Source organism: Listeria sp. PSOL-1 (genome assembly GCF_902806445.1).
Classification (GTDB): Bacteria; Bacillota; Bacilli; order Lactobacillales; family Listeriaceae; genus Listeria.
Genome location: NZ_LR760298.1, coordinates 576716 through 634386, shown reverse-complemented (window position 1 = coordinate 634386; position 57671 = coordinate 576716). Strand labels below are relative to the sequence as shown.

Annotated in this window: 51 protein-coding genes, 1 tRNA gene, 1 pseudogene, 2 riboswitches and 1 other annotated feature (2 of these 56 running past the window's edge); of the genes and pseudogenes, 8 read left to right on the top strand and 45 right to left on the bottom strand. The window is 37.1% G+C overall.

What is annotated here, in order from left to right; translation table 11 throughout:
- The 3 genes from G6Q10_RS03155 to rpmG form a co-directional block, all read right to left on the bottom strand.
- Positions 1-1487, bottom strand: partial view of a rhomboid family protein gene (locus G6Q10_RS03155; RefSeq protein ID WP_232057782.1) — the 5' portion only. It extends 76 nt beyond the left edge of the window; 1487 of the gene's 1563 nt are visible here — the first part of the coding sequence; it begins with the start codon at positions 1485-1487; its stop codon lies off the left edge, out of view.
- A gap of 86 nt (positions 1488-1573) precedes the next feature.
- Positions 1574-2113 (bottom strand): 5-formyltetrahydrofolate cyclo-ligase, encoded by a 540-nt coding sequence (locus tag G6Q10_RS03150; RefSeq protein ID WP_163652749.1) that lies wholly within the window; start codon positions 2111-2113, stop codon positions 1574-1576.
- Positions 2114-2172: 59 nt separating this feature from the next.
- Complete coding sequence (gene rpmG / locus G6Q10_RS03145) at positions 2173-2322, bottom strand: 50S ribosomal protein L33 (RefSeq protein WP_163652747.1); 150 nt, start codon at positions 2320-2322, stop codon at positions 2173-2175.
- 194 nt (positions 2323-2516) lie between these two features.
- Between rpmG and G6Q10_RS03140 the strand changes: the two genes are divergently transcribed.
- Positions 2517-2885 carry a hypothetical protein gene (locus G6Q10_RS03140; protein WP_163652744.1) on the top strand — a complete coding sequence of 123 codons (369 nt, stop codon included), beginning with the start codon at positions 2517-2519 and terminating at the stop codon, positions 2883-2885.
- 41 nt (positions 2886-2926) lie between these two features.
- Entirely contained in the window at positions 2927-3391 is a 465-nt protein-coding gene (locus G6Q10_RS03135; protein ID WP_163652741.1) for an endolytic transglycosylase MltG, read from the top strand.
- A gap of 43 nt (positions 3392-3434) precedes the next feature.
- Here the strand turns inward: G6Q10_RS03135 and pnp are convergent, their stop codons facing one another.
- From pnp to G6Q10_RS03025, 22 genes are all read right to left on the bottom strand, one after another.
- Positions 3435-5594 carry a polyribonucleotide nucleotidyltransferase gene (pnp, locus tag G6Q10_RS03130; RefSeq protein WP_163652738.1) on the bottom strand — a complete coding sequence of 720 codons (2160 nt, stop codon included), beginning with the start codon at positions 5592-5594 and terminating at the stop codon, positions 3435-3437.
- Between the two features lie 227 nt (positions 5595-5821).
- A complete protein-coding gene (rpsO, locus tag G6Q10_RS03125) occupies positions 5822-6091 on the bottom strand; it encodes a 30S ribosomal protein S15 (RefSeq protein WP_003719603.1) in 270 nt (89 codons plus the stop codon).
- 142 nt (positions 6092-6233) lie between these two features.
- Positions 6234-7181: a bifunctional riboflavin kinase/FAD synthetase gene (locus G6Q10_RS03120; protein ID WP_163652735.1), complete on the bottom strand. Its 948-nt coding sequence runs from the start codon at positions 7179-7181 to the stop codon at positions 6234-6236.
- A gap of 61 nt (positions 7182-7242) precedes the next feature.
- Positions 7243-8160, bottom strand: coding sequence for a tRNA pseudouridine(55) synthase TruB (gene truB / locus G6Q10_RS03115; RefSeq protein ID WP_163652732.1), 918 nt, complete (start codon positions 8158-8160; stop codon positions 7243-7245).
- Between the two features lie 65 nt (positions 8161-8225).
- Positions 8226-8570: a 30S ribosome-binding factor RbfA gene (gene rbfA / locus G6Q10_RS03110; protein ID WP_163652729.1), complete on the bottom strand. Its 345-nt coding sequence runs from the start codon at positions 8568-8570 to the stop codon at positions 8226-8228.
- A 123-nt stretch (positions 8571-8693) separates the two neighbouring features.
- A complete protein-coding gene (infB, locus tag G6Q10_RS03105; RefSeq protein ID WP_163652726.1) occupies positions 8694-10922 on the bottom strand; it encodes a translation initiation factor IF-2 in 2229 nt (742 codons plus the stop codon).
- A gap of 20 nt (positions 10923-10942) precedes the next feature.
- Positions 10943-11242: a YlxQ family RNA-binding protein gene (locus G6Q10_RS03100; RefSeq protein ID WP_163652723.1), complete on the bottom strand. Its 300-nt coding sequence runs from the start codon at positions 11240-11242 to the stop codon at positions 10943-10945.
- On the bottom strand, positions 11235-11522 hold the full coding sequence (gene rnpM / locus G6Q10_RS03095; protein WP_163652720.1) for an RNase P modulator RnpM: 288 nt from the start codon (positions 11520-11522) through the stop codon (positions 11235-11237). The genes G6Q10_RS03100 and rnpM overlap by 8 nt, the downstream gene beginning before the upstream one ends.
- A 14-nt stretch (positions 11523-11536) precedes the next feature.
- A complete protein-coding gene (gene nusA, locus G6Q10_RS03090; RefSeq protein ID WP_163652717.1) occupies positions 11537-12643 on the bottom strand; it encodes a transcription termination factor NusA in 1107 nt (368 codons plus the stop codon).
- Between the two features lie 26 nt (positions 12644-12669).
- A complete protein-coding gene (gene rimP, locus G6Q10_RS03085) occupies positions 12670-13137 on the bottom strand; it encodes a ribosome maturation factor RimP (RefSeq protein WP_163652714.1) in 468 nt (155 codons plus the stop codon).
- A 165-nt stretch (positions 13138-13302) separates the two neighbouring features.
- Positions 13303-17646: a PolC-type DNA polymerase III gene (locus G6Q10_RS03080; RefSeq protein WP_370519502.1), complete on the bottom strand. Its 4344-nt coding sequence runs from the start codon at positions 17644-17646 to the stop codon at positions 13303-13305.
- Between the two features lie 122 nt (positions 17647-17768).
- Positions 17769-19475, bottom strand: coding sequence for a proline--tRNA ligase (locus G6Q10_RS03075; RefSeq protein WP_163652707.1), 1707 nt, complete (start codon positions 19473-19475; stop codon positions 17769-17771).
- A gap of 34 nt (positions 19476-19509) precedes the next feature.
- Entirely contained in the window at positions 19510-20772 is a 1263-nt protein-coding gene (gene rseP / locus G6Q10_RS03070; RefSeq protein ID WP_163652704.1) for an RIP metalloprotease RseP, read from the bottom strand.
- Between the two features lie 13 nt (positions 20773-20785).
- Positions 20786-21928, bottom strand: a complete 1143-nt coding sequence (gene dxr, locus G6Q10_RS03065) for a 1-deoxy-D-xylulose-5-phosphate reductoisomerase (protein WP_163652701.1) — start codon at positions 21926-21928, stop codon at positions 20786-20788.
- A 14-nt stretch (positions 21929-21942) separates the two neighbouring features.
- Positions 21943-22731, bottom strand: coding sequence for a phosphatidate cytidylyltransferase (locus G6Q10_RS03060; RefSeq protein ID WP_163652698.1), 789 nt, complete (start codon positions 22729-22731; stop codon positions 21943-21945).
- A gap of 12 nt (positions 22732-22743) precedes the next feature.
- A complete protein-coding gene (locus tag G6Q10_RS03055) occupies positions 22744-23502 on the bottom strand; it encodes an undecaprenyl pyrophosphate synthase (RefSeq protein ID WP_163652695.1) in 759 nt (252 codons plus the stop codon).
- A 174-nt stretch (positions 23503-23676) separates the two neighbouring features.
- The gene (frr, locus tag G6Q10_RS03050; protein WP_163652692.1) at positions 23677-24234 is read right to left on the bottom strand and encodes a ribosome recycling factor; all 558 of its coding nucleotides are present in this window, start codon (positions 24232-24234) and stop codon (positions 23677-23679) included.
- A complete protein-coding gene (pyrH, locus tag G6Q10_RS03045) occupies positions 24234-24962 on the bottom strand; it encodes a UMP kinase (protein WP_163652690.1) in 729 nt (242 codons plus the stop codon). Before pyrH ends, frr begins: the two co-directional genes overlap by 1 nt.
- 1174 nt (positions 24963-26136) lie before the next feature.
- Positions 26137-27024, bottom strand: coding sequence for a translation elongation factor Ts (tsf, locus tag G6Q10_RS03040; protein WP_163652687.1), 888 nt, complete (start codon positions 27022-27024; stop codon positions 26137-26139).
- Positions 27025-27098: 74 nt separating this feature from the next.
- Positions 27099-27851, bottom strand: coding sequence for a 30S ribosomal protein S2 (gene rpsB, locus G6Q10_RS03035; RefSeq protein ID WP_163652684.1), 753 nt, complete (start codon positions 27849-27851; stop codon positions 27099-27101).
- 191 nt (positions 27852-28042) lie between these two features.
- Entirely contained in the window at positions 28043-30454 is a 2412-nt protein-coding gene (gene leuS / locus G6Q10_RS03030; RefSeq protein ID WP_163652681.1) for a leucine--tRNA ligase, read from the bottom strand.
- Positions 30455-30515: 61 nt separating this feature from the next.
- Positions 30516-30715: a binding site (T-box leader), on the bottom strand.
- A 46-nt stretch (positions 30716-30761) separates the two neighbouring features.
- The gene (locus G6Q10_RS03025) at positions 30762-32162 is read right to left on the bottom strand and encodes an amino acid permease (protein ID WP_163652677.1); all 1401 of its coding nucleotides are present in this window, start codon (positions 32160-32162) and stop codon (positions 30762-30764) included.
- A gap of 139 nt (positions 32163-32301) precedes the next feature.
- Between G6Q10_RS03025 and G6Q10_RS03020 the strand changes: the two genes are divergently transcribed.
- Together G6Q10_RS03020 and G6Q10_RS03015 are read left to right on the top strand one after the other, a co-directional pair.
- Complete coding sequence (locus G6Q10_RS03020; RefSeq protein WP_163652674.1) at positions 32302-33258, top strand: tRNA modification radical SAM protein MnmL/YtqA; 957 nt, start codon at positions 32302-32304, stop codon at positions 33256-33258.
- Positions 33255-33839, top strand: a complete 585-nt coding sequence (locus G6Q10_RS03015) for a tRNA 5-(aminomethyl)-2-thiouridylate-methyltransferase MnmM (protein WP_163652671.1) — start codon at positions 33255-33257, stop codon at positions 33837-33839. The genes G6Q10_RS03020 and G6Q10_RS03015 overlap by 4 nt, the downstream gene beginning before the upstream one ends.
- A gap of 76 nt (positions 33840-33915) precedes the next feature.
- On the opposite strand, the gene asnB is transcribed toward G6Q10_RS03015, so the two are convergent.
- The 3 genes from asnB to G6Q10_RS03000 all read right to left on the bottom strand — a co-directional run bounded on the left by asnB (position 33916) and on the right by G6Q10_RS03000 (position 37755).
- Complete coding sequence (gene asnB, locus G6Q10_RS03010) at positions 33916-35781, bottom strand: asparagine synthase (glutamine-hydrolyzing) (protein WP_163652668.1); 1866 nt, start codon at positions 35779-35781, stop codon at positions 33916-33918.
- A 144-nt stretch (positions 35782-35925) separates the two neighbouring features.
- Positions 35926-37161, bottom strand: coding sequence for a methionine adenosyltransferase (metK, locus tag G6Q10_RS03005; protein ID WP_163652665.1), 1236 nt, complete (start codon positions 37159-37161; stop codon positions 35926-35928).
- A 120-nt stretch (positions 37162-37281) separates the two neighbouring features.
- Positions 37282-37387: riboswitch (SAM riboswitch) on the bottom strand.
- A 71-nt stretch (positions 37388-37458) separates the two neighbouring features.
- Positions 37459-37755: a DUF3116 family protein gene (locus tag G6Q10_RS03000; protein WP_163652663.1), complete on the bottom strand. Its 297-nt coding sequence runs from the start codon at positions 37753-37755 to the stop codon at positions 37459-37461.
- Positions 37756-37927: 172 nt separating this feature from the next.
- On the opposite strand from G6Q10_RS03000, the gene G6Q10_RS02995 reads away from it, so the two are divergent.
- Complete coding sequence (locus tag G6Q10_RS02995) at positions 37928-38212, top strand: hypothetical protein (RefSeq protein WP_163652661.1); 285 nt, start codon at positions 37928-37930, stop codon at positions 38210-38212.
- A 23-nt stretch (positions 38213-38235) separates the two neighbouring features.
- Here the strand turns inward: G6Q10_RS02995 and G6Q10_RS02990 are convergent, their stop codons facing one another.
- From G6Q10_RS02990 to ytkD, 3 genes are read right to left on the bottom strand one after another with little or no spacing between them, the layout of a single operon-like run.
- Positions 38236-38769 (bottom strand): hypothetical protein, encoded by a 534-nt coding sequence (locus G6Q10_RS02990; RefSeq protein WP_163652657.1) that lies wholly within the window; start codon positions 38767-38769, stop codon positions 38236-38238.
- A gap of 29 nt (positions 38770-38798) precedes the next feature.
- Entirely contained in the window at positions 38799-39041 is a 243-nt protein-coding gene (locus tag G6Q10_RS02985) for a DUF2584 domain-containing protein (protein WP_163652653.1), read from the bottom strand.
- Positions 39042-39057: 16 nt separating this feature from the next.
- The gene (gene ytkD, locus G6Q10_RS02980; protein WP_163655684.1) at positions 39058-39534 is read right to left on the bottom strand and encodes an RNA deprotection pyrophosphohydrolase; all 477 of its coding nucleotides are present in this window, start codon (positions 39532-39534) and stop codon (positions 39058-39060) included.
- Between the two features lie 72 nt (positions 39535-39606).
- Here ytkD and yidD point away from each other — a divergent pair, with 72 nt between their 5' ends.
- Positions 39607-39852 (top strand): membrane protein insertion efficiency factor YidD, encoded by a 246-nt coding sequence (gene yidD / locus G6Q10_RS02975; RefSeq protein WP_163655682.1) that lies wholly within the window; start codon positions 39607-39609, stop codon positions 39850-39852.
- Positions 39853-40001: 149 nt separating this feature from the next.
- Entirely contained in the window at positions 40002-40934 is a 933-nt protein-coding gene (locus G6Q10_RS02970; protein WP_163652650.1) for a metal ABC transporter substrate-binding protein, read from the top strand.
- 126 nt (positions 40935-41060) lie between these two features.
- On the opposite strand, the gene G6Q10_RS02965 is transcribed toward G6Q10_RS02970, so the two are convergent.
- The 9 genes and pseudogenes from G6Q10_RS02965 to G6Q10_RS02935 form a co-directional block, all read right to left on the bottom strand.
- Positions 41061-41558 carry a hypothetical protein gene (locus G6Q10_RS02965; RefSeq protein ID WP_163652647.1) on the bottom strand — a complete coding sequence of 166 codons (498 nt, stop codon included), beginning with the start codon at positions 41556-41558 and terminating at the stop codon, positions 41061-41063.
- Between the two features lie 198 nt (positions 41559-41756).
- Entirely contained in the window at positions 41757-42218 is a 462-nt protein-coding gene (locus tag G6Q10_RS02960) for a hypothetical protein (protein WP_163652644.1), read from the bottom strand.
- Between the two features lie 18 nt (positions 42219-42236).
- Complete coding sequence (locus tag G6Q10_RS10085) at positions 42237-42683, bottom strand: hypothetical protein (protein WP_232057781.1); 447 nt, start codon at positions 42681-42683, stop codon at positions 42237-42239.
- Positions 42684-42739: 56 nt separating this feature from the next.
- Positions 42740-43168 carry a hypothetical protein gene (locus G6Q10_RS10080; RefSeq protein WP_232057780.1) on the bottom strand — a complete coding sequence of 143 codons (429 nt, stop codon included), beginning with the start codon at positions 43166-43168 and terminating at the stop codon, positions 42740-42742.
- 324 nt (positions 43169-43492) lie between these two features.
- A complete protein-coding gene (locus G6Q10_RS02950) occupies positions 43493-44968 on the bottom strand; it encodes an o-succinylbenzoate--CoA ligase (RefSeq protein WP_163652641.1) in 1476 nt (491 codons plus the stop codon).
- Between the two features lie 19 nt (positions 44969-44987).
- Positions 44988-45806, bottom strand: a complete 819-nt coding sequence (menB, locus tag G6Q10_RS10075) for a 1,4-dihydroxy-2-naphthoyl-CoA synthase (RefSeq protein ID WP_232057823.1) — start codon at positions 45804-45806, stop codon at positions 44988-44990.
- Positions 45807-45842: 36 nt separating this feature from the next.
- Positions 45843-46610: pseudogene (gene menH / locus G6Q10_RS10070) on the bottom strand (2-succinyl-6-hydroxy-2,4-cyclohexadiene-1-carboxylate synthase); the annotation flags it as partial.
- A gap of 2 nt (positions 46611-46612) precedes the next feature.
- Entirely contained in the window at positions 46613-48352 is a 1740-nt protein-coding gene (menD, locus tag G6Q10_RS02940; protein ID WP_163652601.1) for a 2-succinyl-5-enolpyruvyl-6-hydroxy-3-cyclohexene-1-carboxylic-acid synthase, read from the bottom strand.
- Positions 48349-49737 (bottom strand): isochorismate synthase, encoded by a 1389-nt coding sequence (locus G6Q10_RS02935; RefSeq protein ID WP_163652598.1) that lies wholly within the window; start codon positions 49735-49737, stop codon positions 48349-48351. The genes menD and G6Q10_RS02935 overlap by 4 nt, the downstream gene beginning before the upstream one ends.
- A gap of 163 nt (positions 49738-49900) precedes the next feature.
- On the opposite strand from G6Q10_RS02935, the gene G6Q10_RS02930 reads away from it, so the two are divergent.
- The gene (locus tag G6Q10_RS02930) at positions 49901-50839 is read left to right on the top strand and encodes a 1,4-dihydroxy-2-naphthoate polyprenyltransferase (protein WP_163652596.1); all 939 of its coding nucleotides are present in this window, start codon (positions 49901-49903) and stop codon (positions 50837-50839) included.
- Between the two features lie 29 nt (positions 50840-50868).
- Here G6Q10_RS02930 and G6Q10_RS02925 read toward each other — a convergent pair whose 3' ends face one another.
- The 5 genes from G6Q10_RS02925 to G6Q10_RS02905 form a co-directional block, all read right to left on the bottom strand.
- Positions 50869-52728 (bottom strand): bifunctional homocysteine S-methyltransferase/methylenetetrahydrofolate reductase, encoded by a 1860-nt coding sequence (locus tag G6Q10_RS02925; protein ID WP_163652594.1) that lies wholly within the window; start codon positions 52726-52728, stop codon positions 50869-50871.
- Between the two features lie 18 nt (positions 52729-52746).
- A complete protein-coding gene (locus G6Q10_RS02920) occupies positions 52747-53868 on the bottom strand; it encodes an aminotransferase class I/II-fold pyridoxal phosphate-dependent enzyme (RefSeq protein ID WP_163652593.1) in 1122 nt (373 codons plus the stop codon).
- Positions 53869-53883: 15 nt separating this feature from the next.
- The gene (gene metE, locus G6Q10_RS02915; RefSeq protein ID WP_163655680.1) at positions 53884-56175 is read right to left on the bottom strand and encodes a 5-methyltetrahydropteroyltriglutamate--homocysteine S-methyltransferase; all 2292 of its coding nucleotides are present in this window, start codon (positions 56173-56175) and stop codon (positions 53884-53886) included.
- Positions 56176-56274: 99 nt separating this feature from the next.
- Positions 56275-56380: riboswitch (SAM riboswitch) on the bottom strand.
- A gap of 48 nt (positions 56381-56428) precedes the next feature.
- Positions 56429-57595, bottom strand: a complete 1167-nt coding sequence (locus G6Q10_RS02910) for an MFS transporter (protein WP_163652590.1) — start codon at positions 57593-57595, stop codon at positions 56429-56431.
- A 67-nt stretch (positions 57596-57662) separates the two neighbouring features.
- Positions 57663-57671 (bottom strand) — tRNA-Glu (locus tag G6Q10_RS02905); it runs 63 nt beyond the window's last position.

Below are 57671 nucleotides of genomic sequence, written 5' to 3'. Positions count from 1 at the left end.
TTCGCTTCTATTCTCGCAGCAGCCTTATTTCCAGTATTTAGCTTATAAAGAGCTAAAACATAATACGGATAGGCCATTGAAGGATCGATGTCATTTGCTTTTTTCGCGAATTGGGCGGCATGATAAAAGTCCTTTTGTTTTATAGCCTCAGAAGCTCGCAGTGTATACGTATTTTCATCCGCACTATCCGATATTTCCAAATAACGCACTAATTTATTGGCTTCTTTAGGTTTGCCGTCTTGTAAATAAGACTGTGCAATAGCATTTGTAGCAGATGGACGAATTGGCTCGTCTATTTTATCTAAACCTACAAAAACAAAAAGAACTACTAGGATAAATGAGCTTATACCGTACATCAATTGACGCCAATGAAAGTAGTGTTTTTTTAAAGAAAGTGTTCCAGCTATAAAGAAGCCTCCAACAAGACCACCGACATGCCCAGATAAACTAATATTAGGTGAAAAAATATCAATGATCAAATTAACAACTACAAGAGCAGCAATACTTGTTCCAATTGTTTTTGCATAAATATGTGGTCTACGCACTACAAGATAAAGCAATGCACCAAAAACAGCAAATAAAGCTGTGCTTGAACCAACTGAAACGCTTTCTGGATTAAAAGCAAAGCTAGCAATATTTCCAGCTATTCCTCCAAAAAGTAAAATGAAGAAATAACGCCACTTGCCAAAAGCACCTTCTGCCCATGGACCAATCACATAAAGCATAATACAGTTTGAAGCAATGTGCATGAAATTTACATGCAATAAAACAGGAGAAATAAAACGCCACCATTCACCTTCATAAACAAGCGGGTTAAACATCGCTCCCCATTTTACAAGCGTATAGGTGCTTAACGCACGATCTTGCAAAAAAATAAAAATAAAAGCTAAAATTTGCATTGCTAAAAAAGTATACGTAACAAGAGGCTTTTCTTTACGAGCAGATTGCTGCTCTTCATTTACCTTTGCCGTAATATACCGAATAACTGAATCACGCTCTTTTGTCACCATTTCCTCTGTAACTTTGTCAGGAATGCTAAATGATCCATTTTTAACGCCCAGTCTTTTCTCAATATTTTCTAATTGGGGCTTCAGATTTTCGCTTGTCAATAAAAGATTCTGGATAGCAAGCTTCCCATTTTTCTTAGTGATTGGCTTGATAAAAAAAGAACTGGTGTCTCCCACTGGTTCAAATGGGCTAATATAAATATTGGCTAAAAACAGCTTCATTCGTCCCATTTGCTTTCGTAAATTTTCTACAATATGAAAAGTATGATTGATATCACGCTCGATCACGTTAGACCAACTTAACTCCTTCATTTGGATACGAATAACAGGACGATCTTTTTGAGCAGGATTTTCTAACCAAAGCTCATGTTTTTCTTCATGTAAATGGATTAAACGATAATTTTCTTCGCTTAAAAAATAACTGGTCAAATGCCAGAAAATAAATGTCTCCAGGGAGTTCAAAAAATTACCTGCTTTCATAACAAATTATATCTATTACTATACGCAAAAAAACAGGGATTGTAAACATTCTACCCTGATTTTTCAAATTTTTTTAATAAGCGAATTTAGTAAATTAGAAGCTTTTGGACAGGCTGATCATGCATTTGAGCTGTAAACTCTTCATTTTGCTGTTCTTGAAACAATAACGAAACCGTATCTCCAACAAAATTAGCTAAATAACGATCATAAAAACCTCCACCAAAACCAATTCGATAACCAGCTTTTTGATAAGCAACACCTGGAACAATTAAAAGCGAGATCCTTTCTTTTGCTATAAAAGGAGCATCGTCTAATGGTTCTTTTAATCCTAGCTTGGTCTTCATTAATTTATCGTTAACTTCATAAAGATGAAAATCCATTGTATGTTCTTTACCATATGTTTTTGGAATAGCAATTTTTTTCCCAGTACGATCTGCTTCTTTTATGATAAAACTCGTTTCAACTTCTGGAAAACGCGATAATGTCACTCCAATAATTTGAGCGCGATTCCATTCATTGGTTTGAAAAAGCATTTCTGCTAGTTCTTTTGATCTTTCTAAATGAGTCTCTTTTGGCATTTCACTTAACGTCTTTAAAATCTGTTGCCTAATTTCTTTTTTATTCATCCTAAAAGCACCTCTTTACTTTTTGAATAATAAAAAAGCAACAGGGCAAATCCTGCTGCTTACTTTGTTTCGCGATGTAAAGTTACACGACGTAATCTTGGACAATATTTTTTTAGTTCAATACGTTCAGGATTCTCACGTTTATTTTTAGTGGTGATATAGTTACGGTCACCAGATTCGGTGCATTCTAAAGTAATATTTACGCGCATTTATTTCCCCTCCAACTCTTTGTAAGGTTTTATTCCTCAGACTTTTATTATGATATCATTTTTACACAATACTTGCAAGGTTTCATGCGTCATTCTTTTTAATTTCTTTACAAATTCATTTTTGCATAGCGTTTTATATACTTTTATGCTATAACTAAAAGTAGGCTTAGCGAAAAGAGGTGTACCAAAAAATAATGACCATAGTGATTGTTATTCTGCTTATTGCTGCCATCGCTCTTTTTGTTTTATCTTTTATGCAAAAAAGCGATAGCAAAAACCTTGAAACAGAGATCGAAGAAGTAGCTTCTCAGTTAATGTATGAAAACTATGAACTAAAAAGACGTGTGACGATTCTTGAAAAAGCGAGTCATATAGAAAAAACCGAACTGCCTACTGCTCACGAAGACACTCAAAAAGAACTGAGCCCTAAAATACGTGAGTTACTAAAAAAACAAGTGATCACACTTTATACGTCCGGCATTACAACAGAAGAGATTGTTGAGCAATCTTCTCTTCCCCAAGAAGAAATTGAGCAGATCATTAAAGAATATTTGAAACATTAGTTTCAATTTTGAATAAGAGAATCTAAAAAAGGAGTGTATCTATGAAAAAAAATTTACAAATGATTGCTCTTGGTTTTCTCATTTCTGCACTTGTCCTGTTTGTTTTCAGTCAAGTTTCTCCTAGTGTTTCAAAAAGTGTAAAACAGCCGACTTCAACAAAGGCAGAACAAACCAAAGCAACATCAAAAAATGAAGCTTCATGGAAAGAAAAATATGAAAAATTATTGGCCGAAAAAGAGCTAGAAAAAACAAAACAGGCAGAACAAAAAGCCAAAGAAGAAGAAGCAAAGAAAAAAGTAAAAACTTATACCTTAACACTAGAAAAAGGTGATCCTTCTTCTAAAGCAAGCGAGGAATTACAAAAGAACGGTATTATTAAAAATGCCAATGACTTCGACAACTATTTAAAACAAAATAACTACGAAAAATATATCCGTGACGGAAAATATCCACTAAATAGCGACATGTCATTTGAGCAAATTGCTAAAAAACTGGCTCATAAATAAAAAAACGCAACAAAGCTTTCATTCAAAGCTTTGTTGCGTTTTTTTATTTATCATCTTTACGCTTGTTGTTGTAAGGTTTCTTTTCAGGTCGTTTTGTTTCTTCGGTTTCTTTTTTCTCAAGTAATGCTTTACGTGATAAGTTAATTCGTCCTTGATGATCGATTTCAATTACTTTTACAGTAACTTCATCGCCAAGTTTTAATATGTCCTCTACTTTCCCAACGCGCTCGTGAGCTAATTCAGAAATGTGAACCAAACCATCTGTCCCTTTGAATAATTCTACAAAAGCACCGAATTTTTCAATACGACGAACTTTTCCAGTATAAATTTCACCTACCTGGACTTCACGCACAATATCTTCAATAATGCTTCTTGCTTTTTTATTCATCGCTTCGTCTTGTGAAGCGATATAAACTGTGCCATCTTGTTCAATATCAATTTTAACGTCTGTTTCTTCTATGATGGCGTTAATTTGTTTTCCACCTGGTCCAATGACATCTTTAATTTTCTCAGGCTTGATTGACATTGTCATAATTTTTGGTGCATACATGGAAAGTTCTTCACGAGGTTTGCTTATTGTTTGTTCTAAATGATCTAAGATGTGAAGACGTCCAGCTTTTGCTTGTGCTAATGCTTCTTCTAAAATTTGACGGCTCAAACCATCAATTTTAATGTCCATTTGTAATGCCGTAATACCAGCGCGTGTCCCTGCTACTTTAAAGTCCATATCGCCAAAATGATCTTCCATTCCTTGAATATCCGTTAAGATTGTATAATCTTCACCTAACTTAACAAGGCCCATTGCGATACCTGCAACTGGTGCTTTAATAGGGACACCTGCATCCATCATCGCAAGTGTTGATCCACAAATACTTGCTTGCGAACTTGAACCGTTTGATTCAAGAACTTCAGAAACAAGGCGAATCGTATAAGGGAATTTTTCTTCAGAAGGAATAACATATTGTAATGCGCGTTCTCCTAATGCCCCGTGTCCAATTTCACGACGACCAGGTGCGCGGCGTGGCCCTGTTTCACCAACGCTAAATTGTGGGAAATTATAGTGGTGCATAAAACGTTTATATTCCTCTGTTCCAAGGCCATCAATAATTTGATGTTCGCGTAATGGTGCTAATGTGCAAATGCTTAAAGCTTGCGTTTGTCCACGTGTAAATAGACCTGACCCATGCACACGAGGAAGCAAACCTACTTCAGATGATAATGGGCGAATTTCATCTACTTTACGCCCATCAGGACGAATTTTATCTTGTGAAATTAAGCGACGCATTTCATCTTTTTCGATCATTTCTAAAATATGAGCTACATCGGCTAACAATGCTTCTTTATCTTCTAGCTCTTTTTCTTCATAAATCGCTAGAATTTCTTCCTTCACAGCATCAATTGCGGCTTCACGTGCTTTTTTCTCTTCTGTTTGGATTGCTTTTTTCATCTTTGTTTCGCTTAAATTCTTAACCTCAGCTTCAAGTTCAGGATCTGTAACAAAGAGTTCAATTTCGCGTTTTTCTTTACCTACAGCTTGAACAATTTCTTGTTGAAATTCGCATAAACGCTTGATTTCTTCGTGACCAAACATGATCGCTTCAAGCATTGCCTCTTCGGAAACTTCTTTTGCTCCGGCTTCTACCATGTTAATCGCTTCATGCGTACCAGCGACGGTAAGTTCAATATCGCTTTTTTCAGCTTGTTCAGTCGTTGGATTGATGATATATTTTCCATCAATGCGCCCGACATCAACCCCTGCAATTGGTCCTTCAAAGGGAATATCAGAGATAGAAAGTGCCGCTGATGAACCGAGCATTGCTGCCATTTCCGGTGAGCAATCTTGGTCTACACTAAAAACGGTTGATGTTATTTGTACTTCATTTCGAAAACCTTCAGCAAATAATGGACGAATCGGGCGATCAATTAAGCGCGCAGTTAATGTTGCACGGTCGCTTGGACGTCCCTCACGTTTTAAAAATCCACCAGGGACTTTACCAACGGAATACATTTTTTCTTCATAGTTTACAGTTAAGGGAAAGAAATCTCCTGGACGTGGCTTTTTGGAACCTACTGCGGCTGTTAAAACGACGGTGTCACCGTAACGTACTAACGCAGCACCACTCGCTTGTTTAGCAAGCTGTCCAACTTCAATGGTTAGCTTTTTTCCAGCTAATTCCGTTGTAAAAACTTGTTTTTCTGACATATCGTTATTCTCCTCTTGTTGGGAAAATGATGAAACTTTATCATGTATAAGAATGTTTCATGCACACTCTTCAATCCTTGAGCACGCATGAATCCAAAAACCTAACATAACTATTTATATCACGTTTTTGGATTCATGCGATAAAGTAAGTGCATCACTTTTTATTCCCATTACTTTTTTCTAACAAAAAAGCGGGAAAAACTAGTCTCCCGCTTTCAGTCTGATTTTTATCTGCGTAAACCTAAACGCTTAATAAGCTCGCGGTAACGTTGAACATCTTTTTTACGTAAATAAGTTAAAAGATTACGACGGTGACCTACCATTTTCATCAAACCTCTGTAAGAATGATGGTCTTTTTTGTGCACGCGAACGTGTTCATTCAAGCTGTTGATTTCAGCAGTAAGTACAGCGATTTGTACTTCCGGTGAACCTGTGTCTGTATCATGGACACGATATTCAGCAATGATTTCGTTTTTACGTTCTTGAGTTAAAGCCATATTAACTCCACCTCCTTCATTATATCCCCAATTACTGAGCAGCGCGTTGGTGATTCGCAAATAAGCCAAGTAATGGTTCTGTTCGTACAGAATTAAAGATACACTAAATCATCACTAAAAGCAAGCTTTAAACAGGAATTTCTTAAAACTCATCTGGATGATGCGCAAAATAAGTGCGTGTATTTTGCTCGTCTTGTTTTAACTGCTCAATTAGGCCCTCTACGCCATTAAATTTAAGCTCGGGACGAAAGAAGTAATACCACTCAATTTCTGCGTCTTCCCCGTAAATTTCACGTTTAAAATCGAGAATATAAACTTCAATTGAAAGTGGCTGGTCATCTTTAAAAGTGATATTATGCCCAATGCTAGCCATTCCTAAATGTGTCTGCTCATTAACGCGAAATTTAACTGCATAAACACCCAGTTTAGGGATTAAATAATCTGGATCTACTGCGATATTAGCGGTCGGAAAACCAATCGTACGGCCGCGCTTATCTCCATGGATAACGGTTCCCTTTGTTGTGTAAGGATAGCCAAGTAGCTGGTTTGCTTCTTCCATTTCGCCAGTTTCAATGTACTGTCGGATTTTTGTTGAGCTAATTTTGTCGCTAAAAGCTTCTTTTTTATCAATAATCGTCACATGAAAACGATCTTTCGCATAGGTAGGTAAATCGGTCATTGTTCCAGCGCCCATTTTGCCATAGGAATAATCGAATCCGGCAACAACCTCTTTTGCATTTAAAGCAACTAAATATTTTTCAACAAATTCTTCTGGTGCAAGCTCGGAAAAAGCAGTTGTAAATCGCACCACATATAAAATATCAACACCAAGATCAGCTATTTTCTGCACTTTTTGTTTGATCGGCGTTAAATATTTTACTTTTTTTCGCATGGTATTTAGAACAACGGAAGGATGGGGATCGAAGGTTAGCACTGCTGACTTTAATCCTTTTTCTTTAGCGATTTTTTTAGCTTCTTGAATGACAGCTTGATGGCCGCGATGCAAGCCATCAAAAAAGCCAAGAGCAATCACTTTTTCACTTGTATCACTGTTTTTTAGTTCAGGGTGATGTAAATAGATTGTTTCCATAAACACTTTCTCCTCATTCTTTATCCTTTGCTATCATAATATAAAGTGACCCTTTCGGCAATCACTTTGCATCGTTAAGTTCGATTACTTTTTCAGGCTTATACATCTTTTCTTTTTCAGGATGTGGTTTGTAAATTGCTACTAGTCTTTCGTTATGCATTAAGGCTAAACGCTCTTTTACAGATGTATTTAATTCCTCTTCAGTAAAAACACGTCCATTAAGAGCCTGCTTGTAAATGGCATCCTCTATATCAATTTGAGCAAATGAAGCGATTCCTTTTTCTAATGGCGCTAAGAAACTCCAATCACTTGCAACCACTTTCTCAGCAATCTCTTGCAAAGTGAAGCAATCCTTTTTTTGAAAAAAACCACTTTTTGTGCGTTCGAGTTTTGACATATGGGCGGGATAGCCAAGTTTTTCTCCGATCATAACGGCAAGTGTACGGATATAAGTCCCTTTCCCACATGCAATCCGCAATCTGAAAGTCGGCTCGGCCGCTGTAAGAAGAGCTTTGTCATCCAATCTTTCAAGAGCATGAATCTGGACTTGACGTTGCGGCCGATCTATCGTTTGTCCAAGCCTTGCATATTCATATAATTTTTTGCCATTTACTTTTACAGCAGAGTACATGGGAGGGATTTGAGTAATCTCTCCTGTTAAGCTTACTAGGACTTCAGTGATCTGCTCTTTATCAATGGCATGACTGATTTCCTTTGTGCTAACGGTATCTCCTGTTCCATCTTCTGTTGTTGTACTTTTACCAATTGAAATTTCGGCAATATACTCTTTCCCTTCATCTGTCATGTATTCCGCTAATTTAGTGGCTCTTCCCACGCAAATAGGAAGCACGCCAGAAACTTCTGGGTCAAGCGTTCCAGTATGGCCAACTTTTTTAGTATGCAAAATTTTTCTAAGCTTGAAAACAGCATCATGGCTTGTCATGCCTCTCTCTTTCCAAAGCGGGATAATTCCGTTCATTAAAAACTTCCCTTCTAAAAAAAGCAGGGCAAACCTAACTTCCCGGCTGCCCTACTCCATTTTTCTCATTCTTTTTCATGTAAATCGCGTAGTAGTTCATCAATGCGATTCCCATATTCCATTGATTCATCAATTTTAAACAACAGTTCAGGAACCTTGCGCAGGCGAATGCGTTTCCCAATTTCTAAACGAATAAAGCCATGCGCTTTTTCAAGCGCAAGGAGCGTTGCTTCGCGTTCTTTTTCATCTCCTAATACAGATAAATAAACGGTTGCTTGTTGCAAATCACCTGTTACATCAACGCCTGTAATTGTAATAAAACCTACTCGTGGATCCTTTAATTTACGATTAACAATATCGCCTAATTCTTTTTTCATTTGTTCTGCGATACGATTTGCTCTTACGTTCATCCTTTTTCACCCCATTATAACTTTTCAACGTTAGTCAAAGTGTATCCTCGCCTCTAAGTGTTATTAGAAACATTGGATTTGGTCTGAGGGAGGATTTTTCTTAAAATCGCACATTTTTGTATCTTATTTACGTTCGATTTCTTCCATAACGAAAGCTTCAATTACATCATCTTCTTTAATATCATTAAAGTTTTCAATTGTAATCCCACATTCATAACCTTTTGCTACTTCTTTTGCATCGTCTTTAAAGCGTTTTAATGTCGAAAGCTCTCCTTCAAAAACAACGATGCCGTCGCGGATTAATCTTACACCACTATCTCTTGTAATTTTACCATCTGTAACGTAGCACCCTGCAATTGTGCCTACTTTTGAAACATGGAAAGTTTGGCGAACTTGCGCTTGGCCAATAATTTTTTCTTCAAACTCTGGATCAAGCATACCTTTCATCGCTGCTTCAATTTCATCAATTGCTTTATAAATGATTCGATGCAGGCGAATATCAACATGTTCGCTTTCAGCTGCTTCTCTGGCCTGTCCAGTTGGTCGAACGTTAAAGCCGATGATAATAGCATTTGACGCTGCTGCTAGTGTGATATCAGATTCATTAATAGCTCCTACTGCTGTGTGGATGATTTTAACATTAACACCTTCAACTTCAATTTTGCGTAAAGAGGCTGCTAATGCTTCTACAGAACCTTGCACATCAGCTTTAATGATGACACCTACTTCTTTCATTTCGCCTGCTTTCATATGTTCAAATAAATTATCTAAACTTACACGATTCGTAGCTGAGCGCTGAGCAACTAGAGCACGAGAGGCACGAGCTTCGCCTACGTTACGAGCTGTTTTTTCATCTTCAAAAACAACAAAACGATCTCCTGCTTGCGGTACGCCATTTAAACCGGTAATTTCTACTGGTGTACTAGGACCGCCTGTTTTAACGCGACGCCCTAAGTCGTTAACCATTGCACGAACGCGACCAAACGTATTACCGACAACAATAGGATCCCCTACGTTAAGCGTTCCGTCTTGAACAAGTAAAGTAGCGACAGAACCACGGCCTTTATCAAGTTCAGCTTCAACGACAGTACCTATTGCCCGACGTTTTGAATTCGCTTTTAACTCTTCTACTTCTGAAACAAGTAAAATCATATCTAATAAGCTATCTAATCCTTTTTTAAGTTTAGCAGAAATTAGTACAAAAATTGTATCTCCACCCCAATCTTCGGGGATTAGTCCATATTCTGTTAACTCTTGCATCACTCGATCTGGATTAGCTTGTGGTTTATCAATCTTATTTACGGCAACAATAATTGGCATTCCAGCAGCTTTTGCATGATTAATTGCTTCGATTGTTTGTGGCATAACGCCATCATCTGCAGCAACAACAAGGATTGTAATATCAGTAATTTGAGCACCACGCGCACGCATAGCAGTAAAAGCCGCATGTCCTGGCGTATCTAAGAAGGTGATTTTTTTGTTACGGACCTCAATTTGATATGCTCCGATATGCTGTGTAATTCCGCCTGCTTCACCTAATATTACTTTTGTATTTCTGAGGGCGTCAAGCAAGGTTGTTTTCCCATGATCAACGTGTCCCATAATTGTAACGACAGGTGGTCTTTCTTCAAGTTGTGCTTCGTTTTCTTTGTCAGCTTCTTTTGCTTCTTCAAAGTAAACATCTAAGTCGGTAATATCAACTTTGATTTCTTCTTCTACTTCAACACTATATTCAGCACAAACTAATTCAATCGCATCTTTATCTAATTCTTGATTGATTGTTGCCATAACACCTAGCATAAACAGCTTTTTAATGATTTCTGCTGGATCACGGTATAATTTCCGTGCTAATTCACCAACAGACAAAGATTCACTAAAAACAATTTTTGCAGGGAGTTCCTTTGGTTTTGGTGGTGTTTGTGGGACGGTACTATGATTAATTTTACCTTTTTTTCTTGTGTTTTTGCCACCACGTTGGTTATTATTTTGTTGTTTTTGGCCACCAGGACGATTTCCAAAAGGACGGTTTTGATTCGTTGTTTTATTCCCTTGATTTGGACGGTTCTGCTGGGTATTTTGTGTTGTTTTTTTATTATCTTTTGCTTGACTTTGTTCTTTATTATTCATATTCTTTTGGTTTTGCCCCTTACTTTGACCTTGATCTTGCGGTTTTACTTCAGGCTTATTATTTGGTTTGCTAGAAAAAGCATTATCGAGTTGACGGCGCGCATTATCACTAATTGTTGACATATGGTTTGCCACTTCAACACCGAGTTCGTTTAATTTTTCAATTACTTTTTTACTTGGCAAGTTCTGTTCTTTTGCATATTCATATACACGAATTTTACTCATGTCGTACACCTCCGTAAGGATTAACCTAGGAGCTCGCTTAGTTTTTTTGAAAATCCTTTATCAAGCACTGCAAGTAAGGCGCGCGACTCTTTGCCAATAGCACCTCCTAGCTGTTCACGTGTGCCGATTTCACAAAGTGCTACATCATAATACTCACATTTGCTGCGGATTTTTTTAGCTGTGCTTTCGGAAACATCAGTGGACATAATAACAAGTGATGTTTGCTTTCTCCGTACAGCTTTTAAAACTAATTCTTCTCCAGTTGTTATCTTTTTTGCTCGGTAGGCAAGACCTAAGAGAGAAAAAAACTTATCATTCATTGCTTTTTTTCACTCCATTAACTTCTACAAAATGAATAAGTTCATCATAAAAGCCTTCTTGCTCCGGGATTTTTAATTGACTAAATAAAACATTTTTCTTTTTGGCTTTTTGGCAGGCGGCAACATCTTTTATGATATAAAAACCGCGTCCGGGAGCTTTTCCCGTAGGATCAATTGCGAGTTTCCCATCTTTAGAATAAGCGATACGCAAGAGCTCACCTTTAGGTAATCGAGCGCCTGTAATCATACATTTCCTTAGAGGGATTTTTTTCTTACGCATTTTAATTTCTCCTTTTATTCTTCGTCACGATCTGCTAAATCTTCTACTTCAGTTTCTTCGCTTCCTTCTCGTGGGTAAATTCCCATTTCCGTTGCTACACTTTCACTTTTAATATCGATTTTCCAGCCAGTTAATTTAGCAGCAAGGCGTGCATTTTGACCACGTTTACCGATGGCAAGAGAAAGTTGATAATCAGGAACAATCACTGTCGTTGCTTGTTCTTTTTCATCAACAATAACATCGAGTACCTTTGAAGGGCTTAAGGCGTTCGCAACAAATGTATATGGATCACTTGACCATTCAACAATATCGATTTTTTCACCTTTCAATTCATTGACAATCGTTTGTACACGTGCACCCTTAGGACCAACACAAGCACCGACTGCATCCACTTCAGCGTCAGCAGTATAAACCGAAATCTTCGAACGATCTCCTGCTTCACGTGCAACGGATTTAATTTCTACTATGCCTTCATAAATTTCAGGAACTTCCATTTCAAAAAGTCGTTTTAAAAGGCCTGGATGTGTTCTTGAAACAAAGATTTGTGGTCCTTTTGTTGTTTTTTCTACTTTAGTTAAATAGACTTTAATTCTGTCATGGGCATGATAGGTTTCATTTGGCATTTGCTCATTTTGTGAAAGGATGGCTTCAATTTTTCCTAAATTGATGTAGATAAAGCGTGAATCCTGACGTTCAACAATCCCTGTCATAATATCATCTTCACGATCAATGAATTCGTCATAAATGATGCCGCGCTCAGCTTCACGTACACGCTGGGTAACTACTTGTTTTGCTGTTTGAGCGGCGATTCGGCCGAAATCTTTTGGTGTTACTTCAAGCTCAACAACATCACCGACTTTGTATACAGGGTTTAGCTTGTGTGCTTCTTCAAGTGAAATCTCAAGGCGAGAATCAAAAACCTGATCTACAACGTCTTTTCTAGCAAGAACGCGAATTGAACCATTTTCTAAATTAAAATCAACGCGAACATTTTGTGCTTGATTAAAATTTCGCTTATATGCAGATACGAGTGCAGCTTCAATGGCTTCTACAATCACATTGCGTGAAATTCCTTTATCTCGTTCTAGCGTATCTAAAGCATCCAATAATTCTGTGCTCATTTTTTCTCGTCACTCCTTATTTAATTTTAAAATTTAATGGCCAGCCTTGCTTTGGCGATGCTTTTTTGAGGGACTTCACAAATAATTTTTCTTGTTTTATCCATAATTTCAATCGTTAAAATGGTACCATCATACTGTGTAAGTGTACCTTCCCACACTTTTCTACCTTCAATCGCCTCATAGCTTGTCACATGAATGTACTTCCCAACAGCGTTTTCAAAATCGCTTTCTTTTTTTAAAGGACGTTCGGCACCTGGTGAGGAGACTTCAAGAAAATAGTTTTGTGTGATTGGATCATGTTCGTCTAATTTTTCACTAATTTTCTCGCTGACAAGAGCGCATTCATCAATATCAATGCCCTTAGGCTTATCAATAAATACACGCAAAAACCAATTTTTCCCCTCTTTTTCAAAAGCAAGGTTAACTAACTCAAAACCGAGCTCCTCAGTAATAGGTGAAACGATTTGCTCTACTTGTTCTAAAACTTTGCTCATTTCAGCCTCCTTATAAAGATACTCAAGCAGCCGTTTTTAAACTTACCTAATTGCAAAACGAAAGAGTGGGCAGAGGCCCACTCTTGGCTGAGTTATCGTTGTCATTCTTTAATTAATATAACATAAAAAGCTTTTTTAGGCAAGTTTGATTGGTTTTCAAGCTTGTCAGAATAACGATAATTGGTTTTGATCAGGTAACTCTTCCAAGCATCCTTGGTCATCCATATATTGAATAATCGTTTTGGAAACTTTACCACGTTGTTGCAGGTCTTCTTTTGATAAAAATTCGCCGTCTTCTCTTGCAGCCACGATTTGCCTTGCAACGTTTGTTCCTAAGCTTGGTATTGCATTAAATGGTGGGATCAGCGTATCTCCTTCAATAACAAATTCTGCTGCTTTTGATTTATAAAGATCTACTTTTTGAAATTTATAGCCCCGAGCAAGCATTTCGCAGGCAATTTCCAACACGGTTAACAAATTTTTTTCTTTAGCAGAAGCTTCCATGCCTTTACTGTTAATTTCCTTCATGACAGCTTTTACTGCTTCAGTCCCATTTACCATTGCTGTAAGATCAAAATCATCTGCCCGAACAGTAAAATAAGTTGCATAAAAATAGAGTGGATAATGGACTTTAAAATAAGCTATACGAACAGCCATTAAAACATAGGCAGCCGCATGCGCTTTTGGAAACATATACTTAATCTTCTTACAAGAATCAATATACCAAGCTGGCACATTGTTTTCTTTCATTGCAGCTTCCATTTCCGCGGTTAGTCCTTTACCTTTACGTACAGATTCCATGATTTTAAAGGCAAGTGAACTGTCCAAGCCTTGATAGATTAAAAAGACCATAATATCATCTCGACAACCAATCACATCGGGCAATTCACAAATATCATTCTTAATTAATTCTTCAGCGTTGCCAAGCCAAACATCGGTTCCATGTGATAAACCTGAAATTTGGACAAGCTCAGAAAAAGTGGTTGGTTTTGTCTCTTCAAGCATTTGTCTCACGAAACGTGTTCCAAATTCCGGAATACCAAGTGTTCCTGTTTTAGAATCAATTTCTTCTGGTTTAACACCAAGCGCTTCTGTTGAACCAAATAAACTCATTACGCTTTGGTCATCAGTTGGAATCGTTTTAGGATCGATATCACTTAGATCCTGTAGCATCCGAATAGCCGTTGGATCATCGTGCCCGAGGATATCGAGTTTTAACACATTATCATGGATGGAATGGAAATCAAAATGTGTTGTTTTCCATTCAGAATCTGTTGCATCAGCAGGATATTGTACGGGTGTAAAATCATAAACGTCCATATAATCTGGAATAACAATAATCCCCCCCGGATGCTGACCAGTTGTTCGCTTGACGCCAGTACATCCTGCAACTAAGCGATCAATTTCGGCACCACGAATGGTCATGTTCATATCACGCTCATAATTACGAACATAACCAAAAGCTGTTTTTTCAGCAACTGTGCCAATTGTACCTGCTCGGTAAACATAATCTTCTCCAAAAATTTCTTTCGTGTAAGCATGGGCAATTGGCTGGTAATCACCAGAAAAGTTTAAATCAATATCAGGGACTTTATCCCCTTTAAACCCAAGAAATGTCTCAAATGGAATATCCTGTCCATCTTTTTGCAAATTGGCACTACAATTTGGACATTCCTTATCAGGCAAGTCAAAACCAGAACCAATTGAGCCATCATTAAAAAATTCCGAGTGCTTGCACTTTGGACAAAGATAATGTGGAGGCAGAGGGTTAACCTCCGTTATTTCCGTCATCGTTGCTACAAATGAGGAGCCAACAGATCCCCTCGAACCTACTAAGTAGCCATCAACTAAAGATTTTTTTACGAGCTTATGCGAAATGAGATAAATTACAGCGAAACCATGACCGATAATGCTTTTGAGTTCTTTTTCAAGCCTGGCTTCAACAATTTCTGGTAACTCTTCCCCGTAAAGTTCGTGTGCCATTTGATAACTCATATTCCTGACTTCATCTTCTGCCCCTTCAATTTTTGGTGTATAAAGTTCATCTTTAATCGGTTTAAGTTCTTCCATCCAATCCGCTACTAAGTTAGAATTGGTAATGACCACTTCATGAGCTTTTGCATCACCTAAAAAAGCAAACTCCTGAAGCATTTCATCTGTTGAACGGAAATGCACATCTGGTAGTTCAGTGCGATTAAGCGGATTTGCACCTCCCATTGAGTGGATAAGAATTTTACGATAAATCTTATCATTTGGATCTTTATAATGGACATTTCCAGTTGCTACAACCGGCTTCCCTGTTTTTTCGCCAACCTTAACAATGTTTTTTAAAATTTCTTCAAGTGCCTTTTCATCACGTACAAGTTCTCGCTCAATAAGCGGAGCATAAACAGGTTTTGGCTGTATTTCGATAAAATCATAAAAGTGTGCTACTTTTTCTGCTTCTTGCATGCCTTTTTGCATCATTGCTTCAAATAACTCGCCTTGACTACAAGCAGTTCCAATAATTAGACCTTCACGTAATTTTTCTAACTTAGAACGAGGAATACGCGGCACACGATAAAAGTAATCAATATTTGACATCGTTATCAGCTTAAAGAGATTCTTTAACCCAATAGCTGTTTGAGCATAAATCGTTGCATGAAAGGGCCTAGCACGCTTGTAAGCATCGCCTTCTCCCATATAGTCATTTAAACTGTCATGGTATTCGATTGCATGCATTTCTTTTGCATCTTTAATCAATTTCCAAGCTAAATAAGCCGTTGCTTCTGCATCAAAAATCGCACGGTGATGCTGCTCTAATATGATATTGAATTTTTTCGTAAGCGTATTTAAACGATGATTTTTAAAGTGAGGATATAAAAACCTGGCTAATTCAAGCGTGTCAATCACTGCATTTTTTGCTTCTTCAATGCCAACTTTTGCAAATGCTGTGTTTAAGAAGCCCATATCAAAAGAAGCATTATGCGCAACAAAGATTGCTTCCCCAGCCCACTCTTTGAAATTTTTTAACACGACATCAATTGGATCAGAACCTTTAACCATATCATCTGTAATTCCGGTTAAATTGATCGTGGTTGCCGATAATGGATGACCTGGATCGATAAAGGCTTCGAATTTATCAATGACTTCACCATCTTGGATTTTTACCCCGGCAAGCTCAATAATTGTATCGTAAACTGCAGAAAGCCCTGTTGTTTCCACATCAAATACCACATATGTAGCGTCTTTTAAGGCAATATGTTGGCTATTATAAGCGATAGGTACCCCGTCATCAATTAAATTCGCTTCGATTCCATAAATGATTTTAAGATTGTTTTTTTTGCCAGCTGCATAAGCTTCTGGGAAAGACTGGGCAACAGAATGATCCGTTAAAGCAATAGCCTTGTGCCCCCAATCTGCTGCTTGTTTTGCCAATTCACTAAATGAACTGGTCGCATCCATTTGACTCATTGGCGTATGTAGATGGAGTTCAACACGTTTTTCTTCAGATGTGTCCTTACGCTTAATGGCTGGAATCTCATTAATATCTTGAGCCATCATGATTAAATCACGAACAAACGTGTCATTTTGTACGCTACCACGGACTTTTACCCACATTCCTTTTTTCAGGTTTTTAAACATCGCTGCATCTTCATTATCACGGGAAAACATTTTGATAATCATTGAACTCGTATAATCAGTGATTTTAAATTGTAATAGACTACGACCACTCCTTAACTCACGAATTTCTGTATCAAAAATGTATCCTTGAACCGCAACACGTCTTTCTTCATCATAAATATCACCAAGATGCTTGATTTCTTCATCGTCCTTGATTTTATAACCGACTTGAAAAGGCCCTGTAAGAGCTTGATTTTCGCCTTCATTCTTTTCAGTTTGGGAAGCGAATTGCCGTTTTTGCATCACTTCAACAGCTTCTCTTGCTTTGAGCTGATCTTCCTTTTGTTTCGCTTCGGCAAATGCTTTATAACTTTCTGTTTCAGAAGGGTCCAATGTATTCATCCGTAAAGCTAAATGCGAGAAACCAAACTGCTGATAGCGATCAAGAATATAAGTCTGATAACTTTGAGCGATTTTCGTTTGTTCCATTTCATTGTGCACAGTTATTTCAATGAAGTGTGGTTGCTGAAGTTTTGGTTTTTGTTCCATAAGAAGTTGTCCAATCATTGGAGATGATTCTAAAATAGGAGCAACTACCATATTCCAGTAATCTTGCAATGATTGCTCAGTTAACCGCATCTCACGTGCCGAAATCACGAGTTCTGTTTTAGCAATTTGCGTAAAAGCTTGCTTCATATTTGTTTCCATCATTTGGAATAACTCAGCTGGTAAGATTTGTGGAACATCTAAGTAAAATTGCCATACTTGCTTTACTTTATCGGCGACTAACTTTTCAATCAACATTTCATCCGTATAGCTTGCAAATTGCTTCATGTCGGCCAAGCCAATTTGTTCTAGCAGCAATTGAAAACGCTCTTTCTTCTCTTTATTTGAAGCGCTCAACATCCTTCACTCCTTCCAGGTGAATAAAAACGGCGATAAGCGTTCATATTCAGGATCCAATTTAACTTTCACTACCTGAATATAAACGCTTTGTTCGCTTTTTACACGATTATTTACAGCAAAAATTAATTTTCACCAAAAAGAATCGGTAATGTATTGAGAAGTTCCTCTTGACGAACTTCAATCATTTCCCCAGTTTTTCTAATTTTCACTTCAACAATGCCTTCAGCAGCTTTTTTCCCGACCGTAATACGTAATGGTAAGCCAATTAAATCAGCATCAGCAAATTTTACACCAGCTCGTTCATCACGGTCATCTAATAAGACGCTGTGTCCAGCTTCTTGAAGTTCAAGGTGTAAGTCTTCTGCAAAAACACGTTGCTCATCATTTTTCAAGTTAACAGGGATAATGTGTAAATCAAATGGACTAATTCCTCGATCAAATACTAAACCGTTCTCATCGCTATTTTGTTCAACAATGGCTGAAAAAAGTCGTGAAATTCCAATCCCATAACAGCCCATAATCAGTGGTTTTGCACGACCATTTTCATCAAGAAATGTCGCATTCATCGCTTCGCTGTATTTTGTCCCAAGCTTAAAGATATGACCTACTTCAATTCCTTCAGCAAATTTGATAACCCCTTCACCATCAGGAGAAAGATCTCCTTCTTGGATCATGCGTAAATCAAAATAACTGGCTACTGAAAAATCGCGTTCAGGATTCACATTTTTATAGTGATAACCATCTTCATTCGCACCACTAACTCCATTGGCTATATCTTGAACAGCATAATCAGCAAATATTCTTATCTCTTTTTTAGAACCCACAGGACCAAGTGAGCCAAAGTTTGCGCCCATGATTTCATATGCTTTTTCTGGCGATACAAGTTCTACTAAAGAGGCATCTAAAGCATTTTTAAGTTTAACCTCATTGACTTCATGGTCCCCGCGCACAAGAATCAACAACAGTTCTTCATCTACTTGATAAAGCATTGACTTTATCGTTTTTTCGATCGGAACGTCTAAAAACGCAATAATGTCTGCAATCGTTTTTTGATCAGGTGTGGCAATTTTTTCAAGCGCTGAGATAGGCTCGTGTGTGTGTTTCTGCATATGAAGAACCGAAGCCATTTCGACGTTTGCAGCATAATCCGAAGAATCACTATAAGCAATGGTATCTTCACCAATGTCAGAAAGAGCAACAAATTCTTTTGTCTCTTTCCCACCTATAGCACCAGAATCAGCAATAACTGAGCGAAAATTAAGTCCACAACGCGTAAAAATATTACTATACGCTTGATACATTTTCTGATAAGTTTCATCTAAGCTTTCTTCGGTGGCATGAAAAGAATAGGCATCTTTCATAATGAACTCGCGACCACGTAACAAGCCAAAGCGCGGTCTTTTTTCATCTCGGAATTTTGTCTGGATTTGATACATGGTAAGTGGTAAACGTTTGTAGGATTTGATCTCATCTCGAACAAGAGATGTGATGACCTCCTCATGAGTTGGACCAAGTACAAAATCACGCATATTACGATCTTTTAAGCGCATCAATTCAGGACCATAATCATCCCATCTTCCAGATTCTTGCCAAAGTTCTGTTGGCTGAAGAGCTGGCATGAGAAGCTCTGCTGCCCCTGCTCGATTTAATTCATCACGAACGATCGCTTCAATATTTCTAAGAGCTAACCCAGCAAGTGGTAAATAACTATAAATCCCACTTGCTACTTGACGGATATACCCTGCTCGAAGTAAAAGCTGATGGCTTTTAACTTCTGCATCCGCTGGTGTTTCTTTTAAAGTTGGAATAAATGTCATCGTTTGACGCATGTTAAACACTCCCTATTTTTTAAATAAACTAACGTTAGAAAAAGGCTCGTTGAATATCGTTCCATGTGACTAAAATCATTAGTACCATCAAAAGGGCAAAGCCAACAAAGTGGACAAGTCCTTCTTTTTTAGGATCAACTGGTTTTCCACGAACTAATTCATAAAGGAAAAATAATAATCTTCCACCATCAAGAGCAGGTAACGGTAATAAATTAACAATCCCTAAATTGATACTAAGCACAGCTGTCCAATTTAACAGCATTAAAAATCCGTAACTTGCTACTTGCTCTGTACTTGTATAAATACCAACTGGACCACTTAGCATATTTAGTGAGAAACCACCAGTAATCATCTTACCAAGAACGCCAAAAATTTGTGTAATCCACTGCCATGTTTGTGAAAAGCCATAAGTGATTTTGGCAATAAAGGAATGATCAACAGGCTGCATCACACCGATTTTACCAACCGTTTTATTTTCTTGTTTCGTTTTTTCTGGAGTGACACTGATATTTTCTATTCTTCCATTACGTTCTACATCAAAAGCCAATTTTTTAGCTGGATTTTTAGCAACGGTTTCGACAATATCTACCCACGTGTTTATTTTTTTACCATCGATTGCTTTTACTTGATCGCCTTCTTTAAGACCAGCCGTACTTGCTGCACTATTTGCTGCTACTTTGCCAATTTCACTATGATCCACAGGTACCCCACCTTGTGCAAAAGCAAGGAAAGAGAAAATTAAAATAGCTAAAATAAAGTTAAATAACGGGCCGGCAAAAATGGTCATCGCACGTTTTCCGAGCGACTTCGCACCAAATGTACGATCATAGGGTGTAATAAGCGTCTCGATTTTGCCATCGATTAAAATCGCATCACGAGCTACTTGATAACGAACTTTCTTTGTTTCATCGTAATCCTCATAGCCTTCAATAAATAGTTCTTTTTCAAGATCAGCTGAAGAGACTTCTAGTGGTTGCGCGTTTACATATTGATCTCTGCCATTTATGATAATTTTGGTTACTTTTTCATCTTCAGAAAATTCAAGTCCAACCCGATATCCTGGTTTTAACTCAATTTCCTCACCGTCTTCACCAGCCATGCGGACATAACCACCAATTGGCAGCAAACGGATCGTATATTGTGTTTCATTTTTTCGATAAGCAAATATCTTTGGACCAAATCCAATTGAAAAATCTTTAACTAAAATACCTGACCGCTTGGCAAAAAGAAAATGACCAAACTCATGAAAGAAAACAATAAGGCCAAAGACGAATATAAATGCAATAATCGTTGTCAAATTAGGTTCACCTCTATAATAATGTTTTTACATAACCCCTTGTTGCATGATCCACTTCAAGGATCGTTTCAAGCGAGGGATCTTGTATTGTTTCATGCCACTTCATCGCGTTTTCAACAAGCGCTTCAATACTTTGAAAAGCAACTTGGCCATTTAAAAAGCCAGCAACAGCAATTTCGTTTGCAGCATTTAAAACAGTCGGCATTGTTCCACCTATTTTACCAGCGTTATAAGCTAATTTCAATGCCCGAAAACGATTAAAATCAACTTTTTCAAAATGGAGTGCCCCGTATTTCGTAATATCAAATGGCTCGCTAAAATGAATTGGCTCACGATCAGGATAGGTTAAAGCATACTGAATGGGGATGCGCATATCCGGAACGCCTAACTGGGCAATGATACTACCATCAACATAAGAAACCATCGAATGAATCACACTTTCTCTATGAATCACAACCTCAATATCTTTATATGGCATATCATATAACCAGTGCGCTTCAATCACTTCCAAGCCTTTATTAAACATTGTCGCTGAATCAATCGTAAGCTTATTCCCCATACTCCAATTTGGATGACTGAGCGCTTCAGCCACAGTAACACCCTTCAATTCTGCACGGCTTCTATCGCGAAAACTTCCCCCACTTGCTGTAATAATTAACTTTTCAACTTGCGCACGCTTTTCTCCATTTAACGCTTGAAAAATCGCTGAATGTTCACTATCAACTGGTAAGATTGACACATTTTTTTCGCGCGCTTTTCTCATCACTAAATGTCCTGCTGTAACAAGTGTCTCTTTGTTCGCAATCGCTATTTCTTTCCCTGCATCAATTGCATCAAGTGTTGGGAGTAAACCGATACTGCCTATAACAGCACTAAGAAGTAACTCACCATCTAAACAAACGGCAATTTCACGTAAGCCATCTAATCCAGCATAAAATTGAATCGCAGGAAACTCAGCTTTTAACGTTTCAGCATCTTCCCTATTTTGAACAGACACCATTTTTGGTTTAAATTCAGTGATAATTTGTCGTCCAAGTTCGATGTTCCTTCCAAACGAAAGAGCAACAATGCGAAATAAATCCGGGTTTGATCGAACAACTTCAAGTGTTTGTGTTCCGATTGATCCAGTTGCTCCTAACAATATCACATTTTTCATCTTCACATCTCCATTTAAATGATTTGTAGTATATGTAGTAAAGGTAATACAAAGAGCAGACTGTCAAAGCGGTCAAGAATGCCGCCATGCCCTGGCAAAATTTTTCCAGAATCTTTCACATCATAAAACCGTTTTAATGCTGACTCCACAAGATCTCCTAACTGACCAAAAAGCGAAAGGACAACAAGAGCTATTAAAATAAGAAGAAAATCATTTGTCGATACAAAAAAGTAGTAAAATCCACCTGCAATAACAAGTGAACATAAAATCCCACCGATAAAACCTTCAATTGTTTTGTTTGGACTGACATGTGGTGCAAGCTTGTGCTTACCAAATGCTCTGCCAATAAGGTAAGCTCCCGTGTCCGTTGTCCAGACAATTAAAAGCGCAAAAATGACAAACATCACACCAGCTGAACGAACATCTGCTAAAAAATGAAAGCCAAAGCCCACGTAAAATGAAGCTAAAACATCCACTCCAACTTGATCAAAATGAAACTGATTGCGCGAAAACACTGTAAAAGAAAGTAAAATGGCTATGGCAATAAAAATTAACTCCATTTTCTGAATCCCAATTTTTGTTAAAAAGCTTAAATATTCATCTGGCACGGTGATGACCCAAGTAAAAAGCACAGTTACAATACCGTTTACAGAAAACACGTTCTGTTTTGTTATGATTAAAATTTCATAAATTGCAATGGTTGCTAGTAAAATGCTCATTAATTCAAACGGCAAGCCACCAACGACAACAAATGGCAAGAAAATAATTAGCGCAACAATCGCCGTAATCGTTCTCGTTTTCAATTTTTTTCCTCCCTATAAACCACCAAACCGCCTTGAGCGATTCTGATATTCCAACAAAGCCTCAAGTAAATTCTCTTCTGAAAAATCCGGCCAATGAACGTCTATAAAATAAAATTCACTATAAGCTAACTGCCAAAGCATAAAATTACTAAGACGAATCTCACCACTTGTCCTAATTAATAAATCAGGATCACCTAAGCCATAACTCATCAGATGCTTTTCAATATCGTCTTCCGTTAACTTATCTATCTCTTTACCGTCTTTAATAAATTCAGCCGTCGCTTCTTTCATGGCCGTCAAAATTTCAGCACGACCACCATAATTTAGTGCAAAGTTAAGCACAAGACCTGTGCAATGTTTCGTTTGTTCTATTGCACGCTCAACAGAATCAAGCGTATGTTTAGGCAAACTATCGCGATATCCCATCACATTAACACGAACATTTTCTTCTACTAATTCAGGAATAAAGGTATCAAAAAACTCAACTGGAAGCTTCATTAAGAAATCAACCTCATCATTTGGTCGCTTCCAGTTTTCAGTAGAAAAAGCGTAAAGAGTTAATACCTTGATTCCAAGCGAATTAGCATAACGCGTCATTTTCTTAACAACGTCCATTCCCGCACGATGACCAGCAACACGAGGTAAAAAGCGTTTTTTCGCCCACCTTCCATTACCGTCCATAATGATGGCTATATGTTTAGGCAGAGGTAGCTCATTTGATAGACCGCTATTTATAATATTTTCATCTTGTTTGAATAATTTTTTAAACATGATAAATCCTCCAGTAGAAATACAACTTTTAAAGTGCATGCCTAAACTTATAATAACAAAAAAAACGTGATTAATGTACTAAAAGTTTCGTGTGGAAGATAAAATTTTAATGAGAGAAATAAAAAGCATTCCCTACTATCAGCAAAAGGAATGCTTTTTATTGTGATTCAAAAATTAGACTTCCATAATTTCCACTTCTTTATTCTTTGCAATTTCCTCAATGTTTTTAATGCTAGTATCTGTCAAATTCTGAACATCATCACTATACGAGCGTAAATCATCTTCTGTAATCTCGCTTGCTTTTTCTAATTTTTTAAGTTCATCATTTGCATCCCGGCGAACGTTACGTACAGCAACTTTTGCTTCTTCAGCGATTTTTTTCACTTCTTTAACAAGTTCTTTCCGGCGCTCTTCCGTTAGTTGTGGAATGGTTAATCGAATAACCGAACCATCATTATTTGGCATTAAGCCCAAATCTGATTTCTGAATGGCTTTTTCGATCTCACCAAGAATCGTTTTATCAAAAGGTGTAACCATTAAAAGACGAGCTTCAGGAATTGTAATTGATGCAAGTTGATTAACAGGTGTAGCCGCTCCGTAATAATCTACAGATACACGATCAAGGATAGACGCATTTGCTCGCCCAGCTCGAATACTTCCAAGATCACGTGATAAAACCTGCTCTGCTTTTTCCATTTTTTCTTTTGATACTGTTAAAATTTCTTTACTCATTATTCTTTCCCCCTAACAGTTGTTCCGATTTTTTCACCGAGAATAACTCGTTTAATATTATTATTATCTTCTTCAAAGCTAAAAACAATCAATGGAATATCATTATCCATACTTAAAGAAGATGCTGTTGAATCCATTACTTTCAATCCTTCTTTAATCACATCTAAATAAGATAGTTCTTCATATTTTGTAGCGTTCGCATCAATTTTCGGATCTGCATTATAAATGCCATCCACATTATTTTTTGCCATTAAAATAACTTCTGCTTCAATTTCAGCAGCTCGAAGTGCAGCTGTTGTATCCGTTGAGAAATAAGGATTTCCGGTTCCTGCTGCAAAGATAACAACACGTCCTTTTTCTAAATGCCGAATAGCTTTTCTGCGAATATATGGCTCAGCGATTTGGCGCATATCGATGGATGTTTGCACACGCGTTGCTACACCGATATTGTCTAAAGAATCTTGAAGCGCAAGTGAATTCAATACCGTTGCAAGCATACCCATATAATCAGCAGCAGCTCGGTCCATCCCCATCTCACTACCTAGTTTACCACGCCAAATATTACCGCCGCCAACAACAACAGCCACTTCAATACCAAGTTCAACAATTTCTTTTATTTGCCTAGAGATAGAATTGACAACACTTGGATTAATACCAAAGCCATCTGTTCCAGCTAGCGCTTCACCACTTAATTTTAAAACAACACGTTTATATTCTGGGGTATCCATATTAACCTCCAATAACTATTCTATTTCAAGATAAAAGGTTCTGCTTTTATCCACCGTCTTTTATTCTACTAGAAAATAAGCAATTAAAAAAGTAATTTTATCTAAAAAACAGCTAAAATTTACAAACAAGCTATCCCTCGTTTACCATTTGGATAAAATGGCACTAGCTAAAGGAAGATTTGTAAATCGAATAGAAACAATTTAATTTTATCGTTCCCTTTCACTTACGCGCTTATTTAAAATTGATTTTTTTACAGAAAATATGCATATATATCACTTTACATTTTATTTTAACATCTTACTAAAAAAATTAAACGTGATAAGATTAGCGATGCAAAGGCGAAAAACGATAATGACGTTTAACCCGATTGATAAACGGAAATGGAGTAATATACTAAATAAACCTAAAAGAATACATTCATTTTATTGAGTAATTATTACTAAAAATATTGTATATGTGAAGAAATTGTGAACATTGCTCTAAAAAACTATCTTTTTTTCAAAAAAGATATAGGATTAATAGTGTACATCTTTTATAATATAGTTAGCAACGAAATAAAGGAGTTTTACAGTTTATGCGTGTTTTTTGTACGATCTTATCATTACAGGCAGGTATTATATCTTTGTTAGCCAGCTTGTCGATTCCGCTTACGGAAAACTATAATTTATTCTCAGTCCCAGACTCTCTCTCCATGAAGGCAAGTTTAATAACCGCTATTTTACTCATTTTTGCAGGACTTGCCATGGTCTTCTCGAAAAAAAGTGACCTTTATTTATTTCTTGCATTAGTGTGTTGGACAGTTGGGCTCATTATGGGCTTAATTCTTTCCCCGAGTTTCTCTGGCATTTTCTTTCGACCAATTTCGTGTGTAATTTGCCTTTTTATTGGGTTATTTGTTTATACAGACCCACATAGACATATTAAATAAGTGAAAGAAGTGTGTTTCTTTTACTCAAGATAAAAATTTAGAGGCACAAAATTCATTTCTTAATGTTTTTGTACCCAAAATCTATATTTTGTTAAAATTAGACAAAATATAGATTTCTTTTGTTTTTTCTGAAGTCTAAAAAACAAAAACTAGTTTGATTTCTCTACTTCTTAAGAGCTTTCCTACTTCCATGTACGAAAAAACCCCATTATCTTAATGATAACGGGGTTTTTTAAGATTATATCTTAGTCTTTTTTCACTTGGCTCATAACTTCTTCAACAAAGTTATCTTCTTTTTTCTCTAAACCTTCACCAACTTCAAAACGAACAAATGAAGCAATCGTTGCGTGATGTTCTTTTACATATTGTCCAACTGTAATATCAGGATTTTTAACGAATGGTTGGTCTAATAAAGAAATTTCGCTTAACCATTTGCTTAGACGGCCTTCAATCATTTTTTCAACAATATTTGCTGGTTTTCCTTCGTTAAGTGCTTGTTGTGTTAATACTTCTTTTTCATGCGCTAGCTCTTCAGCATCTACATCTTCACGTGAAATGTATTGTGGGTTAATCGCTGCAACGTGCATAGCAACATCTTTTGCTACAGCCGTATCGTTTGTACCTTTAAGAATAACCAATACGCCAATACGACCGTTCATATGGATATATTCACCAGATGCACTATCTTCGCTTTTCTCTTTAATATCAAAACGACGTAGTGAAATGTTTTCACCAATCTTAGTAATGGCTTCTGTAATGTATTCTTGGGCAGTCACACCTTTTTCAATATCTGAATTAAGGGCTTCTTCAAGATTATTTGGTCGTGTTCTTAATAAATGGTTAGCTATTTTGTTAACAAGCTTTTGGAAGTCATCATTTTTAGCAACGAAATCTGTTTCTGCATTGACTTCTAAAACAACTGCATGTTTATCATTACTAGCAACATGAGTCATACCTTCAGAAGCAACTCGGTCCGCTTTTTTAGCCGCTTTTGCAATCCCTTTTTCACGAAGATAGTCAATTGCTTTATCCATAACGCCTTCAGTTTCAACAAGGGCACGTTTGCAGTCCATCATACCTGCACCTGTTTTTTCACGTAATTCTTTTACCATTTGAGCAGTAATATTTGCCATTTTATTTCCCTCCAATATTGATCTTTAAAAAAAGGTGATAAGTTTTTTCCTTATCACCTTGTAAGTTTTAAAACTTAAGCTTCAGTTGTTTCTTCGTTTGTTGTTTCTTCTTTTGTTTCAGCAACTGGGGCTTCTACATTTTCCTCGCCTTGATTCACTTCAATGATCGCATCTGCCATTCTAGCAGTAAGAAGTTTTACTGCGCGGATTGCGTCATCATTGGCAGGAATAACATAGTCGATTTCATCTGGATCACAGTTTGTATCTACAATACCGATGATTGGGATATTTAATTTACGTGCTTCAGCTACGGCAATGCGTTCTTTACGTGGATCAACGACGAACAACGCTTTAGGAAGTGCTTTCATCGTTTTAATTCCGCCTAAGAAACGCTCTAATTTTTCTTTTTCTTTTTTAAGAAGAACGACTTCTTTTTTAGGAAGGACATCAAATGTGCCATCTTCTTCCATTTTTTCGATTTGTTTAAGGTATTTTACACGTTTTTGAATCGTATCAAAATTTGTAAGCATACCACCTAACCAACGATGATTAACATAATATTGGCCAGAACGTTCTGCTTCTTCTTTTACAGAATCTTGTGCTTGTTTTTTTGTACCTACAAAAAGAATTGTTCCGCCATCAGCAGCAACTTCACGCATGAAGTTAAACGCTTCATCAACTTTTTTTACTGTTTTTTGTAAGTCGATAATATAGATGCCGTTTCTTTCTGTGAAGATATATTTCTTCATTTTAGGGTTCCAGCGACGTGTTTGGTGACCAAAATGCACGCCTGCTTCTAACAATTGTTTCATTGAAATAACAGCCATAGTTATTCCCTCCTGTTTGGTTTAATTTGCGGAAAATCCGCCCTCCATGTAGGTCCTTCAAATAAAAGACTTGTTGCCAAGCACCCTCTTATTTGTCGCTACATGTGTGATTTAACATCGTTTTTAACTATACCATAAATCACTGTGTGCGTCAATATTATTGGAAGAAACTAAAGCGCTCTTCCTGCCTATTAATTTGCTACAATATTTACCAGTTTTTCTGGAACAACAATGATTTTTCGAATGGTTTTTCCTTCGATGGCTGCTTTGATTTTTTCATCAGCTTGTGCTAAGCGCTCTAGCTCTTCTTTTGTTGTTGTTTTAGGCACTATTATTTTGCTTTTTACTTTCCCGGCTACTTGTAAAACGATTTCTACTTCTGATTCGACGAGCTTAGCTTCATCATACTTCGGCCAGTTTGCGTAAGTTATTGTTTCTTTATGACCAAGTTTTTCCCATAGCTCTTCAGCAACATGAGGAGCAATAGGTGCAAGCAACTGAATAAAACCTTCTGCATACTCTACTGGTAGCGTTCTTGCTTTATACGCCTCATTGATAAAAATCATCAGTGCTGAAATGCCTGTATTGAATCGTAAACTTTCATAATGATTGGTTACATCTTTGACCATTTGATGATAGGCTTTTTCTAGCATAGGATCATTTTCAACCGTTACTTTGTCGGTAAGTTCTCCGGCTTCATTAATCAATAAACGCCATACTCTATCAAGAAATTTACGCGCGCCTTCAAGTCCCTTATCATTCCAAGCAATCGAGGCTTCAAGCGGACCCATAAACATTTCATAAAGGCGAAGTGTATCTGCTCCGTATTTTTCTACAACTTCATCAGGGTTCACAACATTCCCGCGTGATTTAGACATTTTTTCATTATTTTCACCAAGAATCATCCCCTGGTTAAATAGTTTTTGGAAAGGTTCTTTTGTTGGTACAATACCAATGTCATATAAAAATTTGTGCCAAAAACGAGCATAAAGTAAATGTAGCACTGCATGTTCTGCACCGCCAATATAAACATCGACGGGAAGCCACTCTGCTAGTTTTTCAGGTGCTGCAATGGCTTCTTGATTATCTGGATCAATGTAACGTAAGAAATACCAGCTGGATCCAGCCCACTGTGGCATTGTATTGGTCTCGCGTCTCCCTTTCCGGCCATTTTCATCTACTACGTTTACCCATTCTGTCAAATTAGCAAGTGGTGATTCGCCTGTCCCAGAAGGCTTAATTTCTGTCGTTTTAGGAAGAAGAAGTGGTAATTCTGCCTCAGGTACAAGCGTTGTCTCTCCGTCTTCCCAATGAATAACAGGAATAGGCTCGCCCCAATAACGTTGACGACTAAAGAGCCAATCACGCAAGCGATAAGTGATTTTTCGTTTGCCGTCCCCTCTTTCTTCAAGCCAGTCGCACATTTTTGTTATCGCTGCTTCTTGATTTAACCCATCTAGAAATTCTGAATTTACGTGTTTACCGTCTCCACCATATGCTTCTGCTGTGACATTCCCGCCCTCAACAACTTCAACAATCTCTAAGTCATATTTTTTGGCAAACTCATGATCGCGTGCATCATGACCTGGGACAGCCATAACTGCTCCTGTACCGTATTGAATCAGTACATAATCGGCCACCCAAATTGGGATTTTTTTGCCATTTGCTGGATTCATTGCATAAGCTCCAGTGAAAACCCCTGTCTTATCTTTAGAAAGGTCTGTACGCTCAAGATCGCTTTTTAGTTCCACTTGTTTTTGATACTGCTCGACAGCTTCCTTTTGACTTGCAGTTGTGATAGAGTCAATCAATTCATGTTCAGGTGCAAGTACAGTATAGGTCGAACCAAATAATGTGTCAGAACGAGTAGTAAAAACAGGAAAAGCATGGTCAGTATCTGCTACTTGAAAAGTAATTTCTGCACCTTCTGACTTTCCAATCCAATTGCGCTGCATATCTTTAATATTTTCTGGCCAATCGACAAAGTCAAGGTCACTAAGCAAGCGGTCAGCATAAGCCGTAATTTTCAGCATCCATTGACGCATCGGTTTGCGGTAAACTGGGAAGCCTCCTCGCTCACTTTTACCATCAATCACTTCTTCATTAGCTAATACTGTTCCAAGTGCAGGACACCAATTCACTGCCACTTCTGCTTCATATGCTAGCCCTTTTTCGTATAATTTTTCAAAAATCCACTGTGTCCATTTATAATAATTCGGATCTGTTGTATTGACTTCTCGGTCCCAATCATATGAAAAACCTAGTGATTTAATTTGACGCGTGAAATTTTCAATATTGTGAGCGGTAAATTCTGCTGGATCATTCCCTGTATCAATGGCATACTGTTCTGCTGGAAGACCAAAAGCATCCCAGCCCATTGGATGAAGTACGTTATATCCTTGTGCTCGTTTCATCCGCGATAAAATATCAGTAGCAGTATAACCTTCAGGATGCCCAACATGAAGCCCTGCACCTGATGGATAAGGAAACATATCCAGCGCATAAAAATTTTCTTTATTTTTATCTTCTGTCGTACGGAACGTTTTATGATTATCCCAATATTTTTGCCACTTTGGTTCGATTGTTTTGTGATTGAATGTCATTTTTTTACCTTCCTTTTTTGAATTTTTGGCTATAAAAAAATCTCTCGTCTCACAGCTTCTGCTATGGGACGAGAGATTTTCCCGCGGTACCACCCAAATTAGTGTTTTATTCCACTCAACTTTGTTCCTTAACGCGGAAAACGGGATCAGAATCCTGACTCCAAGACAAGTTCATCATGTTCTTCGTTCGGCTTACACCAACCGCCGACTCTCTATTTACTCCAGAACGACAAGATTACTACTTCTTTTCACAGCCACCTAGTATATTAGCTCTATTGTAGCTGATTTTCTAGCTTTTGGCAAGATGCTATTCTTTTTTTAGTTTCATTAGAGGATATAAGAGAAACCCAGCTAAAAACAAGCAGAGGCTTAATAAGAAAACCTTCAAATCTGCTGTACCGCTCTTAATAATCCAGGCCGCATAAATAAGTGCTAACGCTGCAATAATAAAATCAAAATAGCGTTTCATCTTCTTGTTTTTCTCATACGTTTCACCAGTCAATACCAATTTTAACTGATAAAGTGGGGAAATAAAATACTGGACTAAAAAGGCAAGTGTTGATACTTTAACTACAAAGTCATAAGCAAAGGCAATATCTCCTGAAAGCGTTGAAAAAATGAAAAGCTGCGCTGCAAAACAAGTCAGAATGAGCGTTCGGACTGGCGTTCCGTTTTTATTTACTTTTTTCAGAAATGGTAAGAAAAGGCCATTTTTTGCTGCTTGATACGGTGCTTCTGAACTCATCATCACCCAGCCAATAGCAGAACCAAACAAGCAAACAAGGGCAAGTAAAGCCATAACAGCACTGCCGCCGCTTCCTGTTACAGTGTTTAACGCATCAGCAAGTGGACTCGCGCTATTTAATAATTCATTTTTAGGAATCAAGCCTAGCGTTAATACAGAAATTGTAATATAAAGCAATACAGCAATGACTAAGCCAGAAATCGTAGCTGCTTGAATGACCCTACCTGACTTCGCTCTCCCAGCAAACATCATCGCAGACTCAATTCCAATAAAAGCCCAAAGTGTTACAATTGAAGCTCGATTAACTTGCGCGAGTAGTCCATTTTCTACTCCACTTGTATCGATAACAGGGTGATACCAAGCGCCCATTCTTGCAGACTCAAAAGCAAACACAGCAATAATAATGAATAAAAAGAAACCTATTACTTTAGCAGAGGTGGCTAACAAGTTAATTTTTCCTGCACCACTAACTCCTTTTGAAATAATAAAAGCTACGCCCCATAGTAAAAGTGAGCAAATGAGGAATGTTAAAACCCTACCTTCTTGAAATGAATAACTACCAACAGTAAACCAAACTGCTTTACTGTTTAAGACTGGAAAGAAAACAGATAAATAACCGGTGAAAGAAGTGATAATGGAAACATTCCCAGCCCAATTAGCTACCCAATAACTCCAAACAGCAATGAACCCTGCCATCTTTTTAGCTTTAGGGTTTGCAAATAAAGCGTAAGCATGACTTTGTGCACCAATTGTTAATTCTGGTTTTTTTACAGCTAAATTGCCAAAAACAAGCGCAATCATTAAAACTCCTGCACCTGTTAACGACCAAGCTAATAAAATCGCAAGTGGACTGGCTACTTCTGCCATCTGTCTAGGTAGCATAAATATACCAGAACCGATCATATTACCAATAACCAAGCTTGTTAAAACAAAATAACCCATTTTTTTCTTGTTTGTTGTCATATCTGCATCTCCCTTTATCTTATTATCACATTACCAAACTAAAGCATTTTAATTATCATAACAGCTTTTTATTTTTTCGTCAATAACAAACACAAAATATGATACACTAAATTAAGAAATATAAAGGAGCATAAATCAATTGAAAAAAATTAACCCTTTCCCTTATAGCAATGATAATAAACGTTATCATACATGGAATTATTGTTTACGAAATCATTTTGGTGAAAAAACATTTAAGATTGCACTTGATGGTGGCTTTGACTGTCCTAATCGTGACGGCACTGTAGCAAAAGGTGGCTGTACGTTTTGTAGTGCAGCTGGATCCGGTGATTTTGCCGGCAGTAGAAAAGTTGATCTTAAAACACAATTTAACGAGATTCGTAATAAAATGCACCATAAATGGAAAAATGGCAAATATATTGCTTATTTTCAAGCCTTTACCAACACCCATGCAAGTGTTAGCGAACTTCGCGAAAAATATGAAAGTGTCTTAAATGAAGAAGGCGTTGTTGGGCTTTCCATTGCAACAAGACCAGATTGTTTGCCAGACGATGTTGTTGATTATTTAGCTGAACTAAATGAGCGAACTTATTTATGGGTCGAACTTGGTTTACAATCCGCCCATAATGAAACGGGGCGTTTAATTAACCGGGCCCATGATTATGATTGTTATTTAGAAGGTGTAAGTAAGCTCCATGCGCGTGGTATCCGCGTTTGCACTCATATTATTAATGGCCTTCCAAAAGAAACCCCCGAAATGATGCTTGAAACAGCAAAAAAAGTAGTTCAAAGTGGCGTTTCAGGGATAAAAATTCATTTACTCCATTTGCTAAAAGGGACACCAATGATCGAAGACTACAAACGTGGTGACTTAACCTTTTTGACACAAGAGCGATATGTTGGGCTTGTATGTGATCAACTAGAGATCTTGCCCAAAGAGATGGTCATTCATCGGATAACTGGCGATGGTGGTGTAGAAGATTTAATTGGCCCCATTTGGAGCTTAAACAAATTTGAAGTGCTAAATGCCATTGATCAAGAGCTCATTTGGCGAAATAGCTATCAAGGAAAATATAATGAGGGAAGAAACAGATGAATTTAGAAAATATTTTACAGTTTAGTCATTCATTACTCAAAAAAATCGTTTTTCCAGGTGATGTGGTGATTGACGCAACATGTGGTAATGGACATGATACTTTATTTTTAGCACAACTTGTTGGTGTAAATGGCATGGTTTATGGCTTTGATATTCAAAAAGAAGCAATCGAAGCTACAGCCACGCGTTTAGAGGAAGCAGCAGCACATCACCAAGTTCAACTTTTCCAAACAAGTCACGAAAATATCCATACAGTCGTTGATCAACCTATTAAAGCAGCCATTTATAATCTTGGTTATTTACCTGGCGGTGATAAAGCGATCACAACAAACCCTTCCTCTACATTAACAAGTATTGAACAAGCATTATTAAAACTAATCAAAGGTGGAATGGCCATTTTAGTCATTTATCATGGGCATCCAAGTGGTAAACTGGAAAAAGAAGCCATCCTCACATTCGTTCAAGACCTCGCGCAACAAGATTTTCATGTCCTTGAGTATCGTTTTCTTAACCAGCAAAATCATCCACCATTCGTTATCGTGATTGAGAAACGCTCGGAGAACTATTCTCCTTGCTCATAGTATGGCTTTCCCCTATAATAAAAACTTCAAAAGCTAGTATAAAAACTAACTTTTGAAGTTATAATAAATGGGATATCTATTTACCAAAATCATATTTATCTTCAATATAAATGGCATGCCAAATCATAAAGATAACAACCGTCCAGATCTTGCGGCTATAATCTTGTTTCCCCGCACAGTGATCAACAAGAAGCTTTAAGACGTACGGTTTATTGATTAAATGATCTGTTTTTGACTCATGAATGATATTTTTTACCCATTCATTCATTTCATCTTTTAACCAGTGACGAATCGGTACAGGAAAACCTAGTTTACGTCGATTTAAAACATGTTCAGGAACAAAAGTTGCGGCTGCTTGACGCAGAATATACTTGGTTGTTCCCTGTGTGGTTTTTAGCGATGCTGGGATTTTTTTCGCTACCTCAAAAACGGCTTTATCTAAAAACGGTACACGAACTTCAAGAGAATGAGCCATTGTCATTCGATCCGCTTTTAATAAAATATCGCCACGAAGCCATGTATGAATATCAATATATTGCATACGCTCTACTGGATCATAGTCACGCGTTTCCGAGTAAAATGGATCTGTTACAAGTGTGTAATCTTGACCTTCTTTATACTGAACGAGTAGCTTCCGTTTTTCTTCTTCACCAAACATCTTAGCATTCCCGATGTAGCGCTCTTCCATTGGCGTTGTCCCACGTTCCAAAAAGCTTCTCCCCCGCATTCCTTCTGGCATAACTTTAGCCACACTACCTAACATCGATTTAAACGCTTTAGGCATTTTATTAAACATTGCAAGAGAATTTGGCTCATTGTAAATATTATAGCCACCAAAGAGCTCATCGGCTCCTTCACCAGAAAGGGCAACAGTAACTTGTTTTCTTGCTTCTCGTGCTAAGAAATATAGCGGAATAGCAGCCGGATCAGCAAGCGGATCATCCATATGCCAAACAATTTTTGGAAGCTCAGCCATGTATTCTTGCGGCGTGATCACATAACTAATATTTTCGACGCCTAGCTTTTCTGCCGTTTCTTTTGCAACGTCAATTTCAGAAAAACCATCACGTTCAAAGCCAACAGAAAAAGTCTTAATCGCAGGATGATACTCCTTAGCGATGGCTGCAATAATAGATGAATCAATTCCACCCGATAAAAAAGAACCAACTGGAACATCTGAACGCATGTGCATTTTGACAGAATCAAACATCACATCGCGAATTTCTTTAATCAGTGTATCTTCTGAACTACTTACAGGAGAAAATTTGGCCTGCCAATATTGCTTGATATTCATTGGCTCGCCAATTTTTTTAGTAAAATAATGTCCAGGTAAGAGACGACTTATTTCAGTCGTTAGCGTTTCTGGTTCTGGAACAAACTGGAAAGTCATATAATTTTGTAACGAAACTTCATCTAAATTCTTATTTTTAAGGGCATGTAAAATGGATTTTTTTTCTGATCCAACAAATAACTTCTGGTCTTCTTCAGCATAGAAAAAAGGTTTAATGCCAAATGGATCGCGCGCACCATAAACACACGCTTCTTGTTTATCCCAAATAACAAAACCGAACATGCCACGTAGTTTACTTGCCACCTCTTCTTTATATTTTGCATAGGCTGCGATGATAACTTCAGTATCACTTTCTGTTTCAAACGTCATGCCCTCTTTTTTTAAATCATTACGTAATTCAACATAATTATAAATTTCACCGTTAAAAATAATCCAATAACGCTCATTTTCATAAGTAAGCGGCTGATGCCCATGTTCTACATCAATAATGCTTAAACGTCTAAAGCCAAATTGGATATGATCATCAGTAAAATAACCTTCATCATCTGGTCCACGGTGAGTAATCATATCATTCATTTCTTTAAATGCTTCTTTTTCTTCGCCTGTAATTTCGGCAATGCGGTCATGTACGCATCCTACAAATCCACACATTGGGGCATTCTCCTCTATATCAAAAATTAATTGCTTATTTCACATCGTTTATCATATCATAAAGCCCATTCGTTTGGTATAAAAATAGGCTCAAGAGATACGTACTTTTACTGCGTTTAAAGTTAACATTCGTATCAATAATTCCTAAAACAATTCCCTTCCTGAACTAATTTTTGAGCTTTTTTCAGCAAAAAATGCTTTTAAATCAGAGACTTTATCTGTGCGTTCCCAAGGTAAGTCAAGATCCATACGTCCAAAATGACCAAATGCCGCAGTTTTTCGATAAATTGGTTTACGCAAATCAAGCATTTTAATGATGCCTGCTGGACGTAAATCAAAATGCGTACGTACTGCTTTTTCTAATTCTTGCTCAGTCATAGAACTTGTCCCATATGTTTCGATTGAAATTGAAACGGGTTCAGCTACACCAATAGCGTAAGCGAGTTGAACTTCGACTTTCCGAGCAAGCCCTGCAGCAACAATATTTTTAGCTACATAACGCGCAGCATAAGCTCCAGAACGATCTACTTTAGTCGGATCTTTTCCTGAAAAGGCACCTCCGCCATGGCGCGCATAACCACCATAAGTGTCCACGATGATTTTACGCCCAGTTAAGCCAGCATCTCCTTGAGGCCCACCAATTACGAAGCGTCCAGTTGGATTAATAAAATATTTTGTCTTATCATCTAACAATGCTGCATCAATAACCGCAGAAATCACATGTTTTTTCATATCAGCAGCAATTTGTTGCTGTGTCATCTTTGGATGATGTTGCGTAGAAATAACAATGGTATCAATTCTAACAGGCTTACCAGATTCATCATATTCAACGGTAACTTGCGTTTTGGCATCTGGCCGTAAATAATCAAGTGTTTTATCTTTTCTAAGTTCAGCAATTTTGCGTGATAAACCGTGCGCCAAGAAAATGGGAAGTGGCATCAATGCTTCTGTTTCATCCGTGGCAAAGCCAAACATTAAACCTTGATCGCCCGCACCAATAGCTTCAATCGCGTCATCTTCCTTTAAACCACTACGCACTTCAAAAGCCTCATTGACACCTTGAGCAATATCTGGTGATTGTTCATCAATTGCAGTAAGTACAGCACAAGTTTCTGCATCAAAACCATATTTAGCTCGCGTATAGCCAATTTCTTTAATTGTCTTTCGAACAATTTTTGGAATATCTACATAAATAGAAGTTGTTATTTCACCAGCAACAAGAACAAGTCCCGTTGTTACAGTTGTTTCACAAGCAACCCTTGCATCAGGATCCTTTGCAATAATCGCGTCCAAAATAGCATCAGAAATCTGATCTGCAATCTTATCTGGATGTCCATCAGAAACAGACTCTGATGTAAATAAATGACGATTTTCAGTCATCTTTATTTTACCTCCTTCTCCTCTTTCACTAGTGTTTAACCATGTTACTCAATCAAACAAAAAGCGGTCCTTTCTCATTTTGACATAAAGAGAAAAGGCCGCTTACATCTAAGTACCTTCGTCTCATCGTTCAGGAAAAATTCCTGCAACAGGTTAGCACCTTACAACATAAAGTGTAGGTTGCTGGGCTTCAAAGGGCCAGTCCCTCTACCGCTCTGGATAAGAATCATTTTTATTTTTATGTGATACATACAATATGTCTTACATTATAGGGTATAAAATAATGAAAAGCAACACTTAATTTTTTTCGATTATCACCTTTTTTGGCCACTTTTCTTTTGGCAAACCAGCATATCTTTCAAAAATACGTTGTCCTTTTTCTGTGCGAAAATATCTTATTTTCCCTTCACTTTGATAGCGAAGTAAATAATTATTTTTTTCAAGGAAATACAAAGTTAATAAAAATTCATTTTTATTAATCTTATCATCTCTCGTTTTTGGACGGTCATTTACCAATTCATTCATATTTGACATTGTTTTATCCACATTTTCAAGAATTTTATAAGCTAATTCTACATTGAGTTCAGTTGCCATTTTGACACACTTTCTTTATTTATTTTATTTCATTAAGTTTGCTATTTTAAACAACATAGATCATCGTTATTTCCTCTTTACAAACATTAACGTTTTCCTTCCCACTTATCAATATTTGAAACCTATGGTATGATGTAAACTAAGTATTAAGATTTTAAAAGGAGCTTAAATAATGGTCTTTATTCTATTATTATCATTAACTTCTCTTGGCTTCCTTGCTGCAATGTGCTTGTTTGAATTTGTTTTTAAATGGCGTTGGTTTAAATATTTTCTTGCAACAATGGGGCTTATTACAAGTGGAATAATATTCTTTATTAGCTTTTATGGTGGTGGCTTAAAGCAGACTGAAATTGCTGTTGCCATTTTTCTAGCTAGCTTTTTAGAATATGTTACTTCACTTATTATCAGTTTAGTTGGTTTTATCAGGCATCGGTCAAACACTGCATATAAGAGATAAAAATAGGTAAAAGGCATTGCCATTCAATGCTTTTTACCTGTTTTTTTCAAAGCCTTACCTATTTCTGGATATTTACACCGGCTGAAATAAAAATAAGCAAGTCCGGTTACACCGATGAGCAACCAATCTAGCCATCCAGTTACATTTTCTCTAGGTGTAAAAGACAAAAAGGTGAAAACATCCCGCTTAACCTCTTCAATAAGCATCCCACTAACTGATTCTTTCAACTTCCCTTCAACGAGGATCACCATGACCACTTGCATGATAAATACAATCAGCCAACCTAATAAATAAGAAAAGCCACTTCGAACAAATAATCCACTATCCGTTTGTTTCACTTGTAAATGATAAGTTTGTAACCAGCCAACAAAAAGACCAACAACAACACAAATGAAGACAGGGAAAAGCGCTTCTAAAACATCCACTTTTACAAATTGAACCCAAAACATAACGAATGAAACAACTGGGATGATCCAATACTTAACGCGGCTAACGGCCCCAAAATGAAATTGCTCTTTTATAAAATAAATGATAAGTAATAGACCTAGTATATTCATTAACTTCCCCTTTTAATTTAAACAGTATTCTAATTACTTGAATTAAGTGATATTAATTCATAAACAATAACAGTCACATTATTTTCCCATATAAGCTTCCGTGGAATAACGGTTCCATTTGTTTCGCTCGTCTTTGTTTTACGAAGTTCAATTGGAATATCAATTGGATAAATTCGGTACCCTTCTTTTTTTAATTCAAAAAAATTCTCTCCAATTCGCGATTCCTTACCTTTTGTTACAATCATGGTATTCATTTCAAGTGGCATGCCCATTTTAGCACCTCCATTTCTACATTTCTTCTACATTAACTTTGCGATATAATTCTGCCAAAATAGCTTGCATGCCTTCATCCTGCATAAAAAAGCTAAAACTAGCGTCTTTTACAAGTGTCCTCAGTTTCCCTTTCAACAGTACAGGACCCCTTGTTTCAAAATAATTTTTTTGCGATATTAACTTTATAATTTCACAAAAAAAGACACGCTTTGTAAAACAGCGCTCGGTTGTTTTAATGACATAATCAGCGATGAAGATAAATTCATCAGCATAAGCACCCGTTTCTTCCATTAATTCACGTTTTGCGGTATCGATATTCGTCTCATTTCCCTCACCCTTACCGCCAGCAAACTCAATTCCTCTAATTTTATGTTGTGTAAAAAGCCACTTTTCATCAAATTTTGCGATGACTAGGCAATCATCCATTTTCTCACCGAGTTCAGTAAAATAAATATCAACTTGTTGCCCATATTTATCATGATAAGAAAAAATAATCCATTCCCCTTTCTTTTTTTTTGAAATATGATAAGCTTAAACTAATTATTTAGAAGGTGAAAAATTATGATGCAAAAGCTTTTTCTTGGAATGATTCGCTTTTATAGAAAATGTATTTCTCCACTCAAACCACCCACTTGTCGTTTTTACCCAACATGTTCTGAATATGGAATTGAAGCGATTAAAAAACATGGTGCTCTTAAAGGTGGCTTTTTAACATTGAAGCGAATTTCAAAATGTCATCCCTTCCATAAAGGCGGCATTGACCTTGTTCCGCCTAAAAAAGAGAATCGTCCCCCTACTCATTTATCATAACATGAATTGCCCACAAGATTCTAGCAATTGTCCTGCTAGGATCTTTATTTTTAAGAAATTAGTTGCAAAGTAACTCATTTTCAGGTAAAATCATGGCATGCCGAAATAAATCGTAATCATTTCGATTTGTATGATAAGGAGTGAATTTTATGTTAAAAAAATGGTTATTTATCGCACCGCTTTTAATTTTACTACTCGTACTTACTGCTTGTTCTACTGAAAAACAGCACACGCGTGGGTCAGATCAGCTTTCCATTTATACTAGCGTTTATCCAATAAAATATTTAGCTGAACAAATTGGCGGCAAAACAGTTGATGTACATAGTATTTATCCTCCTGGCTCTGATGCTCATAGTTTTGAACCAACACAACAAGATATGATGAAACTCGCAGATAGCGATTTCTTCTTTTACATCGGGCTTGGTATGGAAGGCTTTGTAACAAAAGCAAAAGAAACATTAAAAAATGATCATGTCCACTTTGTCCCTCTTGCTGAAAAACTTGATCTTCCACCCGATCCAACGGTAAAAAAGGATGAAGATGACCATCATCACGGCGATATTAATCCACATGTCTGGTTAAACCCAGTCTATATGGAAAGCATGGCAGCGATCGTTCGTGACCAATTAATCAAAGCAAAACCGGATCAAAAAACCGTATTCGAAAAAAACTATCAAGAAACCATAAGCAAACTTAAGAAATTGGATCAAAGTTTCCGTGAAGTAACCAAAACTGCCAAACATAAAGATTTTGTCGTTCCTCATGCAGCTTACACATACTGGGAAACGGAATACGGCTTAAAACAAATCCCTATCGCAGGTATTGAGACAAGCGATGAACCATCTCAAAAAAAATTACAACAAATTGTTGAAACAATCAAAGCAAAAAAAATTCCGTATCTTTTATTGGAACAAAACACCCATTCCAAAATTGCGAATGTCATCCAGCAAGAAACAAATACCAAAACATTAAAACTTCACAACCTCGAGACCTTAACACAAAAAGACATCGATCAAAAACGCGATTACATTTCAATTATGAACGATAATCTGAAAGCATTAAAAAAGGCTTTAAACTATTAATGTACTATGCTCCTTTTGATTTAAATTTGGTTTAGCAGCCATCTTTAGCGATCGAAAGGAGTTTTTTGATATGAAACTAATAGTGAAACCCGCCCAAAAAGGACGGGTGCTATACTTGCTCATTATTTATTCTATTGTAAAAACTTGCTGGCTAAACTGTGCATCTGCTTTCTCAAGCTGGACTGGAGTGCCTATATTACGACAAGGACATTGGAGGCTCCAAACCATTGTAGGATCTTTTTTGTTATGAATCACATACTTATTATCTGCTGTTTTTTCAAGTGTCCATAACATTTTATCATCGTTTGAATTTTGCTTTTTCCACTCCAAGTTGCCAGCGCCTAGTTTTCCATTCCAAGCAATACTTTGTGGGCCATACTGAGTATTCACGATATAAGCTTCTTTAGATGGAAGATAGTAAAATTCAAATTTTTCATGTTCACGATTCAGTTTTCCTAGTTGAAATTTAAGGTTCACTTGTAAATTCTTGTTTGACTGAGGCTTAACTAAATAGTATCCACTTGGTAAAACTGGTTCACTTGCCGCATTTACCGCTTTCCCGCCAAAGAAAAGTACACTACTTCCAACTAACACTGTCATCACAATTAAACATAATTTTTTCATAAATTTATCATCCCTCCAAACTTATTTTAGGGTTTTATTATAGCATGCGACTAACAGTTATGCGCTTACACTTTCGTCACATATCGTGCGAAAATGTAAGCATTTTATTGTATTTCACACACTTTTTAAACACCGTAATTACTTTTTTTAAATAAAAAACAGCATCTTTGGCATCGAGGCTGTTTTTATTTCTTACATTCATTTCTTAGCATAGCTAAAATATTCCAGCTGATCTGGCTTTACAGCGGTTCCGTCTATCGCATAAGAGAGCGTAACTTTTTTGGTATCCGCGTCATAGACAAACCAATACGTGATTTCACAGTTCTCTATATTATCTAATACTTTCTTATCTTTCACTTTGCCGCTATGTGGATTTAAATAAGTTCCTTTTTCAGATACTATCTTTTTCCAGGTGTGATAGTCTTTCTTAGTCGTTATAACCGTTTCCACCATATCTTGGCCTTTATAATCTTTATCTTCATATTGATTATCCTTAATCATGTAAATTTCTTTAGCCGGGATATGAAGGCTTTGGATCGCTTTTTCAATGGGTTTCTTTGCTTGATGTTTTTGGTATACTATATTTCCATAGTAATAACTAAAATAAAGAATGATTAAAGCTGCAAAACTAATTAATACGCCTAAAACTATTTTTTTCATGAGCATACTCCCTCTAAATTAAAATGTTCCGACCTTGTAAGGCATATATTTCTCTGTAAATGTATTAGGTATTCCAGCCGGACTTACAAAACTTAACCCTGCAAAGGCTGGTTCAATAACGTTAGCACTACCACTGCCATAATAAAACGATTGAAAAACTAATTTAGAACAGTAATTCGGGTTTCTTGTTGTGGTTGCAGAGGATATACGATAATCAATATATCTGTTTTTCTTATATCCGTGACTGCTATTCCAAAAAGTGGAATCGGCATAATTAGCACATCTAATCGCCATGTTTTTATCTGGCACACGCCATAGTTGGATATAATATTTAATATGCCTATCAGAATTAACACCTTGCTCTGGCTTAGTAGTACCGAATATCCAATTCGTTTTATTACATTGATTATTATTATTTTTTATTCCACTTGCAAACCAATTAAAAATATTGCCTCCCCCGGTCATTTCTAGAATATAATTATCACTTGTCGCAATCGCTGCATGTCCAAAACTGCCACTTTTTATATTAAAATATCCCCTTTTCGAATTGTATTTTTTAATCTATCACCATTTTGCGCTTGTGTCCCACGTAAGCTCAATTTCTGCTCAGATGGTGAATGCCCCTCACCATCTGGAAATGCACCATAATTAGCAATCTTATCAAACCATTCATCATAATTGAGTCCTTTTCCAATGGTTCCTTTCCACGTTTCATAATCTTGCTTAGAAAGATTATAATTTTCTTTAAATGCAGCATACCTATATTTTTTTTCAGCAACTTTTCCCTGTCTAATTGCTTTTTCATAGAGGGCGCGAATAACTACATCCTGATTCGCTTGAATTTCAGACTGAGAAAGTCCATTGGTGGCTCCAGCTACAATTGATAGGCTAGACATACTTAGAACTAAAAACAAACCAAATACTACTACAGCAAGAACTCCTTTTTTCATACTCATTTCTACTCTTTCCTTTTTGTTTTGTATCCGATTTCATGATACGATGAAATCGGATACAAAACAAAAAATATGATGAAATGTCTATTTTATTTCGCAAATGATCAATAATAATTGAAATTTCGGGAAAGATAATATACTACTAAATTACGATGACTCATTTCTATTTTAACTCAAAAATGAGTCACCTTTTTTTCGAAATATATATAGATTTATTTTTCATTCACACAATATCGCTATCGTTTTTCAATTGTGTTATATCGCTATAATGATATAATATATTTACAAAAACGAACAAATAAACCTATTCAAAACGCAGCATCACTCGTTATCTTTTGCAGTGTCTACTTTGCCAGCTTCTTTTTTCAATTGATGACGCTTCACTTTCAAAGAAGCGGTTTTAGGCAAACTCTCTCGAAAATAAAATACCTTAGGAATCTTGTAATGGGCTAGCCTACTACGTACAAATTCATTCAAAGCCGTTAAATCTATTTTCTCCTTGCAAACAAGATACGCAACAGGGACTTCTCCCCATTCAATATCTGGTTTCCCCACTACAGCCACTTCTACAATCCCAGTATATTGACTAATCACATGCTCAATTTCAGTTGGGTAAATATTTTCCCCGCCAGAAATGATTAAGTCACACCGTCGCTCAGTGACATAAAGAAAACCCTCATTATCCAGATAACCGATATCCCCTGTCTTAAACCATTCGCCATGGAAAGCTGATTCCGTTGCTTGTTCATTAAAAAGATAACCTATCGTAATATTTGGTCCTTTTAGTTCAATTTCACCTAACTCATTCGCACAAGCCTCTAATCCATCTTGCATAATGCGTAGTTCAGCAGGAAAAACAACTTGTCCAGAAGAACCAATTTTTCGTAAAGCATCTTCTTTTTTTAGGGTGATGATCTGGGAGGCTGTTTCCGTCATGCCAAAAGACTGGACAACCGGAAAGTTTTGCGTTAAACATTGTTTCACAAGTGAAGTTGGGATTGCACTACCTCCAAGTAGCATCACTCGTAAATTGGGATGGTAACTTGCTCTATTAACTTCAAGCAAACGCTTAAGCATGGTTAAAACAAGGGAAACATGGCTAATTCGTCCACTTTTAAGCAAATGATCGACTACATGAGCATCAAACTTTTCCTCCAAATACATTGGAATCCCGTAAATAACACTACGCATTAAAATGGACAAACCACTAATATGAAAAAGGGGCACAGCACAAAGCCAAGCATCGTGTTTTGGAATTAAACCAAATTGAAGTACTGAACCAATCGCACTATAAAAGTGATTGCGATAAGTTTGCATCACTCCTTTTGGCTTCCCAGTTGTCCCAGAAGTATACATAATTGAAGCAACATGCTCTTCTTGAAAATTGTCTGGCTCAAAATCAACTTGAGGCTTTTTTTTATTAATCTCTACAAAACTAGCTTTTAAATTGCTAATTTCGGCTATTTTATCAGAAAAAATTTTATCATAAAGGAAAATCTCACTTTTACTATCTAGCAGTTGATAGTTAATCTCTTCTTGCTGCAAATGATTATTAATGAAAACAGTTACTGCACCTAGTTGTTCCAAAGCGTGAATCATTAAAAACATTTCACGATTGTTTTTTCCAAGTAGAGCAACGATCATTCCTGGAATAACACCGAAAGTTAACAATTTTTGCGCCCTGAGGAGAACTTCTTGATAAACTTCAGCAAAGGTTTCTTCTTTTTCTTCAAAAACAAGCGCAGTTTCCTCTCCGGAAAGCTGCGCGCGCTTTTTTAGCCAATTCGTAAACTTCATCGAAATCGTTCCTCCCATATCATGGAAATTTAGGGAATTGATCAAAATCAGGATCCCGTTTTTCTTTAAAAGCATCGCGTCCTTCTTTTGCTTCGTCTGTTGTGTAATAAAGTAGTGTTGCATCACCGGCAAGTTGCTGGATACCAGCTAAACCGTCTGTATCTGCGTTAAAAGCAGCTTTAATAAAACGAAGCGCTGTCGGGCTTTTTTTAAGCATTTCTTTAGCCCAAGCAACGGTCTCGCTTTCCAGTTCTGAAATAGGAACAACTGCATTAATCCAGCCCATATCAAGCGCTTCTTCTGCTGAATACTGACGGCACATAAACCATACTTCTTTAGCTTTCTTGTGACCAATGACACGTGCTAAATAACCTGAACCATAGCCAGCATCAAAGCTACCAACATTTGGGCCTGTTTGTCCAAATTTCGCATTACTTGCAGCAATTGTAATATCACAAACAAGCTGTAAAACATTCCCTCCACCAATGGACCAGCCAGCTACCATAGCAATAACAGGTTTAGGAATTACACGAATTAAGCGCTGTAAATCCAATACATTTAATCGTGGAATTTGATCATCGCCTACGTAACCACCATGTCCGCGAACTTTTTGATCGCCGCCAGAACAAAATGCCTTTTCTCCTTCACCAGTTAAAATGATAACGCCTATTTTTTCATCATCACGAGCTAAACTAAACGCATCAATCATTTCCATTACCGTTTTTGGTGTAAATGCGTTATGTACTTCTGGTCGGTTAATTGTTATTTTAGCCATTCCATCAAATGTTTCATACTTTATTTCTTGATATTTTTTTGCAGTTTCCCACGAAATTGTCATATTGTTTTCCTCCTTATTTAAACGATTTAGCCAATTATGAATGTATTTTGTGACTAATTCTGGTTTCTCGAGATGAACAGCATGACCCGCTCCAGCAATCATCCAATGCTCGCCTTTTGCTAACAATGGCAACATAGTTATAGCAATATTAGTGAATTTATGATCCAATTCGCCTGTTAATAATAACACAGGAAAAGTGAATTTGCCTAATTTTTCCCAATAAGAAGGCTGTTTTCCCGTACCGATTTGTTGTAAGCTCTGTGCAAGTCCGTTTGCATTCTGCTTTAAACGTTCCTGCTTAATTTCGTCTCTTTGAAAGGCTGTTAGTTTTTTTTGTGTATCAAAAAGAGGGAGTTTTTCCCATTCTTTTATAAAAGCTGCCACACCGATTTCAGTGATACGTCTAGCTAAGTTTTCATCACTTAATTGCCGAAGCTTGCGCTCTTCTTCTGTTTTTAAACCAGGTGAGCTTCCTAATAAAATCAGCTTCTCAACATATTCAGGATAAGCTGAGGCAAAACCTATTCCAATTCTACCACCCATTGAATAACCAATAATAATGACTTGTGCTACTTTTTCTAAATCCAATAGCTCTTTCAGCTGAGTGACGGTTTGCTTCATTCTAAATTGTTCCAAAGGGAGATTAGCACTTTTACCATGCCCTGGCAAATCAGGCATCAATAAATGGTATTCAGGAAAAAAAGAGCCAATCTTTGTAAAAGTTGCGTGGGTTCCAGTAAACCCGTGAAGGAATAGGATCGTTTTCCTTGTTGTCCCACTTTTTTTTTGATAATAGAGTTCCATAATTAACCAAAGTCCTTCACTCTTTCAGCAATTCGCTGAAAAAGCACTTGGTGATGTTCTTTGTTTTCATGACGATTTGTTTTCACTTCGATAATATCAAGTCCTTTATGAAAACTAGCTTGGTCAAAGGCTTCAAGTAAGTGCTCATGTGTGCTTACTTCATGATAATCAGCGTCATAAAGTGCAGCTGCATAACGGAAATCAAGGTCCGTAGCCGTCCCAAATAGTGACTCAAAATGTTTAGGTATATTGTTTTGTGGTAGAAAAGAGAAAATGCCGCCACCATTGTTGTTAATGACAATAATGGTTACATTCAACTGATACTTCTTCGCCATTAACAAGCCATTTAAATCATGATAAAAAGAAAGATCACCAATCAAAAGATAAAGTGGCTGCAAAATCGTACTTGAACCAAGCGCTGCCGAAACTACTCCATCAATACCATTCGCCCCGCGATTAGCCAACATGCGAATCTTTTTATCCGTTTGTGAAAAGTAGGTATCCACATCTCGAATCGCCATGCTATTACTAATAAAAAAGCAAGCTCCATCGGGTAGCTGTTCACGCAATTCATAAACAACCGTACCTTCTTCTATTTCATTTTTCTCGCTAAAATAGCTATTGATCTCAGCCTGTGCCAATTGATTCCAGCTTTTCCATTTTTCTCCCCAGTTCACGTTATCTTCACTCTTCCAATTTTGTAAAAGAGCTTCGATTAAAAAGCGTTCATCACAGTGAATCATATCTGTCACAGCTTTGATCGGATCACGCCAACTTGCACCAGGATCTACGACATAAAAACGCGTATCTAAAAGGCTTTCTAACCAGATCTTTAACGGCTTAGAAACAGGCATTGCTCCAAAACGAATGACGACTTCTGGCATCATTTCAGCTGGTAAGTCTGTTATTTTTAATAAAGCATCATATTGATCAATTAGAGCCTCAGAAGTTCTCCCGCACGTTCTAAGCCCTGACAATGGATCCGCAAGTAAAGGCCAGTCCATTTTCTCAGCAAGCATGATTAGCGGTTCTGAGAGATTTTTTTTATCTAAAGCACCGCAAATAATCATTCCTTTTTTAGTGGAACAATCACTGATCATTTTTTGAATTGCTGCATCTTCTAAAACTTCATGTGTATAATAAATATGTACATGATGACGCTTTTTATCTGCTACTGTAAACGGCGAAGGCTCAAGAATAGGTATTAACGGCTCACGTAATGGGAAATTAAAATGAACAGGTCCTCGCGGTGTTTTCATCGCGATATCTACGGCTCTGCTTCCATGCCATTTTGCGTAGCGTAAAAGCTCGATGGTATTTTCAGGAAGTGCCATATCCGTAAAGTCTTTCACGTGCGTACCAAACAGATGATTCTGATCAATAGCTTGTGGGGCACCGACATTCCGTAACTCATGCGGGCGATCAGCTGTCAAAACAATCAGTGGAATTTGTGCTAAATTCGCCTCAGCAATGGCTGGAAAATAATTTGTTGTCGCTGTCCCACTAGTTGAGAGCAAAACAACAGGACGCTTTGAAGCTTTCGAAATCCCCAACGCAAAAAAACCCGCAGAACGTTCATCAATATCAACATAAATTTTTAAAGCTGGATGTTCTGCCATCAAAAGAGCGAGTGGCGTCGAACGTGAACCAGGGCTAATGACCGCTTCTTTTACACCAGCTTGAATAAGTTCTTCAATAAATGCACTAAGATAGTCTGTCATAATTTGTGCATGATTGGTCATGATTTTGTGCCTCCTAACACACGTAACATTGGCTGAAATTTAATCCGTGTTTCAACGAGTTCATTCTCTGGAATCGAATCTTTTACAATCCCACAACCAGCATATAAGACTCCTACAGACTCAGAGATGAGTCCAGAACGGATAGCAACAGCAAATTCCCCTTCAAAATCTGAATCAACAAAACCAATTGGTGCACCATAAAAGCCACGATCACTTGCTTCTTTCATCCGAATAATCGCAAGTGCGGTTTGTTTGGGAAGACCGCCAAGCGCTGGTGTTGGATGTAAATCTTTCACAATATCCAACATATTAGCCTCTTCTTTTTTCACTGCATGCACATTTAGATAAAGATGTTGAATATCACGGTTTTTTAATAAAGTGGTTTCACTTGAAAGCGATAACGTAGAGGAATATTTTTTTAATGTTTCTTCAATAAACTGAACAACATAATGATGTTCTTGTAAATTTTTAGCATCAGCTAAAAGACGTTGACCCATTTTCTTATCTTCATCAGCCGTTTCCCCGCGCGCAGCAGATCCAGCTACACAAGACGAAAAGAGCTCCTTGCCATCGCTTGCAAGCAGTTGCTCTGGTGACGCTCCAAAAAACATAGCATTGCCTTTTTCAAGCAAAAAGAAATAACTATTTTCTTGCGTATTCAGCATTTCAGCTAAAATTGCGCCACTATCTAAGCGGTAATTAAAATGTAGCCCCATTCTTCTTGAAAGAACGACTTTTTGTAAATCATATGAATCTTTTAGCAAATGAATAATTTCTTTCGCCGCATCTAAAAAGGCTTCACTATCAAGCTCTTGTGCATTAATGAATGAGGGGACAACAGTATCACTAACATCATTTTCCCTAATCTTGTCCCACTGCTTACATACTGCCTGAACCTTGCCATAATCATCATCTGGATAAATAACAAGATTAATTGTCAAATAACAGCTTTCCTGATTTTTTGTTACCATGAAAAGCGGTAGATAAAATAAACCATTTTTAAAACTTTGCCATTCCCTATCTCTTTCACGTTCAGGATCAAAAGCAAAACCCCCAAAATAAAGTGGCCCGGTTTGTTTCGTCGTTGCATTTGTAATTGTTTTTAACTTAAGTGTATGTAATCTATCTTTAAGCCCAAGATAAGCGTCTTCCCTAGCATCAGCTAAATACTGCTCTGTGACACCAAATCCTGCTAAAATCAAAGTTTTATTTGGATTTTGCCAAAAAAAGCGCTCACCATAAAAAGCCTCTTTCGCTTTTTGGTATAACGCAAGAGGTGAGTGTTCTTCTTTCATTTCATGAACCCAACTTAGTAAAGCTGGATGATTTTTTGTCGCACTCCGCTTTGCTTGTTCAAATAATGATCGTGGTAAAGTTATACCCATTTAAATCAGCTCTCCTTTAATTAACAAGATCTATTATATCAAAATATATAATTTACTGCTTGTTTTCCGCCTTTTTTTATCATTATCGTTTATTCATTGACGAAAGCCAAACATTTCCTTAAAATTAAAGAAAGAGCAATCTATTTAAAAAGGAGCGAAGCAAATGACAACCGCCGTAAAAAAAAACTTACAGCCACAAACCGGCTTTAAAAAATGGTGGACTTTACTTAGGCCGCATACACTAGTTGCTTCATTTGTACCCGTTTTTTTAGGTACTTCTGTTGCAATGAGTTATATGAACTTTAACTTTATCCGTTTTATCATCATGTTAATTGCTTGCTTTTTTATTCAAACCTCTGCGAACCTGTTTAATGAATATTTTGATTTTAAAAAGGGGCAAGATGACGAGCATTCAGTAGGTAATGGCGGGGCAATCGTCCGCAATGGTATAAAGCCAAATTTTATTTTATTTTTAGCTATTTTATTATACATATTAGCGATTGTACTTGGCATCTATCTATCAGCTGAAACAAACTGGTATGTAGGTTTACTTGGTGTAATTAGCATGATTGTTGGCTTTCTTTATACGGGAGGGCCCTATCCAATCGCTTATACGCCTTTTGGAGAAATAATGGCTGGCTTTTTTATGGGCGGTGTGATTACATTCATCTCTTTTTACATTCAAGCCGAATTTATTAATTCAGAAATTGTTTATATCACAATTCCTATTATGGTTCTTGTTGGCAATTTACTTCTTGCCAATAGCATTCGCGATTTAGTTCCCGACAAAAAAAATGGCCGCTTAACGCTTGCCATCTTACTTGGACGAAAAGGTGCGATTAGCTTATTTGCACTTGCTTATCTTTTCTGTTATATTTTTGAACTTTCGCTTATTTTCTTTGCTGACGCACCTTGGTGGACGCTTTTCATTTTACTCAGCCTGCCTGATGCTACTCGTTCCGTTCGCCGCTTCTTTGGTAAAACGGAACCTATCACGATGATTCCAGCAATGAAATCCACTTCAAGAGCTATCACAATCTTTGGTCTAACACTAGCTATTGCCTATCTACTAAGCTTGCTCAGCAAAAGCTTATTCCTATAATAAACTTCTTCATCGCTTTTCGTTCTACATCAGGAAAGCGATGAGTTTACCTTCAAGGAATCCTCTTTTTTACTTTGAACATATTCCGTTAATTCAATAGATAAGTCATAACGTAAAAATGGCGTAATAATATACACCCCTTTAAATTCTGCACAAATGGCATCAATCATCTCTTTAGCTAACTTCATTCCTTCTTCAATTCCAAAACCAGCCATTTCTGCTTGATTCATTCTTTCACGAACTTCATCCGTTAAACGAATACCCGGTACTTCATTATGAAGAAACTCAGCATTTCGACTTGACAAAAGTGGCATAACACCAAGGAAGCACGGCACATCAATCGCTTCTTTTTGGAGTGCTTCTTTTAATTCCTTTACTTTTTCAGGATGATAAAAGGGCTGTGTAATAATATAGTCCGCCCCGTAAGCAACTTTTCGTTTAATTTGCCGGACTGCTTTTTCTAAATTGGGAACATTTGGATTAAAGGCTGCTGCCACGTGAAAATGTGTCTTTTCCTTAAGATTTCCCCCTGTATAAGAAATCCCCTCATTAAACCGCTTAATTAACTTAATAAGCTCCACCGACCTCACGTCAAAAACAGAAGTTGCCCCAGGAAAATCGCCAATATTTGTAGGATCTCCCGTTATCGCTAGCACATCTCGTAATCCAAGCTTATGAAAACCCATTATATGTGAATGAAGCCCGACTAAATTATGATCCCTCGTCGTTAAATGAATCAGCGGAGTGATCCCATATTGCTGCTTCAAAATGCCTGCTAATGCCATATTACTTATCCTTGGAGTTGCAAGCGAATTATCAGAAATCGTTAACGCATCGACCCCTTTTTGATGAAGCTTTTTGGCCCCAGCAAAAAATTGATCTGTGGCAAAGGTACGTGGTGGATCAAGCTCAACAAGGATTGTATAATCCCTTTTTACTTTTGCTAACAAGCGCTCCTCTTTCTCCATTGAGTCTTTTGGTTGCTCTAAGACAACCTGGCGTACATTTTTTTCCTTCACTGGTTCAAAGGTGGTTAGGCCTTTTCGTAAAGCACGAATATGATCAGGCGTCGTTCCACAACAGCCACCGATAATCCGTGCTCCTTGCTTACGAAAAATCTCACCATATTGCTCAAAATAGGCTTGATCGGCTTGATAAATAATTTTTCCATCTTGAACTTCTGGTAGACTAGCATTAGGATAAGCAGCCAAAAATGTTTGCTCAAATAAAGGAACGGTTTCAAGTGCTTTCGCCATATGATAAGGACCCAAGCGACAATTAACACCAACAACATCCGCACCAGCTTGAGCAAGTTCAGCTAAAGCATCAGCAAGTAACTGACCATTTTGTAAAAAGTCCGGCTCATGGATTGAAACATTGGCCACAACTGGAAGGTCCGTCGTTTCACGTAAAATTTTCAAAACAGCTTTTAATTCTGTTAAGTCATAATAAGTTTCAAGCAAAAGAGCATCAACACCTTCTAGTAAAAAACAGTATAATTGCTCACGAAAACTTCGCTTAATTTCTTCAAGGGGTGCAGCTTCTAAATGATGATCCGTTGCTCCATTTATCCCTCCCATTGTCCCAAAAATATAAGTCCCCGTTCCTTCTGCTGCTTCTTTTGCAATCCGGACTGCTGCTTGATTAATTTTTTTTATTTCATCTTGCAAACCATACCGGGCTAATTTTAAATAATTAGCACCATAAGTATTTGTCTGGATCACATCCGCACCTGCGTCAATATAGGCTTTATGGATAGCTGTTATTGATGCAGGATGGGTCATATTCAATTCTTCAAAAGATCGATCCATCCCATAAGAATAAAGTAACGTCCCGATTGCGCCATCTGCAATTAGTACTTTCTTTTGTAAATCTTTTCGTAAATTCATTTACATCCCTCCTTCCTCTTAATGAATTTTAGCATTTTGACCAACAGCCTCAAACGCTTGTTCCAAATCGAATAATAAGTCACTTTTATCTTCAACGCCTACTGAAATCCGCAATAAATTATCAGTTAAACCATAAGATCTCCGCAAATCAGGTGGAATATCAGCATGTGTTTGCGTCGTTGGATAAGTAATAAGACTTTCGACACCGCCTAGACTTTCAGCAAATGTAAATAATTTCAATGATTTTAATAACGGAGAAATTATTTCCTCATCTTTCACAAAAAAACTAATCATACCACCGCGACCTGGATAGCGAACTTCTTCAACAAGAGGATGCCCAAATAAAAAATCAGCTATTGCTATCGCGTTTTCTTGATGTTGTTTCATTCTTAAGGAAAGTGTTTTTAAGCCACGAATAAGCAGCCACGAATCAAAGGGGGCTAAAACACAACCAATACGATTTAAAGCTTCTTGGAAAAAATCACCTAACTCACTATCTTTCACAACAACCACACCAGCTAAAAGATCATTATGCCCCCCAAGATATTTTGTTGCACTATGAACCACAATATCCGCACCCATATCTAGCGGTTGCTGCAAAATTGGTGTATAAAAAGTATTATCCACAATAACAAGCAAATGATGTTTTTTAGCAAATTCAACAACTTCATTAATTTGAATTTCCATCATTAAAGGGTTCGTTGGCGTCTCTAGAAAAATAGCTTTCGTATTTGGCTTAAGTAAATATTTAAGATCAGCGACATGATTTCCCTGCCAATAACTGAATTGAATCTTCGTGCGCTCTTCAAGTTGCCTAAAATAACGAAAAGATCCTCCATATAAGTCCTGCACACTGATGATGTGATCTCCCGTTTGAAACCGTTCAAAAACGAGCTGAATAGCGCTCATCCCTGAACTCGTTGCAAAAGCATATCGTCCACCTTCAAGTAAAGCAAGCGCTTCTTCTAAAACATCACGTGTTGGGTTTCCCGTACGAATATAATCGTATCCAGTTGAAACACCAATATCATGATGTCTATAAGCCGTTGAAAAATAAAGAGGCATATTAACAGCTCCTGTTTGTGAACATTTTTTATTCCCAATTTGCGCCAAAATGGTTTGCTTTTTTAAATTTTCCATTGTGCTACTCCCTCCTTAGTTTTCAACTGGCTGATAGCTTTTGCGAATCTCTTTCGTTGCCTGCACCATGTGCTGAAGTGCTTTAATCGTTTCTTCTTCGCGTCGCGTTTTTAATCCACAGTCTGGATTTATCCAAAATTGCTTGACATCAATTACGCGAAGTGCTCGCTTGATGTTTTCTTTTATTTCGGCTGTTTCGGGGACACGCGGACTGTGAATATCATAGACACCAAGCCCAATTTCTTTATCATAGATCACTTTTTCAAATGTTGAAATGATTTCACCATGACTACGTGAAGTTTCAATTGAAATAACATCTGCATCAAGAGCACTAATCGCTTCAATAATATCGTCAAATTCGGAATAACACATATGCGTATGAATCTGCGTATCATTTTTAACAACCGTTGTCGCAAGTTTAAATGAATAAACAGCATCATTTAAATATTTTTGCCACCTTTTTTGTTTAAGCGGCAATCCTTCCCGCAACGCTGGCTCATCAACTTGAATCACATGTATACCATTATCTTCAAGTGCTTTCACCTCTTTACGAAGCGCTAAAGCAATTTGATTAGCCACAACACTTTCAGCAATGTCATCCCGAACAAAACTCCAATTAATAATTGTGATCGGAGCTGTAAGCATCCCTTTCACAGGCTTTTCCGTTAGCCAGTTGGCATAAGCTGTTTCTTTTACTGTAATCGGTGTACTCCATGCGACATCCCCATAAATTAGCGGTGGTCTCACAGCGCGCGACCCGTATGACTGTACCCAACCAAATTTCGTAGCCTGAAAACCAGTTAATCGCTGTCCGAAATACTCAACCATATCCGTTCGTTCAAATTCACCATGAACAAGTACATCAATATCGAGATCCTCTTGAATTTTTATCCAGCGAGCAATTTCCTCATTAATATAATCTTCATACGTGGCTTGATCGATGTTACCTTTTAACCAAGCGGCTCTTTTTGCACGCACTTCTTGTGATTGTGGAAAACTCCCGATTGTTGTTGTTGGTAAAAGCGGTAATTTAAGCGAATCGTGCTGTAATTTGATTCTTTCTTGAAATGGAGACTCTCGCTCAACATTTAAATATTTTAGATTAGCCACTTCTTTTTGAACTTGAATATTATTCCGATAATTAGATTGATTTAAGTTATTTAAACCTTCTTTCGCAGCTGAAAATTCTCTAGCAACAACTTCCTCATTGATCGCTTTAGTCAATGTAACAACTTCTGCCAACTTCTCATCAGCGAAACTCAAACCACGAATGAGAACCTCAGGCAATTCAGTTTCGCTTTGTTTGGTTACAGGAACATGCAATAACGAACTCGAAGGCTGTAAAATGAGCCGATCATGCGGTACGATTGTCGTAATTTTTTTTATTAATCCTATTTTTTCTTCTAAATTTGTCCGCCAAACATTACGCCCATCAATTATCCCAGCTGCCAACCACTTATTCTCAGGAAAGCCAAATTTTTCAAGCTGCTGTAGAGTTTCACCGTGGTCATGAATAAAATCAAGACCAATTGCATCAACCGGAAGCTGAACAATAACTTCATAATCATCTAAACTTTCAAAATAAGATTGTAAAATCAATTTAGTATGAGGTGCAGCTTCTCTAAGTTTATGAAAACTTTCCACAATATAAGTAAGCTCTTCTTTTGGAAAAGTCGTTGCTAAATAAGGTTCGTCAATTTGTAGCCATTTAACACCAGCTGCATCAAGCTCAGCTATTAATTTAGCATACACTGGCAAAAATTTTGCTAATAACGTCTCAAATTCAGCCTCTTCATAACCTTTCCCTAATTTTAAATAAGTAATAGGACCTAAAATAACAGGCTTTGTTTCAATACCTAATTCTTCTTTTGCTTCTAAGTAATAAGTTAAAGCTTTATTTTCTAATAATTTAGGAGAAACATCATCAAGTTCAGGAACAATATAATGATAATTTGTATTAAACCATTTTGTCATTTCTGAAGCAACAGCATTTTCCCGTCCACGAGCGATCTCAAAGTACGTATTTAATGGAATTTTTTCCTCAAAGTTTCCAAAACGCTTAGGAATCACACCAAGTGAAACGCTCATATCAAGCACGTGGTCATATAACGAAAAGTCATTAACTGGGATCAAATCAATATTCGCTGCTCGTTGTTTTTTTAAATTTGATAAGCGAATTTTCTTCAACTCAGCTTCAAGCTCTTCTGTAGAAATTCTTTGATTCCAGTAAGATTCTAACGCTTTTTTCCACTCCCTTTTTTCACCTAAACGTGGGTACCCAAGATTCGAACTAATTGCTTTTACCATGTTTCCAACCCCTTCTTTTACTTTTATTAGCCACAAAAAAGCCTCCCTAAGATATAGAGAGGCTCGATATACGCTATTAAAACACGGAAAATCGCTTCTCTCTTATCTCTCAAAGCGCAATGCTCTGCAGGATTTAGCACCTTTTCATTAACTGAAAGGTTGCTGGGTTTCATCGGGCCAGTCCCTCTACCACTCATAATAAGAGTTTTCATATTTTGTATTGAAATTATGATATCATCTCCGACAACAGCTGTCAACCATTTACTTTTTTCACACGATTTCGCCAAGCAAAAAGTAAGAAGCTACCGAGAAGGAGCAGCAAACTAACAACGCCATAAAACACTTGATCAAAAAACCAAGCAATCACACTACCAGTTAAAGAAGGTCCAAGAATACTCCCTAAGCTAAAGCACATCCCAACTAAAATGTTCCCAGCAGGTAAAAGTTCAAGTGGTGTCAGATCAGTCATATAAGAAAGGCCTAATGAATAAAGCGAGCCAAGTAAAATACCAAGAACAAAAAAGAGAACAATGAACAGCACAAACATTTTAACAAAGATCGCGCAAAAAAAGAGAATTCCACCTAAAAAAGTCAAGATCGGCAAAATTTTTCCTCGTCCAACTTGGTCACTAAAAACACCAATTGGTACTTGAAATAAGATCGTCCCTACTGAAAAAGCAGAAATAATTATCGTAATCATATAGGTCGTAAAACCACTTCTAAGCGCAACAATTGGAAAAGTAGCATTCAATGCCGTCTCTAAAACACCATATAAAAATGGGGGGATCATAGCAATCCAAGCAATTTTTCCCACTACAAAGAAACGTTTTAAACTACCTAAAAAAGAGATTTTACGAATTTTTTCATTTTGTGCAATGAATTCATTACGCAAAAGCCATATTAAACTCCAAGAAATAATAACTAATATACCTGAAAAATAAAAAGGAAAAGCTAAATTGATATAAGATAAATTAACAAGCTGAGGCCCTACTGCAAATCCAAGTGAAAAAAACAAACCATAGATAGCCATATTTTTCCCTCTACTTCTTGGATCAGTCATAGCAGCAACCCAAGTTTGTGAAGAAAAGTGCAACATATGATCTCCAATTCCAATAACAAGTCTTAAAACAAACCAAAAGATTAAATTAAACCAAAGTGGAAAGGCAAATAAAGCAATCGCCACTAACAGGCTTCCCACTAGAATAATTGGCTTATATCCAAATTTATGGAGAGGAGCTTCAATAAAAGGCGAAATCACTAAAACGCCAATATAAATCCCAGTAGCATGAAAACCATTGATACTAGAACTAATTCCTTGTTCTTCAAATATAATCGAAATTAAAGGCAATAAAAGTCCTTGAGATAAACCGGAAACAGAAACAATAATTGTTAATATCCAAAATTTACTCCTATTTTCCACAATTCTCCCCCCTTCTTTGTTAAAAAAGAACAATGCCTACCAGGTAGGCATTGTTCTTTAATTAAAATGACCCGTA

Excerpts from the sequence above, each read along its gene's own strand:
- G6Q10_RS03150 (WP_163652749.1), bottom strand. The coding sequence starts at position 2,113 with ATGAATAAAAAAGAAATTAGGCAACAGATTTTAAAGACGTTAAGTGAA.
- rpmG (WP_163652747.1), bottom strand. The coding sequence starts at position 2,322 with ATGCGCGTAAATATTACTTTAGAATGCACCGAATCTGGTGACCGTAAC.
- G6Q10_RS03140 (WP_163652744.1), top strand. The coding sequence starts at position 2,517 with ATGACCATAGTGATTGTTATTCTGCTTATTGCTGCCATCGCTCTTTTT.
- G6Q10_RS03135 (WP_163652741.1), top strand. The coding sequence starts at position 2,927 with ATGAAAAAAAATTTACAAATGATTGCTCTTGGTTTTCTCATTTCTGCA.
- pnp (WP_163652738.1), bottom strand. The coding sequence starts at position 5,594 with ATGTCAGAAAAACAAGTTTTTACAACGGAATTAGCTGGAAAAAAGCTA.
- rpsO (WP_003719603.1), bottom strand. The coding sequence starts at position 6,091 with ATGGCTTTAACTCAAGAACGTAAAAACGAAATCATTGCTGAATATCGT.
- G6Q10_RS03120 (WP_163652735.1), bottom strand. The coding sequence starts at position 7,181 with ATGGAAACAATCTATTTACATCACCCTGAACTAAAAAACAGTGATACA.
- truB (WP_163652732.1), bottom strand. The coding sequence starts at position 8,160 with ATGAACGGAATTATCCCGCTTTGGAAAGAGAGAGGCATGACAAGCCAT.
- rbfA (WP_163652729.1), bottom strand. The coding sequence starts at position 8,570 with ATGAACGTAAGAGCAAATCGTATCGCAGAACAAATGAAAAAAGAATTA.
- infB (WP_163652726.1), bottom strand. The coding sequence starts at position 10,922 with ATGAGTAAAATTCGTGTATATGAATATGCAAAAGAACAGAACTTGCCA.
- G6Q10_RS03100 (WP_163652723.1), bottom strand. The coding sequence starts at position 11,242 with ATGAATGATAAGTTTTTTTCTCTCTTAGGTCTTGCCTACCGAGCAAAA.
- rnpM (WP_163652720.1), bottom strand. The coding sequence starts at position 11,522 with ATGCGTAAGAAAAAAATCCCTCTAAGGAAATGTATGATTACAGGCGCT.
- nusA (WP_163652717.1), bottom strand. The coding sequence starts at position 12,643 with ATGAGCACAGAATTATTGGATGCTTTAGATACGCTAGAACGAGATAAA.
- rimP (WP_163652714.1), bottom strand. The coding sequence starts at position 13,137 with ATGAGCAAAGTTTTAGAACAAGTAGAGCAAATCGTTTCACCTATTACT.
- G6Q10_RS03080 (WP_370519502.1), bottom strand. The coding sequence starts at position 17,646 with ATGTTGAGCGCTTCAAATAAAGAGAAGAAAGAGCGTTTTCAATTGCTG.
- G6Q10_RS03075 (WP_163652707.1), bottom strand. The coding sequence starts at position 19,475 with ATGCGTCAAACGATGACATTTATTCCAACTTTAAAAGAAACACCAGCG.
- dxr (WP_163652701.1), bottom strand. The coding sequence starts at position 21,928 with ATGAAAAATGTGATATTGTTAGGAGCAACTGGATCAATCGGAACACAA.
- G6Q10_RS03055 (WP_163652695.1), bottom strand. The coding sequence starts at position 23,502 with ATGTTTAAAAAATTATTCAAACAAGATGAAAATATTATAAATAGCGGT.
- frr (WP_163652692.1), bottom strand. The coding sequence starts at position 24,234 with ATGAGTAAAGAAATTTTAACAGTATCAAAAGAAAAAATGGAAAAAGCA.
- pyrH (WP_163652690.1), bottom strand. The coding sequence starts at position 24,962 with ATGGATACCCCAGAATATAAACGTGTTGTTTTAAAATTAAGTGGTGAA.
- tsf (WP_163652687.1), bottom strand. The coding sequence starts at position 27,024 with ATGGCAAATATTACTGCTCAAATGGTAAAAGAATTACGTGAAAAAACA.
- rpsB (WP_163652684.1), bottom strand. The coding sequence starts at position 27,851 with ATGGCTGTTATTTCAATGAAACAATTGTTAGAAGCAGGCGTGCATTTT.
- leuS (WP_163652681.1), bottom strand. The coding sequence starts at position 30,454 with ATGACATTCAATCACAAAACAATCGAACCAAAGTGGCAAAAATATTGG.
- G6Q10_RS03025 (WP_163652677.1), bottom strand. The coding sequence starts at position 32,162 with ATGACAACAAACAAGAAAAAAATGGGTTATTTTGTTTTAACAAGCTTG.
- G6Q10_RS03015 (WP_163652671.1), top strand. The coding sequence starts at position 33,255 with ATGAATTTAGAAAATATTTTACAGTTTAGTCATTCATTACTCAAAAAA.
- asnB (WP_163652668.1), bottom strand. The coding sequence starts at position 35,781 with ATGTGTGGATTTGTAGGATGCGTACATGACCGCATTGCCGAAATTACA.
- metK (WP_163652665.1), bottom strand. The coding sequence starts at position 37,161 with ATGACTGAAAATCGTCATTTATTTACATCAGAGTCTGTTTCTGATGGA.
- G6Q10_RS03000 (WP_163652663.1), bottom strand. The coding sequence starts at position 37,755 with ATGGCAACTGAACTCAATGTAGAATTAGCTTATAAAATTCTTGAAAAT.
- G6Q10_RS02995 (WP_163652661.1), top strand. The coding sequence starts at position 37,928 with ATGGTCTTTATTCTATTATTATCATTAACTTCTCTTGGCTTCCTTGCT.
- G6Q10_RS02990 (WP_163652657.1), bottom strand. The coding sequence starts at position 38,769 with ATGAATATACTAGGTCTATTACTTATCATTTATTTTATAAAAGAGCAA.
- G6Q10_RS02985 (WP_163652653.1), bottom strand. The coding sequence starts at position 39,041 with ATGGGCATGCCACTTGAAATGAATACCATGATTGTAACAAAAGGTAAG.
- yidD (WP_163655682.1), top strand. The coding sequence starts at position 39,607 with ATGCAAAAGCTTTTTCTTGGAATGATTCGCTTTTATAGAAAATGTATT.
- G6Q10_RS02970 (WP_163652650.1), top strand. The coding sequence starts at position 40,002 with ATGTTAAAAAAATGGTTATTTATCGCACCGCTTTTAATTTTACTACTC.
- G6Q10_RS02965 (WP_163652647.1), bottom strand. The coding sequence starts at position 41,558 with ATGAAAAAATTATGTTTAATTGTGATGACAGTGTTAGTTGGAAGTAGT.
- G6Q10_RS02960 (WP_163652644.1), bottom strand. The coding sequence starts at position 42,218 with ATGAAAAAAATAGTTTTAGGCGTATTAATTAGTTTTGCAGCTTTAATC.
- G6Q10_RS10085 (WP_232057781.1), bottom strand. The coding sequence starts at position 42,683 with ATGACCGGGGGAGGCAATATTTTTAATTGGTTTGCAAGTGGAATAAAA.
- G6Q10_RS10080 (WP_232057780.1), bottom strand. The coding sequence starts at position 43,168 with ATGAAAAAAGGAGTTCTTGCTGTAGTAGTATTTGGTTTGTTTTTAGTT.
- G6Q10_RS02950 (WP_163652641.1), bottom strand. The coding sequence starts at position 44,968 with ATGAAGTTTACGAATTGGCTAAAAAAGCGCGCGCAGCTTTCCGGAGAG.
- menB (WP_232057823.1), bottom strand. The coding sequence starts at position 45,806 with ATGACAATTTCGTGGGAAACTGCAAAAAAATATCAAGAAATAAAGTAT.
- menD (WP_163652601.1), bottom strand. The coding sequence starts at position 48,352 with ATGACCAATCATGCACAAATTATGACAGACTATCTTAGTGCATTTATT.
- G6Q10_RS02935 (WP_163652598.1), bottom strand. The coding sequence starts at position 49,737 with ATGGGTATAACTTTACCACGATCATTATTTGAACAAGCAAAGCGGAGT.
- G6Q10_RS02930 (WP_163652596.1), top strand. The coding sequence starts at position 49,901 with ATGACAACCGCCGTAAAAAAAAACTTACAGCCACAAACCGGCTTTAAA.
- G6Q10_RS02925 (WP_163652594.1), bottom strand. The coding sequence starts at position 52,728 with ATGAATTTACGAAAAGATTTACAAAAGAAAGTACTAATTGCAGATGGC.
- G6Q10_RS02920 (WP_163652593.1), bottom strand. The coding sequence starts at position 53,868 with ATGGAAAATTTAAAAAAGCAAACCATTTTGGCGCAAATTGGGAATAAA.
- metE (WP_163655680.1), bottom strand. The coding sequence starts at position 56,175 with ATGGTAAAAGCAATTAGTTCGAATCTTGGGTACCCACGTTTAGGTGAA.